Origin of the sequence: Micromonospora sp. NPDC049359, from assembly GCF_044466585.1 — a bacterium.
Taxonomy (GTDB): Bacteria; Actinomycetota; Actinomycetes; order Mycobacteriales; family Micromonosporaceae; genus Micromonospora.
The window spans coordinates 335,936-392,400 of record NZ_JBITMW010000004.1 but is presented as its reverse complement, the minus strand read 5'-3'; the positions used below and the strand labels follow the sequence as shown (position 1 = coordinate 392,400).

Genomic DNA, 56,465 nt, shown 5'->3' with positions numbered 1-56,465 from the left:
CCGAGCCGGAGCGGCCCGGGGACCTACCGGACCGGGGTCGGGTGCAGGCGGCGGTCATCCGCACCGAGGAGATGCTCACCGGGATGCTGCTCGGGCACGCGGTGCTGGCGGTCGGGGCCGCTGTCGTACTCGGGGTGGCTGGTGGGACGGCCGGCCCGGCGCTGGTGGCGGTGGTCTCGGCCGTGCTGCTGCTGCGCTCGCGGCTGTTCGTGGCGCTGCGGCACCGGGTGCCGACGGTGCTCGCCGGGCTCGTCGGCTACGCGGTGCTGGGCGCGGTGCTGGTCGACCGGGCCGACGACACCGGCCGCCTGGCGCTGGTCCTCGGCGGGGCGGCGCTGGGCCTGGTGACCGTGGCCGCCGGCACCGGGTACGCCCGGCGACCGGTCTCGCCGTACCTCGGGCGGGTCGCGGACCTCACCGACACGGCCCTGGTGGTCGCCGTGGTGCCGGTCGCCTGCGCGGTGCTCGACCTGTACGACAAGGCCCGGGGACTGCTCGGGTGAGCAGCTCCCGGGCCCGGCCGGTCGTCGTACGTCAGTGGGTGGACTCGCCGCGCGCCTCGGCGTCGCGCGCCCGCTGGTAGGAGGCGCGGATCTCGGCCTCGGCCTCGGTGCGGCCGACCCAGGTCGCGCCCTCGACCGACTTGCCGGGCTCCAGGTCCTTGTACACCTCGAAGAAGTGCTGGATCTCCAGGCGGTCGAACTCGCCCAGGTGGTGGATGTCGCGCAGGTGCTCCTGACGAGGGTCCTCGTAGGGGACGCAGAGGACCTTGTCGTCGCCGCCCTTCTCGTCGGTCATCCGGAACATGCCGATGGTCCGGCAGCGGATGAGGCAGCCCGGGAAGGTCGGCTCGGGGACCAGCACGAGCGCGTCCAGCGGGTCGCCGTCCTCGCCCAGCGTGTCCTCGATGAAGCCGTAGTCGGCCGGGTACTGGGTGGACGTGAACAGGGTGCGGTCCAGCCGGATCCGGCCGGTCTTGTGGTCCACCTCGTACTTGTTGCGGTGACCTTTCGGGATCTCAACCGTCACGTCGAAATCCATCTGCACGCTCCCTCGTCTGCCCACGCTGGCTAACGGAACCACTGGCGGCCCTCCGGACAGGTGAATGCCCACCCGCCGACTCCGGCCGCCGCATAGTCTTCGGACCGAAGTAGTGTCACCCAAGCCGATTTTCGTTGGGGGAGGAGGGGGTCGTGGGGAGGGAAGATTCACACTACCGTCCGGACGAGGGCGTCAGAGGCGGTACCGGACGATCCGGCTCCGGTGGCGCGACCGGAAGGGTCCCGGTGCCGGACGCGCACTTCCCCCGAGTCCCCGAGGAGTCGGTTCCCGAGCGGCCACCGCCGCTGCCGTGGCGTCCGTCCGGCTCGGCCCCGGCGGGACCGAACAACGGTCGCTTCCCGGTCCTCGGCCCGGACCGCCCCGCGAGCGGCGCGCACCCCCCGGGTCGCGCGTCGGTCCGACCCGCCCCGAGCGGCCCCACCTGGGGCGGCCCGATGCCCGGCGAGCGTTCGGCCGGCGGCGATCCGTACGGCGTACCGCCGCTGGGTCCGCCGATCTCCGCGCTGCCCTCGACGGCCGACGTCGAACCGCCGGTGACGCCGCCGACCACGCCGCGCCGTCGCGGGCGACTGGTGACCGTGCTGGCCGTCGTGGTGCTGCTGGTGCTGGCCGGTGTGGGTGTCGTGGTGACCCGTCCCGGCCCGGTCGCGGGCTGGCTGGGCGACGACGGGGCGTCCGCGCCGACCGCCGCCGGCGCCAGCGCCGAACCGGACCCGTCGGACGTGTTGAACGGACCCGACCCGAACGCGCCGCTGCCCAGCGCCGACGCGGTACGGGCCGTGCTCGACCCGTTGGTCGACGTACCCGCCCTGGGTGACCGGGTGAACGTCTCGGTGGCCGACGTGACCACCGGTCAGACGCTGTACGGCAAGGGCGCGGACGACGGCACGGTGCCCGCCTCCGTCACCAAACTGGCGACGGCGGTGACCGTGCTGGCCGCCCGCGGCCCCGGATTCCGCATCCCGACCCGGGCGGTGGCCGGCACCAAGCCGGGCGAGGTGGTGATCGTCGGCGGCGGTGACCCCACGCTCGCGGTGAACAAGAAGGGCTACTACCCCGGCGCGGCACGCCTGGACGACCTGGCCGCGCAGGTACGTACCGCCCTCGGCGGCACCGCCCCGACCAGCGTCACCGTCGACGGCACGGTCTACTCCGGCCCGCTGTACGGCCCCGGCTGGGACGACGACATCCCGACCGGCGGGTACGGCGGCGCGGTGACCGCGCTGATGACCGACGGGGCACGCAAGGACCCGGGCGCCGAGCCCGGCGGCGCCGAGCGGGTCCCCGAGCCCGACCTGGCCGCCGGCCGGTCGTTCGCCCGGCTGCTCGGTGTACCGACCAGCGCCGTCAAGCGGGGTACGGCCCCGGCTCTGGCGACCGCCGCCGGTGGCACCCCGCCGGCCGGTACGGAGCTGGGTGTGGTGCAGTCCCCACCGCTGATCCGGTTGGTCGACATCATGATCAGCGAGAGTGACAACCTGCTGGCCGAGGCGCTGGCCCGCCAGGTGGCCCTGGCACGAAACCAGAAGGCGTCCTTCGACGGCGGCGCTGCCGCGATGGACGCCGAGGTGGCGGAGCTGGGCCTGCCCGCCGAGGAGATCACCCTCTCCGACGGCAGTGGGCTGTCGCGTCGCAACCGGATCAGCCCGTCGCTGCTCACCGACCTGATCCGACTGGCCGCGAGTCCGGATCATCCGGAACTGGCCGGCGTCTTCGGAGGCCTGCCGGTGGGCGGCTGGTCCGGCACGCTGGGCGAGCGCTACCGGGGTGCCCCGGGGACCGCCGCCGGCGCCGGTGCCGTACGCGCGAAGACCGGCACCCTGACCGGGGTACACGCCATCGCGGGCCTGGTCACCACCGCCGACGGCCGACTGCTCACCTTCGCGGTGCTCACCGACAAGGTGCCCGGCGGGACGGACACCGCCCAACCGGCGCTGGACCGCATCGCCTCCGCACTGGCCGGCTGCGGCTGCCGCTGACCGTCCGCACGGGCGGGCTCCGGCTGCCGCTGACCAGCTCCGGGGCCCGGCCCGGGTCGGCACGCGGGGCCGCGACCGGCGTCGATCGCCGACGCGAGCCCGGCCCGGGGTGTCGCGACGCGGGTACGGTGGGTTCATGGCGCAGTTCGTGGACTGGGATCTGGCCGCCGCCACCGCGGGGGCGTTGAGCAAGTCGGGCCCCCGGGTGTCGTACACCGAGGCCACCGACGTGGTCGGCGACCTGCGTCGGCTGACCGACGAGGCCGCCGGGCACGTGGCCGACTACACCGGCCTGCGGGCGCAGGTGGCGCACCCGCCGGTGCGGGTGGTCGACCGGCGGGACTGGGCGGCCACCAACATCGCCGGGCTACGTGAGGTGATCACCCCACTGGTCAGCCGGCTGTCCGGCGACAAGCAGCCCGGCGCGCTCACCGAGGCGATCGGGTCGCGGCTGACCGGGGTGCAGGCCGGCACCGTCCTGGCCTACCTGTCCGGCCGGATCCTCGGCCAGTACGAGGTCTTCTCCGCCGACCCGGGGCAGTTGCTTCTGGTGGCGCCGAACATTGTCGAGGTGGAGCGCAAGCTCGAAGCCGACTCCCGGGACTTCCGGCTGTGGGTCTGCCTGCACGAGGTCACCCACCGCACCCAGTTCACCGCCGTGCCCTGGATGCGGGCCTACTTCCTCGGCGAGGTCCAGGCGTTCGTGGACGCGTCGTCCAGCGGCGGCGAACATCTCGTCGAGCGGCTGCGGCGCGGTGTCGCGACGCTGTCCGAGGCGGTCCGCGACCCGGAGAGCCGGACGAGCGTGCTGGACATCGTGCAGACCCCGGCGCAGCGGGCCGTCCTCGACCGCCTCACCGCGCTGATGACCCTGTTGGAGGGGCACGCCGAGTTCGTGATGGATGGCGTCGGCCCGCAGGTGATCCCGAGCGTGGAGCGGATCCGGGCCTCGTTCAACCGTCGCCGCGAGGCGGGCAACCCGTTGGAGAAGGCGATCCGTCGGCTGCTCGGGGTGGACGTCAAGATGCGCCAGTACGCCGAGGGTCGCAAGTTCGTGCACGGCGTGGTCGAGCGCGTCGGCATGGACGGCTTCAACCAGATCTTCAACTCACCGCTCACCCTGCCCCGGCTGTCGGAGCTGGGCGACCCGGACGCCTGGGTGGCACGCGTGCACGGCCCGGCCGGCACCGTTCCGTCCGCCGGCTGACCGTCCGCCGGTGGCCGCGCTCGCCCCGCCGGTGGCCGCGATCCGGGTGGCGGTCCGTCGCGCGCTGACCCACCTGCCGTCCGGCGGGCCGGTGCTGGTCGCCTGCTCCGGTGGGGCCGACTCGCTGGCCCTGGCGGCGGCGGCCGTGTTCGTGGCGCCCCGGCTGGGTCTTCCCGCCGGCCTGGTGACCGTGGACCACGGACTGCAGGACGGTTCGGCACGGCGCGCGGAGGCGGTGGCCGCCTGGGCCCGAGAGGCCGGGTTCGCGCCGGTCGTGGCGGTGCGGGTGGACGTGGCCGGCCGTCCGGGCGGGCCGGAGGCGGCGGCCCGCCAGGCCCGCTACGAGGCGTTGGCCGAGGCCGCGCGGCAGCACGAGGCGGTCGCGGTGCTCACCGGCCACACGCGCGACGACCAGGCGGAGACGGTGCTGCTCGCGCTCGCCCGGGGGGCCGGCCCGCGCGGGCTGGCCGGGATGCCCGATCGGCGGGAGCTGGCCGGGGTTCCGCTGCTGCGTCCGCTGCTCGAGATCGGCCGGGAGCAGACCCGCGCCGCCTGTGCCGTCCTCGGGCTCAGCCCCTGGCAGGACCCGCACAACACCGACCCCTCGTACGCCCGCTCCCGGGTGCGGGCCGACGTGCTGCCGGCGTTGGTACGGGCGCTCGGGCCGGGTGTGGTGGCCAACCTGGCGCGCACCGCCCGGCTGGTGGCGGCGGACAACACCGCCCTCGACGAGATCGCGGCGAGGGCGCTGGTGACATCCCGGCATCCCGCCGGTGGGCTTGCGGTGCCGGAGCTGGCCGGCCTCACCGCCGCCGTACGCGGTCGGGTGCTGCACGCCTGGGCCCTCGAGTTGGGCGCGGTCGGGGGCGCCCTGTCGCACCGGCACGTCGGGGCGCTGGACGCCCTGGTCACCGAATGGCACGGTCAGGGTCCGACCGACCTGCCCGGGGGTGTTCGCGTACTTCGTCGGGGCGACCGACTGGCGGTCCTCAGCTCGGGCTGAGGGCCGCCGCGCCGTCGCTCCGGTCCCGGAAGGTCGTCCGGTAGCTGTGCGGGGTGGCGCCGACCCGGCGGCTGAAGTGGTGGCGCAGCGCGGCGGCGTCACCGAAACCGGCCTGGTCGGCGACGGCCTCCACGCTCAGCGGCGTCTCCTCGAGCAGTCGTCGGGCGAGTAGCACCCGCTGGTTGGTGAGCCAGTCGTGCGGGGTGGTGCCGGTCTCGGCCCGGAACCGCCGGGCGAACGTCCGGGGGGCCATGCCGGCGCGGGCGGCCAGCTCCTCCACCGTGATCGTCCGGTCCAGGTGCCCCATCAGCCACTCCAGCACCGGTTCCAGGGTGGGCGCCTCGGGGGCCTTCGGGATGGGCGCCTCGACGTACTGCGACTGGCCGCCGTCGCGGTGCGGCGGGACCACCATCCGCCGGGCCAGCCGGGTCGCGGTGGCCGAGCCGTGCACCTGGCGGACGAGGTGCAGGCAGGCGTCGATACCGGCCGCGGTGCCGGCGCTGGTGAGTAGCCGACCGTCCTGGACGTACAGGGAGTTGCACCGCACCCGGGCGCGGGGATGCCGGCGTTGCAGCTCGTCCACGTACCGCCAGTGGGTGGTGCACTCCCGGTCGTCGAGCAGTCCGGCCTCGCCGAGCAGGAAGGCCCCGGAGCAGACGCTGATGAGGTGGGCCCCGCGCGCGTCGGCGCGGCGCAACGCGTCGAGCACACAGTCGGGTACGACGGTGCCCTGACCGTGCGCCGGAACGGCCACCAGGTCGGCCTCCTCAAGCGGGGCCAGGTCGGCGTTCGGCGTGAGGTGAAAGCCCGCCGAGGTGCGTACGGCAACCCCGTCGGGACTGCACACGTCGAAGCGGTACGCGGGGAAGCCGTCGGCCGTCCGGTCGGTGCCGAAGACCTCCGCGAGCACCCCGAGCTCGAAGGGAGCGACCTGGTCCAGGGCGAGGACGGCGACGGATCGGAGCATGTGACGAGGGTAACCCGAGAGATGGCAGTAAATCGATGCCCAATGGCATCTCTGCCACTGTCCGGGCGGTGCGCGTCGGCGCAGACTGGTCTCAGTCCGGTGCGCACCGGCGGCGAAACCGACAGCAATCATGCGAAAGTGAGCGCCGCCATGGAGTTCCTGTTCTTCCTCCTGTTCCTCGTCCTGCTCGTCGCCGCCTCGGCGGCGAACCTCACCGTGGACAGCCACGACTCGGCCGACTGGAAGCCCAGCGAGGACGGCCGCCGCTGGCGGTCCCGTACCAGCTGATGCCTTTTAGCACCCTTCGCGGTAAAAATCCTGGGCGGGACCGTGCCGAAAGGTGCGGCCCCGCCGACGGAGGCCATCCGACGTACGGCAGGCTAGGAGTCATGGCTGACGGCTCCTGGTACGACGCCGACATCGACCACGTGATCATCTCCGAGGCGCAGATCCGCGAGAAGACAGCGGAACTGGCCAAGCAGGTCTCCGCCGACTACGCCCACGTGGGCGACGGACTGCTGCTGGTCTGCGTGCTCAAGGGCGCGGTGATGTTCATGGCGGACTTCGCCCGGGCGCTGGGCCGAAGCGGCCCCCCGGCCGAACTCGACTTCATGGCCATCTCCTCCTACGGCCAGGGCACGACCTCCTCCGGGGTGGTCCGCATCCTCAAGGACCTCGACCGCGACATCGCCGGCCGGCACGTCGTGGTCGTCGAGGACATCGTCGACTCCGGGCTGACGCTCTCCTGGCTGCTGCGCTACCTGGAGTCGCGCTCGGCGGCGAGCGTCGAGGTGGTCGCGCTCTTCCGTAAGCCGGACGCGGTCAAGGTGCCGGTGCCGGTGAAGTACGTCGGCTTCGACATCCCCACCGAGTTCGTGGTCGGCTACGGCCTCGACTTCGGCGAGCGCTACCGGGAACTGCCCTACGTCGGGGTGCTCAAGCCCGAGGTCTACGCCCGCTCCTGAACCCGGTCGCCGGCCCGCCGCCGACCCGGGTGAAGGCGATTCGTATCGGCGTTCATCAAGCAGACGTTCAGCGGGCTCTCAGCTCTTGCGGTTACGGTGGACCCCGGTGGCGTGGAGGTAACTCCGCGTCCGGCCCCTCGACCGCGTGACCGAACGTTCGGGTGGCCGGGCCGGACTCCCCGCCACGCCGGTTACCACCCGGACCCGATTCGATGGTGCACGACCGCGGGGCTCACCAGCTCGCTCCTCGCGTACACCGCTGTGATTGTGTACGACTGCGGGGCTCGCAAGCTCACTCCTCGCGTACACGGTGTACCGTCGAATGACCGCGGCGCGGCAGTTTCGGTGCCTCGGGGTCGAGCCGGCCCGCACGGCGGCTCCGGCCGCCGCTCACCGCGGCGACACCATCAGACGGTCAGGACGTCGATCAGGAGGATGCGGGCGCTCCGGCGCTCGACAACAGTATGGAACGTACGCGTTTCTTCCGCCGACCGGTGGTCTGGATCATCCTGGTCATCCTCGGCGCCGTTGTGCTCAGTCAGCTGTTCACCGCTGGTCCCAGCTACCACCGCGTGGACACTTCCGTTGCGCTCGACCAGCTCCACACCGCACAGATCAACAAGGTCATCTTTCAGGACAAGGAGCAGACGCTCCAGCTCGACCTGAAGAACAAGACCAAGTTCGGTGAGACCACCACTGACCGGATCGAAGCCCAGTTCCCGTACCAGGTGGGCGACGAGGTCTGGAACGAGGTGCTCGCGGCCAAGGCGGCCAACCGGGTGACCGGCCCGGCCGACGCCAAGGTCTCCTCGGACAGCATCTGGGTGAGCCTGCTGGTCAACCTGCTGCCGATCGCGCTGCTCGTGCTCCTGCTGCTGTTCTTCATGTCGCAGATGCAGGGCGGCGGCTCCCGGGTGCTCAACTTCGGCAAGTCCAAGGCGAAGATGATCACCAAGGACACCCCCAAGACGACCTTCGCGGACGTCGCGGGTGCCGAGGAGGCCGTCGAAGAGCTGTACGAGATCAAGGACTTCCTGCAGAACCCGGCCAAGTACCAGGCCCTGGGCGCCAAGATCCCGAAGGGCGTGCTGCTGTTCGGCCCGCCCGGAACGGGTAAGACGCTGCTGGCCCGCGCGGTCGCCGGCGAGGCCGGGGTGCCCTTCTACTCGATCTCCGGCTCCGACTTCGTGGAGATGTTCGTCGGCGTCGGCGCCAGCCGGGTCCGTGACCTGTTCGAGCAGGCCAAGACGAACGCCCCGGCGATCGTCTTCGTCGACGAGATCGACGCCGTCGGCCGGCACCGTGGCGCCGGCATGGGCGGCGGCCACGACGAGCGGGAGCAGACGCTCAACCAACTGCTCGTCGAGATGGACGGCTTCGACACCAAGGGCGGGGTCATCCTGATCGCGGCCACCAACCGGCCGGACATCCTCGACCCGGCGCTGCTGCGCCCGGGCCGGTTCGACCGGCAGATCCCGGTGGACGCCCCCGACATGGAGGGCCGTAAGGCAATCCTGCGGGTGCACGCCAAGGGCAAGCCGTTCACGCCGGACGTCGACCTCGACGCGGTGGCCCGGCGTACCCCCGGCTTCAGCGGCGCCGACCTGGCCAATGTGATCAACGAGTCGGCCCTGCTCACCGCTCGCAAGGAGCAGCGCGCGATCTCCAACGACTCGCTCGAAGAGTCGATCGACCGGGTCGTCGCCGGTCCGCAGCGGCGGACCCGGGTGATGAGCGACCAGGAAAAGAAGATCACCGCGTACCACGAGGGTGGCCACGCGCTGGTCGCCTGGGCGCTGCCGCACGCCGCGCCGGTGCACAAGGTGACGATCCTGTCCCGTGGCCGCTCGCTGGGCCACACCCTGGTGCTGCCGACCGAGGACAAGTACACCCAGACCCGCGCCGAAATGATCGACACCCTGGCGTACGCGCTGGGCGGCCGGGCCGCCGAGGAACTGGTCTTCCACGAGCCGACCACCGGTGCCGGCAACGACATCGAGAAGGCCACCCAGCTGGCCCGCGCGATGATCACCCAGTACGGCATGAGCTCCAAGCTCGGCGCGATCAAGTACGGCACCAGCGGGGACGAGCCGTTCCTCGGCCGCAACATGGGCCACGAGCGGGACTACTCGGACTCGGTGGCCGCCGAGATCGACGGCGAGATGCGGGCCCTGATCGAGCTGGCGCACGACGAGGCGTGGGAGATCCTGGTCGAGTACCGGGACGTCCTGGACAACATCGTGCTCGAGCTGATGGAGAAGGAGACCCTCTCCACGGCCGACATGGCGCGGATCTGCTCCCGGGTGGTCAAGCGCCCGCCGCTCGCCCCGTACAACGGGTTCGGCAAGCGCCAGCCGTCCACCGAGCCGCCCGTGCTCACCCCCGCGGAGAAGGACAAGCTCAAGGCGCAGGCCGAGGCCGACGGCGCGCAGGCGTCCGTCGGCGGCGGGTCGCCGTCCAGCAACAACTCGGACGGTACGCACTGAGCAACGACCCGACGGCCAGCTCCCCCCACGGGGAGCTGGCCGTTTCCGCGACCGAACCCGACGGGGACGACGAGCTGGACTACGTCGCCGCCCGGTTGATCAGCGGCAAGCTGACCGGTCGTCCCGTCGAGGACGCGGTCGACCTCGGCCGGATCGAGAGAGCCGTCCGCGAGATCCTGATCGCGGTCGGCGAGGACCCGGACCGGGACGGCCTCCAACAGACCCCGGCCCGGGTCGCCCGCGCGTACGCCGAACTCTTCGCTGGCCTGCGCGTCGACCCGGCGCAGGTGCTCAGCACCACCTTCGAGGCCAACCACGAAGAGCTGGTGATCGTCCGCGACATCGACGTGATGAGCCTCTGCGAGCACCACCTGCTGCCGTTCCGGGGTAGCGCGCACATCGGCTACATCCCCGGCCCGGACGGGCGGATCACCGGCCTGTCCAAGCTGGCCCGCCTCGTCGAGGTGTTCGCCCGCCGACCCCAGGTGCAGGAGCGGCTCACCTCGCAGGTGGCCGACCTGCTGATGAGCAGGCTGGCCCCGCGCGGCGTCGTCGTCGTGCTGGAATGCGAGCACATGTGCATGGCGATGCGCGGCATCCAGAAGTCCGGCGCCAAGACCATCACGTCGGCGGTGCGCGGCATCCTGCAGACGGACTCGAAGTCGCGGGCCGAGGCGATGGCCCTGATCCTCCCCCGCTGACCCGCCCGCGCGACCGCCGGCTGGGTAGCCGGTGGGTCAGCCGGCCAGCAGAGCCAGCAGCAGGCCGGTCGTGACCAGGACCGCCGGCACCAGGCAGACCAGCACGCCGAAGCGCACCGTGCGGTCCACCTGGTCGTCGGGGGCGGTACGGAACACCCGGCCGACACACACCCAGCCGACGACGAAGGCGGCCGCCGGCATCGGCAGCCCGCCGACCAGGGCCAGCACGCTGGCCGGGCCCGACCCGGTCGTCGCGTACACGATGATCTGGATCAGCGGCGCCAGCAGCGCCAGCGGCCCGTACACCAGGAGGTTTCGGGCCCGCGCGGGCCAGGAGGTCGGTCGGAGGCCGCGGCGCGCGGCCAACGCCGCGTCCGCCGCCTCGGCCCGACCCCGTGCGGTCCGCAGCGCCGCCAGGACGGCGGCCGGGCCGCCGGCCATCGACCGGGCGGCCTCCGTCAGCTCCGGTGGCGACGGCACCAGCGAGATCGCCGGTACGCCCCGCTCCCGCAACCGCTCCTGCTGGGTCGCCAACCCGGCGCGCACCACCGTCAGCTCCTCCCGGGCGGCTTCCGCCGAGCGGGCCTGCTCACCGGCGGCGGTCGCCGCGCCGCGCCGGACCGCATCGAGCTGACGGGCCGCCGCCAGGTACTCGGCCCAGGCGTCGACAGGCGCCGTGCCAGCGTCCGGACCGGCGGTCCGCTGCGGACCCGGACCGGTCGCCGTCGCCCTCACCTCGGCACCCTCCCTACGCATCGCCGGCTCAACCCGCATCGCCCGCGCGCCCCGTCTCGTCCGGTAGCCCTGCCTCGTCTGGTCGCCCCGTCTCGTCCGGTCTCCTCGTTTCGTCCGGTCTCCTCGTCTCCTCCGCGAACGGCACCAGGATCGTGCCCCGCTCGTCGGGACCATCCCACAGCGCCGCCCGGTCCGGACGCGCCCGCCACTGGACCGGCCTGCCGAACACGGCGGCGAGCTGCGCGGCCGGCACGTCCAGCGCCACGACGGCGGCCAGTTTGTCGACCTCGCCGTCCGGCTCCAGCAGCGCGGCGAACGGCGGCACCGCCCGCCACCAACCCAGCAGGTGCCGGCCCGCCGGTGGCCCGTCCCGCAGCAGCGCCCGCAACCGATCCGCCGGCAGATCCCGGGGACCGGGCCGATCCAACCCGAAGACCACCAGGTACGTCGGCAGCTCGTCGTCGGCGTCCGCCAACAGCGTTGGCAGGTCCACCAGTCGGGCCGGATGACGGGCGGCCAGCTCGGCCGTCAACGCCTCCGCCAGCGGGCGAGCCCCCTGGTCAGGTGCGGCCACCACGAACCGGGCGGTGCCCGCCGCATGGTGGCTCGCGGTGCTCCGGGCCGCCGTCGCCAGCAGGCCACCCGCCGCCGCGCCCGAGCCCAGCACCGCGAGGTTACGTCCAGGAGCAGGCCCCATCGGTACGGCGACCGTCGTGCGGGCCACGTCCACCGCACGGCCCAGCAAGGCCGCCGGGCCACCTGCCTGCCCCGCCAGGGCCGCCCGGTGACGCGGATCGTTGCCCAGCAGCGGACGGGCGTACCCGGCGAACACCACGGGCGGCACCGCCTCCGACGGTCGGGCCGCCCACAGCTCGTGTCGCAGCCGTTCGACCACCGCCGGATCGTCGAGCGGATCGGGGTGGCGGATCAACCGCTCGTGACCACGGATCGCGCCACGTGGGCCGCCCAACCCTCCGGCGGTGTTCACCACCGCGCTGCCCACCGGCAGACCGGCGGCCGAATCGTTTGTCGGCTCCAACACCGGGCCGCCACCCGGCAACGCCACCCGTACCGGAAACTGCCCGAGCGCCGAATCCCGGTGCCCGGCGTCCGAGCGGGCACTCAACCCCAGCTCACCCGCGCCGGCCAGCACCAGGTGCACGCCGTACGCCCGACCGGACCGGGCCAACGCGTCCACCTGCGCGGCCAGCTCGGTGGCCAGCCGATCCCGCTCGGCGAAGAGCAACGGCACATTGTCCACCACACAGACGATGCGAGGCAGCGGGCGGTGCTGGCGCAGCTCCGCGAAGCGCTGCCCGCCGGCCCGCTCCGCCGCCTCCGCGCGGCGCCGCACCTCGGCCGTCAGCTGGTCGAACAGGTCCCGGACGTACTCCCGGTCGGCAGCCATGGCCGCCGCCCGCACGTGCGGAACCCAGGAGCGGTCCCGCTCGGTCTGCAGAAACTCCACGAACGACTCGCCGTCGCCCAGGTCGGCCAGGTAGAGCGTCAGATCGTCCGGACCGTACCGGGCGACCAGCCCCAGCAGGGCGGTGGTCAGGAACGCGGCACGACCCGCGTCGGACCGGCCACTCACCAACCAGTGCGGCGTCAGCTCCGTGAAGCCCAGCTGCACCGGCCGACCGCCCGCGTCACCCACCATCGTGGTGAGGCTGTCCGAGGCATCCGCCGTCCACCGGCCGTCACCCGTCTCCGGCAACAGATCCGCCAACGCCAACCGGGAGCCCGCCTCCACCTGGGCGGCCAGCCGCCGACAGACCGCGTCGACGAGATCCGCCGGTGGGTCCGTCTCCACGAAGACCGGTGAGTTCATCCCACCCGGCGCCTCGGCCCCGGGGCTGGCGAACGATGCGCCCGGCGGGTCGCCGAGCAGCGCGTACGCGTTGCGCAACACCAGCGAGGTGGCCCGGGGCAACGGATCCCGGGACGCGTACGGGCCGGACGGCGGCCACCCCGCCACCACCAGGTGCAGCCCCGCCGCCGGCCCCTGCTCGGCCAGCGTCTCGATCCGCGCCAGATCGGTCGGGCCGGTCAACTCCGGCAGCGCGGCGACCACCAGCAGCAGCGTACGGTCGTGACGACGCCGTCCGCTCGCCCCCGGCGTCACCCACTGCTCCGCCTCCGTCAACACCGCGCGCAGACCCGCCACGTCCACCGCCGGCGGGGGTAGCAGCCCGGCGTCGGCCAGCGCGCCGAACGGCGTCAGCACGGCACCCGTGGCGTCCACCGCGCGTACCAGCAGCGCGCCCGCGGGCGCGGCACCCAGCAGCCGCAGCACCACGGCCCGCAGCAGGCCCGCCACCCGAGGCTCCCGCCCGTCGGCATCCACGCTCAGATGCCCCGTACCGACCAGCGGCACCAGAGCGGGAAACCGGGCGTCGTCCAGGGGCGCCGCCGTGCCGACCCGTACGAACGGTGGTGGGCCGTCACCCGCCGGAGAGCCCACGTCGAGTGAGTCCAGAGCGGCTCCCGACCAGCCCGGGGCCAGCCGCGCGGCAACCAGCTGAAGCCGCTCGGCCAACTCGTACTGGCGGCGCTGATCAGCAGGGGCCGGGCGCACCTCGTCGAGGATCCCGGCGGCGGCGGTGACGACAGCGGCAGCCCGGCGGTGCAGCGCCGCGGCGCGGTTCGTGCGTGCCTTCGGACCGGCCACCGTGTCCACCCCCTCACCCGAGGTCGGCAACCCCTCCCCGAGCAGTGACGGTATCCCAGCCAGAGCCCCACCTCCGGGAGGTACCGCGGCGGTGCGCCGGTGTTGTCGCGGATGTCACCGGTGGGGAGTGGTCCGTCACGATCCGCTGGATCTGAGGCATTGGCTCCGCGCCGTCCAGCCGTTAACGTCAGGAGGTGGAATCAGTGCAGCCCCCCGCCGGTTCCCAGGTCTCCCGCGTACCGGCCCAGCGGACTCCGTCCGAACAGCTGCCGCCGGCCCCGCCAACGCCGGCACCACAGCCGCGACGTCGCCGGCTGCGCACCGTGCTCATCGTTGTCGGTGGTGTGCTCGCGCTGCTCCTGCTCGGCGGGGTGGCGACAGGTTTCGTGCTCTACAACCGCGCCGCCGCCCCGGACCGCAGCGCCCCCGACGTGGTCGTCGACAACTACCTGCGGGCCTTCCTCGTAGACCGCAACGATGCTCGAGCCAATTTGTATACGTGCGAAGGTCCAACGCAGCTGGATTCAGTTCGCTCGCTAAGAACCGACCTCGTTGCTCGTGAGCAGCAACTGGACGTCACCATCATGGTCAGTTGGGGGAGCCTTGCTGTAGAGAAGCACGGTAAGGATGCCTCCGTCGTAACAACAATCCGCCGCAGCGCTACTGTCGATGGCGCCCAGCAGAGCCTGACTGACATGTGGCAGTTCGAGGTCAGCGAGCAGGATGGTTGGCGGGTTTGCAGCGCAGCTGAGGTTAGTTAACGGCTACTCGATCCACAGCAGATGGACGGGTACCTCGAGCGTGGTGGGTGACTGGCCACGCCAGGCCCAGCGGTACCACTCCACCTCGGGCGTGATCCGCACGCAGATGTCGCCCTCGGCGCCCGAGTAGGTTTCGGTCACCGCCCGCATGTCCCGGTGTTCGCGTCCGTCCTCAACGTGCACCACCCGGCGTCCGGTGACCGCGTCCGCTTCGAACACGGGGGTGGGAGCGCGGTGGGAGGGGCCGTCGAGCGAGACCAAGCGGATGCCGGTGTCCCGTACGCCCTCCGTTGCGGGCCGTTCACCGACCGTCTCCACCCACACCCGCTCCACCGGCACCAGCGGCGCGAACACCTCGACCTGGTCGGCCTCGGCCCGGTACCACTCGTGTTCGGGGATGACCGGCACGTAGGTTCGGGCACCCTGCACGACCCGGTCGTCCGCGCGCAGGTCTCCACGCCAGCCCAGCCCGGGCAGACCCACGAGCACCCGCTGCCCGCGCAGCTCCACGCGCCCGGTGGCGGGCACGATGGTCAGGGGGCGGGGTGGCCGGGGCGCCCAGTCGGGTTGGTCGGCGAACGGGTCCGGCAGCGGTCCGGTCATGCCAGTGACCGCCTCACTCCGCGGCGCGCAGCGGAGCGCCCCGCTGGCGCATGAAGGGGATCGGGTCGGTCGCGCCCCGGCTGGACCGGTCGCTGCGCAGGTGCACCTCGAAGTGCAGGTGCGGTCCGGACGAATTCCCGCTGCTGCCGACCTGTCCGATCACCTCGCCGGCGGGGACGATCTGGTCCGGCGAAACGCGCGGCTGGACCACCATGTGGCAGTAACGGGTGATGTAACCACCGGCGTGCAGGATGTCGACGAACCAACCACAGCCACCCTTGCCCGGATAACCGTCCACGTCGCAACTCCGGCGCCCCTTGTTGTCCGGGTCGCAGCGGGCAACGAGCACTCGGCCGGTGGCCGCGGCACGGATCTCGGTGCCCTTCGCCGCTCCGATGTCGACACCGTTGTGGCTGGGTCGATCGGCGGTCCGGAAACCGGAGCCGACGTCGCCGGAGATCGGCGCCGTCCAGCCGGAGGCGGCGATCTCACCGCGCTCGGCCGCGTCGCACACCGCCTTGCCGTTGATCTGAACGGTGCGAGCCGCACCACCGGCGAGTGCGTCCACGATCTTGCCGGCCAGCTCCTCGTGCTTGGCATACGCGTCCGGATAGGCGCTGACCTGGACCTGCTGTGCCACGACGGTCAGCGGTCGACGTTGCCAGCTGCGCACCTTGACGAGTTTCTCGTAGAACTTCCGGGCGGTGTACGCGGGTGTCATCCGCTCGGCGATCGAGCCCCAACCCGGACGCTGCTGAAAGAGGCCCAACGAGTCGTGGTCGGCACCGACGCCCTCGTGTGGCAGGGACAGCGACTCGGGCACGCCACTGTTGGCCAGGTTGCGCAGGGCGGACTCCTGCATCGCCGTGGCGAGGGCGATCACCCAACCACGCGAGGGAACCCCCATGTCCTGACCGACCTTGATAATGATCGCCGCGTTGCGGACCTGCGCGTCACCGTACTCGCTGAACCGGGGTAGCTCGCCGGTGATGTCGACGGGACGCACCGGCCCGCAGCCCCAGCCGGCCAGGGCGTCCCCATTCTCCTCGTCGCCGCCGAGACCACTGAGGAAGAATGCCGCCGTCCCCCCGGTGCAGCAGAGCAGGAGCAGTACGCCGGTGAGTACCGAGGCGATCACGCCGGCCCGGACCGGCCGACGAAGAGCGCGGCCTGCTCTGCCGGCGGTCACTGTCGCTCCCAGTCGATGACGTCGACCAGCCAACTCTTGTCCGCCATCACCAGCTCCAAACGGAGACGGCCGGTGTTGAGCGGTAGCAGCACCTCGACGAAGGTCTCGGTGCGTGACCGCACCGTCGGCGGGCCGGTCACCTCCTCGGCCGGCACCCCGCCGGGCTCGGCGCCGGCCAGCTTCTCGGTGAGCGCCGGCGTCGACATCGGCCGTAGCCCGGCCTGCCACTGGTCGGCAGTCATGCCGGGCCGGCCGATCCAGGCCGAGGCGAACCGGTCGGCGATCTGCTCGGGCGAACGAGCACCGGGTGGAGTGACCGGCGATGGAGGTGCCTCGGTGGCGATCAGACCATCGTCACCAGCCGTCGGGTCGACCGTGGTGATCGGCCGGTTCGGCCGGTTGCTCAACCCGTCCGTCGGGTCGGTCGGACCGGACACCAGGCGCGCCGCTCCGATCACCCCGAAGATGAGGACCGCGATCAGCGCGGCCATCCCCAGCCGGGATCGCAGTGCCCGGGTGAAGAGAAACTCCAGCGCCCGTCGCATCGCTGTCACCGAGCCTCGGAACGCACCCGCGGTCCGGTGCGATCCGGCGCACGTTCGGTGGAGCCCGGCCGATAGACCACGAACGACGGGTTCTCGGCCGGAACGTCGGGTTCGGTCCACGTCGCCGGTTGCCGGCGACGAGGCTGCGGCGGCACGGGACGGTCTCGACCGCCGGTCTCCCCGATCGGTGCCTCGTCGGCGCGTTCGTGACCATCGGGCCGAACGTCGTCGGTGCGTCGGCTGCCGGCCGGGGTGGGCGTCGGCGTCGGGCCCGCGTCTTCCCGGCGGGCCTCCGGGCGCAGCCGGGTCTGCTCGGCGTCTGGTGACCGGCGGCGCCCGCCCACCGGTTCCACCGTGCCGCCGGGCTCCACGACATCGAGTCGCGCCGCGACCCGCATGTCACGGAAGAAGCGGCGGTGCCAGGAGCCGGCCGAACTGACCGCCTCGCTGCTGTCCTTACCGCCAAGCTGGGTGATCCGCCGGTACGGCCGTAGCAGTAGCCAACCGACCACTCCGCACAACCACACCAGGACCACCTGGAGCCATCCGGGAAGGGTGGGCGTACTCATGATCAAATCGACCGCGAACAGGTAGATGGCGGCCCCGGTGCCGAAGATGGCGATGTTGAAGATCGCGGCGACGACGGCGTTCGCCAGCCGTCGCAGACCGGCGCTGGCCGGTCGGAGCAGCCCCACGGTGCCCAGGATGGGCGCCGCGATCACCGCCCACCTGAAGATGAGGAACCCCAGCAGGACCAGAAGCGACGCCGTCAGGTCGAACATGGCGAACAGCACCGAGGCCAGCACCGCGATGAACCCCGCCCCGACCCGGTCCATGTCCCGGACGCCCTGGAGGTATTCGTACGCCTCCGGGTCCTCGGTCTGGATCTGCTGGGCCACCCGCGCCCACTGCTGCTGCTTCGCCTTGATCGTCGCCTCCCGGGTGGCCGGGTTGGCGCGCAACTTCTCAACCTCGTCCCACGACAGCGCCTTGGCGTCGTACAGCGCCGGTCCGTACTTGCGAGCCGTCTCGCTGTCGGCCGACCCGAGGACACCTCGGACCCAGTTTCGGTAGAGCATCGTCTCGGTAGCGGTGTCGCTCGCGCGAACGGCCGGCGTGCGCAGGTCTTTACAGCGGTCTGGATCAATGCATCGCCCTGGGTCGGGCTCTTTTGCTTGCGGGCCTACCGCGTCGTGGACCACACCGAGGCTGGTGATCAGCGTGCCGTCCGCGATGTTCGCCGACTTCACCGGCCAGGCGGCCAGCGCGGTGACGGCGACCATCACGAGGAGAGCCCAACCCGCGGTGGTCATCGCGTTGCTCATGTCCGACTGGCGGGAGCGCCAGAGTAGGTAGAGGCCCACCACGCACAGCGTGACGATCCCGAAGACGCTGAACACCTTCTCGTAGACGGACTTCGTCGCCTTCTCGACCAGCGGGTCCGCCCAGCCCCACATGGAACGGGGATCCCAGGCACGCTCGCGCAACGCGTTCGATGCGCCGATGACCGCCGTGGCGACCATGAACTCCCCGTTGGCCACCGTCGTCGTGAACTTGTAATCCGGATGCAGGACGCTCGATGCGCAGCCACCGTCGATGTCGTAAGTGTTGTAGCTGTAACCCGCGTACCCATAGAGGCTGTAGCGACCGGCTATGCCGTTCGCCGCCTCAGCCGGTGGTGCTGCGGCGAACCAGCCGGCGAGGCCGGAGTCGGGTGTGCCCGGGGTCGGCGCGTTGCGGCACTTGACCTCGTCCTCGCTGACCGCCTGGAGCTTCCCCACGCAGGCCCGGAAGTCGGCCTGCCACTCGGCGGTGGTGCAGAGTTCGGCTCGGGCCTGGGTGACGGGTGGGGCGGCTGCGGCCGCTTCCGCGCCGAGCAGCGGCCAACTGAGGGTGGCCCCTGCCAGGACGCCGAGCGCGAGCAGGAACGACGTGATCCGAACCCGGGCCCCAGCCATGTCACGCCTCCAGATCGGGCAGGGAGATGCTCGGTAGGACTCCGGCCGCCGCGGCGATCGCGGCGGGTGTCGTGTCGAGGTGGTCCAGCAGGCCGTCGACGTACGAGACGTCGACCCGGACCTTCTGCACCCGGCCGTCGACGTCGCGCATCACGAACTCCCGGAAGCCGAGGCGGGAGGCCGAGTTGCTGTCGGCGGCGGAGAGCGAGGCCAGGGTGGCCTCGTACCCGTCGTTGACCGGTACCCGCAGCAGTCGCAGCGCCTCGGAGGCGATCTCGGCGTCTTCGGCGATCCGGCCGACGAAGACGGTGGAGACGAGGTTCTGCACGTCGAGGCCGAGGATGTCGCGGGGGTTCTGCGAGGCGACCAGCGCGGCGAGGTTCCACTTCCGGGAGTCGCGGGCGAGCCGGACCAGGAACGAACGCCCGGACCGCCAGCCCTCCATGAAGTGCGCCTCGTCGAGGCCGACCAGCTTGCGGGACGACATCGACCCGCCGTAGCAGCGGCGGACGGCGAGCCGGTGCGCGGTGTGCAGCATCGGCAGGGCGAGGGCCTCCTCGGCCGACCAGTACTCACGTTCGATCTTGAGGTCGGGCAGCCGGAGCCCGGCCATGGTGATCACGGTGAGCGCCGCGTCCGCGCCCAGCAGCCCTTCGGGCGGCCGGCCGAAGAACAGCATGGCGAGCGGCATCTCGGCGGTGTCCAGGAGGAGGTTCGCCAACTCCTTGCCGGCGTCGTCGTCGAGCCGCCCGAGGCAGCTCACCACGTCGTCCAGGGTGGACGTCTCCTCGGCGGGTACCTGCCGGACGGCGTGCCGGAACAGGGTGGCGGTCGACGCCTCCCGGGCCACCTGCGGCGGCACGAGCATCATGCAGATGTCCTGGACCAGCATGCGGCGTTCGGCCCGCGCGTTGGAGACGGCGATCTCGAACTCACGGTCGCCGGCGGCCCCGCTGGCGAACTCGCTGCGCAGGGGCGTGGGGATGAGCGAGTAGGGCGCCAGGGTGCCGTGCTCGGAGCCGGTCAGGTTCAACACCCGGGAGTACGGGCGCAGCTCGGGCATGGCACAGAGCCGGGCCAGCGGCCCGGACGGGTCGAGGAGGGTCACCTGCACACCCCGTCGGGCGGCGAGGTAGCCCAGCGCGCCGAGCAGGGTCGACTTGCCGCCACCCGGCTCGGCGACGAACACCGCGAGCCCGGAGCGTTCGCGTACCTCCATGGGGAAGTGCAGGTCGAGGAAGACCGGACGACGGCAGGTGCCGGCGGTACGCCCGATCAGGTCGCCCCGGCGGTCGCCGACGGTGGAGGCGGCCTGCGGGAGCGCGGCGGCGAGCAGCGGGACGGGCATCCGGCGGACGTAGCCGGTGTTGGCGATCGGTTCGCCGGGGATGAACTCGCGGGCCAGCCAGTCCTGGTTCTTCGGGTGCTGCAGCGAGATGCGCAGCTCGCGGGAGTAGAGCTGGATGAGCCGGCGGGCCCGCTCCAGGCACTCCTCCCTGGTCCGGCCGCCGACGGCGATGCGGTGCCAGCCGTGTGCGCGCGCCGAGTCGACGGGCAGGCCGGTGGTCATCTCGTCGCCGATCACCAGCGCCCGCTTGGCGAGGCGTTCCAGCTCCGGGGGAGCGTCGATGCCGTGCTCGGCGTAGTCGAGCTGCTGGGAGCGGATCATGCGGAGCCGGTGCTCGAGGTTACGGAACGAGTCACCGGAGCCGAGGATGTCGACCCGGGTGGAGATCTCCATCGGCCAGGGCAGTCGTTCGTGGAAGTGCAGCCACGGCTCGTGCCGTTCCGGGATCTCCAGCGGTTCCATCCGGCCGACGGCGAGCACGGCCACGTGCCGTTCCTCGCCGGTCATCCGGTTGACCAGCTTGACGGTCGAGCCGTACGGGGTGCGGTAGCGCTCGACCTGTTCGGTCAGGGCGAGCAGGTCACCGCGCTCCCACTGCCCGTCGGTCACCGGCGAGAGGCGACCCGGGGGCGCCATGCACAGCGCGACCGAGCGGTAGAGCAGCCATTCCAGCTCCTGCGCGGTGACCCGTCGGCCACGCATGCCGAACGCGCCGAGCACCTCGTCGAACTGCTCGACCGTGCGACCCAGCTTGCGACGCTCGCCCTCCGCCGTGCCCCGGCCGAAGGTGCGGAGCAGCCGTTCGGTCATGGAGTCGCCGAGGGAACGCCGGGCGAAGGTGACGCCCAGGTAGGTCTGCCCCTCGGCGTGGTTGACCGCCATCAGGTGCCGTTGGGCGGCGACCAGGTGGTCCGCCCAGCCGGTCGTTCCAGGCACGTCGGGCAGCGGCGCGGCCGTGTGGGTGTCGATGGTGCGTGCCCACTCGTCGGCCGGGAACGGCCGGGTGGTCCGGCGCAGGTGCAGCCGGAAGCCGGCGAGGCCCGCGTACTGCTCGGAGATCGCCGACAGCAGCGCCTCGCGTTCGGCGTCGGGGCGGAAGGCCCAGCGCACCTCGGGCAGCCAGTACCAGGCGGTCACCGTGTTCGGCGTGAAGGTCAGGTGGCCGGCGATCTCGGTGATGGCCAGCTCGACCGATGGGTCCCGGTCACCGAACTTGATTTTCGGAGCGCGGACCCGGACCGGCTTGATCGGCCGGTCCTGACGGTTCGCGGCCCGCTGGCGGGGCGTGGTGACCTCTCTGCCGGCGCCGGTGGGTCGCTCCGTCCGGGTGGTCCGGTGCGGCCCGCGTTCCAGGGCCGGCCGGTCGACCGGCGCGGTCGGCTGCTCTGCCGGGGCGCTCGGACGCTGCACCGGCGCCGCCGTCTGCCCGGCCGATGTGCTGCTGGACACCCGGCTCGCCGGGCCGCTGGACGGCGGCGCGGGCGCGGCTGGGGCGGTCTGCTCGACCTCGACCGTGGGCTGCGGCATCGGCCGTCGGTCGCCCGCCTGGTGTGGCAACCGGGGCTCGACGGTCGGACGGGTGTCGATCCGGTGGCCACTGCTGGAGGGGTCGTCCGGTGTCCACGGTGGCTCCAGCTCGGGAGCCGGCCGGGTCGGCGTCGGCGGTTGCTGCGGGATCGCCGGCTGGGGCCGGCTGGCGGGAGCCGCCGTCACGGCCCGGGGCCGCGCGCCACCGAACAGGTCCAGGAAGGGCGAGTCGATGTCGGCGTTGTCGCCGGCCGAGACCGTGCTCGGCTCGGTGGGAGGCGTCCGGCGGGTGACCGGCCGGGGTGCCTGGAACACGCCGACCGCGCCGTGACCGGGCGAGGTCACCAGCGCGGGATCGAGTGCGACGTCATCCTCGGTCTCGGGGTAGTCAAACGACTGCGAACGGTGACTGGCCGGCACGGCCGGGCGGCCGGCCGGGGAGCCCGGCGTGGAAGAGCGACTCATGCGACCGCCTCACCCGCGTGAAACAGACCGATCGACGTGCCCCCGGTCATGCCAGCTCCTCCCGGATCCTGATCCGGCTGCCGACCAGGCGCGGGTCGCGCTGCTCGATCGCCGGCTCCCGGGTGCGTCGCCAGTCGGTCAGCGCGGTGCGGATGACCACCCGCGCCGGCCGGTCTGGATCAACGTGCCGGAAGATGAACGACGTGGTCACGATGGCGAGCGCGATCTCCCAGGCAGGGAAGAGGTCGACCGTCAACGTGAACAGCCAGTGGATGAACATGTAGAGGGGGACGAGCAGGATGAAGAGCCCGTACTGGGCGTAGGGCAGGTGGACCGGAAGGGTGTAGCCGGGCGGCCCGAGGTAGACCAGGCGGGCCCGGTAGATGTCGTCGTCGGTGCGCAGCCGCATCTGGTGACCGCGCCTATTCGAAGATCAGGTCGATCAGGTAATCGCCGACGAAGAAGAGTGTTGCCGCGCCGGCGATGAAGGCCAGCCCGACGATGGCGATCGCCGAGCTCGTCAGGACCTTGGAAATCTCGCCCCGACTGGCGCGACCGATGAAGATGACGCCCAGGACCGCGAGCAGGATCGGCGCGATCTTGCTGGCGAAGAAGGTGACCACACCGTTGGTGTCGATCCCCTTCGGTGCCGGCTCCGCGAGCGGAGCCGAGGCCAGGGTGGAGAGCGCGTGGGCGACGCCGGACGACGCCGTCTCCATGAGCTCGAAGGCGATCACTGGAACCTCCCCATATCGCGGCCGGCGGAGCCGCGGCGGTGCAGTAGGCAAGCCTGGCGGGAAATCTGCTCACAGGGCGGAGCGATTTCGACCCTGTGTTCGTTACTCACCACGGAGGGTGGCGAGCTTTGGGCGGTTTTTACCCGCTTCGGCCCTCCCTCCAGACTTCGCCATCTCCATGCTGGCCAATTCCAAAGCGTACGGGCCGCCCCGGATTGCGACAAGCCGCGAAGGGACTGCCTGTTGCTGCCCGGACGACCGATCGTACACCTGTTCCAATGCGCACGTCAGGGATGGTCGACCCGGGTGGCCGAGCTCCGTCGTCATGACCGGTACGGTCTAGTCGTGACCGATCTGGTACGGGCTCCGGGCCCGGTGGTGATGGGCGTCCTCAACGTCACGCCGGACTCCTTCTCCGACGGCGGACGGTACGCCGACCTCGACGCGGCCGTCGGACACGGCGTCCGTCTGCGCGAGGCCGGGGCGGACCTGGTCGACATCGGCGGCGAGTCGACCCGCCCGGGCGCCGACCGGGTCGACGCGGCGACCGAGGCCGAACGCGTACTGCCGGTCATCCGCGAGCTGAGCGCCGCCGGGGTGCCGGTCAGCATCGACACCAGCCGCGCGCGGGTGGCCGAGGCGGCGCTGGACGCCGGCGCCGTGGTGGTCAACGACGTCTCCGGCGGACTGGCCGACCCCGACATGGCCCGCGTCGTGCGGGACGCCGGCTGCCCCTGGGTCCTCATGCACTGGCGTGGCCACTCCCGGCAGATGCGTGACCTGGCCAGCTACACCGATGTGGTGACCGACGTACGCGTGGAGCTCGGGCAGCGCGTCGACGCGGCGCTGGCCGCCGGGGTGGCCGCCGACCGCATCGTCGTCGACCCCGGCCTCGGTTTCGCCAAGACGGCCGCCCACAACTGGGAACTCAGCGCGCGCCTACCGGAGCTGCTGGACCTCGGATACCCGCTGCTCTTCGGCGCCAGCCGCAAGTCCTACCTCGGTCGCCTGCTCGCCGCCGCCGACGGCACACCGCGGCCAACCGCCCAACGCGAGGCCGCCACCGTGGCCACCAGCGTGCTGGCCGTCGCGGCCGGTGCGTGGGGCGTACGCGTGCACGACGTGCGGGCCACCGCGGACGCGCTTGCCGTCTGGACCGCCACCGGCCGGCCGCGCCTCACGCCCGTCCGTCCCGACGGCCGGCCGGTCGGCCGTGCGGAGGCCATCCGATGAATGACCGGATCCAGCTGACCGGCCTGCGGGCCCACGGCCGGCACGGGGTGTACGACTTCGAGCGGGAGCAGGGGCAGGATTTCGTGGTCGACGCCGTCCTCGAACTGGACCTCGGCCCGGCCGCCGCCAGCGACGACGTCACCGCCACGGTCCACTACGGCGAACTGGCCGAGCGGCTGGTGGCGGTGGTGACCGGAGAACCGGTCAACCTGATCGAGACCCTGGCCGACCGGCTGCTCACGGTCTGTCTGGCCGACGAGCGGGTCGTCACCGCGACGGTCACCGTGCACAAGCCGGAGGCGCCGGTGCCGCACACGTTCACCGACGTGGCCGTCACGATGACCCGGACGCGTACCCGATGACCCGGGCCGTGCTGTCGCTCGGCAGCAACCTCGGCGATCGCCTGGACCACCTCCGGACGGCCGTCGCGACGCTGGGTGACGCCGTGCTGGTGGTCTCCGGGGTGTACGAGACTCCACCGTGGGGAGACGCCAACCAGCCCGCGTACCTCAATGCGGTGGTGCTCGCCCAGGACGGGAGCGCGACCCCGCGCGACTGGCTGGCGCGGGCCCACGACGCGGAGCGCGCGGCCGGTCGGGTCCGTGACCCGGGGCGGCGGTTCGGGCCGCGCACCCTCGACGTGGACGTGATCGCGGTGTGGGGCGACGACGACGAGCCGGTGCTCAGCGACGAGGAGGAGCTGACCCTGCCGCATCCCCGCGCACACCTGCGCGCGTTCGTGCTGCGGCCGTGGATCGACATCCAACCGTACGGGCGGTTGCCCGGCCATGGCTGGCTGACCGACCTGCTCACCTCCGGCCCGGCCGCCGACGACGCGCTGGAACTGCGTCCCCGGCCGGAACTGACGTTAGAGTCGACGACATGACCCAGTGGAGCCGGCCGGCATGAGTCAGGCGAAGTCCCCACCGCCGGGCCCCGACGGGTCGCGGATGGGCCCCACCCGGATCTCGACGCTGGTCGTGGCGGCCCTGGCCGCGGCGGCGGTGGCCTGGCTGCTGATCAGCGCGCTCTACTACAGCGGCATCCCCCGCCTGCCGTGGCTGCCGGTGGTGACGCTGGCCGCGCTCGCGGTCCTGGAGGCGTACGCGGCCGTCAACACGCGCGGCCGCATCGACCGGAAGCCCGGTCGGGATCCGGTCAATCCGCTGCTGGTCGCCCGGTTCGTGGTGCTGGCCAAGGCGTCGGCGCTGGCGGGCTCCATCTTCGCCGGTTTCTACGCCGGGCTCAGCGGGTGGCTCTTCGTGGAGACAACCCGGGCGGCCACCGAGGACCGGCCGGCCGCCGGAGGCGGGTTGCTGGCGTCGCTGGCGCTGGTGGGCGCCGCGTTGTGGTTGGAACGTTCCTGCCGCGTCCCGGAGCGCCCGGACGACGAGCACGAGCAGGACCAGCGCGAGAGCCGCCCCGGCCAGCGCTGAGCAGGGGGTTACGTCCGGCTCCCACCGCGGGTACGGTGCCTCCGATCGGAGAGCAACGGCCGCCCCGGTCCATCCGGGTGCCGGGACGGAAGCGGCCGGCCACTGGGGAGGCGGTGCCATGGGGTACGAAGACACGGGCCGGGAGCGGTCGGTCGACCCCACGCCCGCGGTTCCCGCCGCCGTCCTGGAGAACGTCTTCGACGATCCCACCCACGGCGAGCCGGGCCGCGACCGCGTCGGCGTGCACGTGTTCTGGGAGTTCCTGCTGCTGGCCGGTCTGGCTGCCCTGGGCTGGCTGCTCTGGCGGGCCGACCCGGACGCGCTGCGCGGTGCCGACCTGCGCACGTTGCTGGTCGACGCGGTCGGCCTGGGGCTGCTCGCTCTCGCCGCCGGGCTGAGTCTGCGCACCGCCGCCCCCAACCTGGCCATCGGGCCGGTGGCGGTCGCCGCCGCGCTGCACTACGCGGAGCAGGGTGACCGGGGCCTGGCCGCGTCCGTGGGGTCGGCGGTCGTGGTCGCCGCGGTGGGTGGTCTCGTGCTGGCGCTCGCCGTGGTGGCACTGCAGGTGCCCGCGTGGGCGGCGAGCCTGGCCGGTGCCGCCGGCGTGGTGGTGTACATCGAACGCCGGTCTGCGCCGGTGCTGGTGCAGGGGGACTACGACCCGAGGCGGACGGCCGGCTACCTCTTCGCCGGGTTCGCCGCCGTCGCGGTCCTCGGCGGTCTGTTCGGCGCGATCCGCGCGATCCGCCGGTTGGTGGGCCGGTACCGGCCGGTTGCCGATCCGGCCCGGCGCCGGGGCGCGCTGGCCGCCGTGGTCACCGCGCTGGCGCTCGTCGGCTCCACCGTGCTGGCCGCGCTCGCCGGGGTCCTGCTCGCCGCCAACCCTCCCGGCGTCGTCACGCCCACTTCCGGGCTGGACTGGACCGTGCTGGCCATCGGTGTGTCCCTGCTCGGCGGCACCAGCGCGTACGGCCGGCGCGGCGGCGTGTTCGGCACGGTGCTGGCGGTCGGCCTGGTCACCGTCTTCGAGGCGTACGCGCCGGAGCGCGACTGGTCGGTGAGCCGCTGGGCGGTGGGCGGGGTGGCGCTCGGTGTCGGGCTGTTGGCGACCCGACTGGTCGAGACGTTCGGGCGGCCCCGGCCGGGTGTGGTGGAGAAGCCGGAGCCCGTCGGCGACGGCACGATCAGCTCGGGTTGGAGCGTGCCCCGGCCCCAGTCGGCCGACAACTGGCCGCCGACCCTGCCGACGCCGCCCGCGCCGGAACCGGCCGACCCGTGGCGGGATCCCCGCTGGGAGGACGGCCCGCGGCGCTGGGATGTCGGCGACCGGTGAGCCGTGTGGCGTCCGCCGAGCCGGCGGTGATCTCGACCGTTAGGCTCGCCGCATGACCGACACACCACCCGCCGCGCCCGGCGGAACCTCGTTCGAGGAACTCGACGCGCTGTCCACGGAGGAGTTGCGGGAGCGGGCGTTCGCCCTGGCCCGGGAGCGCCGCGACGTGGGCTTCTACTGGTCGGTGCTGCGCCATCTGCCGAACGCGGACGAGGCCACGGTGCTGGACGGCGCGCCGAACTCGATCGGCCCGACCATCGACGAGGCGAACGCGTTGTGGCGGGAGTTGACCGGGCACGGCTACGAGGAGTCGGCACCGCTGCTGCGGGCCGCCTTCATCGACTATCTGTTGAAGCACTGAGCCGCCCGACGCAGCCCAGGTCCGCCCGGTCGGCCGGCAGGGGCCCTGGGCGGATCATGGGATTGGTCCGTACGGGCCCGGTCAGCGGCTACGGGACGGCCGCCGGCACCGGCGCGCTCGCCGTACTGCTGCTGGTCGGCATCTGTGGCAGCCCGGCGTACACCGGTTGGGCCGCCGCGACGCTTACCGACCCGACCTCGGCGGGCGGCTTTTACCTGCGCCTGCTCGCCTGGCCGGCCTGGCGACTGGACGCGGACGGGCAGGCCGGCGGCCTGTTCGCCGCCGACCTGCGGGCCGTCGCGCTGGTGCTCCTGGCGGTGGCGCTGCTCTACCTGCTGCCCGCCGCGCAGGTGGCCCGGGTACCCGGGCCGGTCAGCCAGTTCTTCTCCGGCTGGGCCGCGTACGTGTTGGCCGGCGGGCTCGCCGCCGTGCTGGCGGCGCTCCTCGGCCCGGACCCGTCGCTGCTGAAGGCGCTGCGGGATGCGAGCAGCGGCGCCGGCTACGGCTTCCTCACCGGCTGGATCATCGGCACCGCGAGCCTCGGCGGCCGGGCCTAGCCGCCAGCCCAGCAGACCGGACCGCCAGCCGGCCAGCCCAGCGGACCGGACCGCCAGCCGGCCAGCCCAGCGGACCGGGCCCAGCCGCCACGGCGAGCGGACTCAGCCAGGGGCCGCGTGGGCCGGCCGCTAGCGACCCGGGTCGAGCAGGCTCTGGCGGCTGAGCGCGCCCACCGGGCGGCCGTCGTCGGTCACCAGGAGGCGGTCCTGTCCCGACGTCAGCAGTGCCGCCAGGGCGTCGTACGCCGTGCCGTCGAGCCCCACGGTGGGCAGGTCGGCGGGGGCGTCGCCGGGCACGGGCGCCAGGGAATCCCGGTCGAGCGGGGTGACCGCCAACCGGCGGATGCCCCGGTCGGCGCCGACGAACTCCCGGACGAACGCGGTGGCGGGGGCGCCGAGCAGCGCGGCCGGCGTGTCGTACTGCTCGAGATGCCCGCCCTCGGACAGCACCGCGATCCGGTCGCCGAGCCGGACGGCCTCGTCGAGGTCGTGGGTGACCAGGACGATCGTCTTGCGGACCTCGGCCTGCAGGCGAAGGAACTCCTCCTGCAGGCGGGCCCGGACGATCGGGTCCACGGCCGAGAACGGCTCGTCCATCAGCAGCACCACCGGGTCGGCGGCGAGCGCGCGGGCCACGCCGACCCGCTGCCGCTGACCGCCCGACAGCTCGTGCGGATAGCGGCGGCCGAACTGGTTCGGGTCCAGTCCCACCAGGTCGAGCAGCTCGTCCACCCGGGCGCGGGTCCGCTGGCGGGACCAGCCGAGCAGGCCCGGGACGGTGGCCACGTTGGCCCGGACCGTCTGGTGGGGGAAGAGGCCGACGTTCTGGATCACGTAGCCGATCCGGCGGCGTAGCCGCACCGGGTCGGCGTCCGTGACGTCCTCGTCACCGAGCATGATCCGACCGGCCGTCGGCTCGATCAAGCGGTTGATCATGCGGAGTACGGTCGACTTGCCGCAGCCCGACGGGCCGATCAGCACCACCAACTCACCGGCCCGGACGTCCAGGCTCAGCTCCTTAACGGCCTCGGTGCCGTTCGGGTAGCGCTTCTGGATGCCCTGCAGGGAGATCGACGCCGCGCGAGGGGATTCGGCTGCGCCGGGGGCCTCCGGGGTAACGTCCACGTATGTCCTTCCGCCTGAGCTACCGGGCCGACCCGGGTAACCCCTGGTTCTCCTGGCAGTACGTGCGGGACAACTCTGACACGATCCTCGCCGCCGTGCGCGAACACGCCTCCCTCACCGGGCGCGCGGTGCTGATCGCGGTGCTCATCGCCCTGCCGTTGTCCGTGCTCGCGTACTGGTTCCGCCCGTTGGCCGGCCCGATCCTCGGCGTCACCGGAGTGATCTACACCATTCCGTCGCTGGCGTTGTTCGCCTTCATCGCGCCGTACCTGGGTACCGGCGCCACCACCGTACTGGTCGGGCTGGTCCTGTACGCGCTGCTGCTGATCGTCCGCAACGTGGTGGCGGGGCTCAACCAGGTGCCGCCGGAGGTCGGCGAGGCCGCCGAGGGCATGGGCTACGGCCGGTGGCGGCGGCTGTTCCGGATCGACCTTCCGCTGGCCATCCCCGGCATCCTGACCGGGCTGCGGCTGGCCACCGTGTCGACCGTCGCGCTGGTCACGGTCGGGGTGCTGGTCGGGCACGGCGGCCTCGGGCAACTGATCTTCGCGGGCTTCCAGAACAACCTCTACAAGGCCGAGATCATGACCGGGACGGTGCTCTGCGTGGCGCTGGCGGTGCTGCTGGACCTGCTGCTGGTGCTCGTCGGCCGGCTGGTCACCCCCTGGGCCGCCCGGGGCGTCCGGTGAGCGCCGCCGCGAACCCCCTGCAGCAGGGGGTGCTCTGGCTCAACGACCCGCTGAACTGGACCAACCCCGGCGGCATCCTGGAGCGCCTCGGCGAGCACCTGACGATCTCCGCCCTGGCGGTGGCGCTCGGCTGCCTGGTGGCCTGGCCGGTCGGGCTCTGGCTCGGGCACGCCGGTCGGGGCGGCGGCCTGGTGGTGCTCGTGTCCAACGCCACGCTGGCCATCCCCACCCTGGCGCTGCTGACCATCCTGCCGCTGACGTTCCTCGGTTTCGGGCGTACGCCGGTGGTGGTGGCGCTCGCCGTCTTCGCCGTACCGCCGCTGTTGGCCAACGCCTACACCGGCGTACGCCAGGTGGACCCGGAGGCGCGCGACGCGGCCCGGGGGATGGGCCTGTCCGGCGGGCAGTTGCTGCGGCGGGTGGAGCTGCCGTTGGCGGTGCCGTACCTGGCCGCCGGCTTCCGGACGGCGGCCGTGCAGGTCATCGCCACGGCGGCGCTGGCCTCGTTCGTCAACGGCGGCGGGCTCGGCGAGATCATCCGTACCGGGTTCGGTCTGAGCATCGCCGTCGGCGGTGGGCAGATCGTGGCCGGCGGTGTGCTGGTGGCCGGGCTGGCGTTGCTGGCCGAGCTGCTGCTCGGGATCGTCGAACGCATGGTCACCCCGCGTCCGCTGCGCCGGGGCCGGCGGCGCGCGGGCCGTCCGCGACCCGCCGACGCCACCGGCCGCGCCTGACAGGTCACCGGGCGTGCTCCGTCCGGGTGAGTGGACGCCGAAGCGGCGACCAGCGGCGGGCCGGTCGGTGACGATGCGGTGACGAAGCCCATCCCGAGTTGTCGGTCGGCCGTGGACCATGTTGGGTGGGAATTGCGGGCGACCAACATCCAGGATCGCCCGTCGGACACGCGGCCGGCCCGGGACGGGTCGCGCCGGGACACGGAAGGCGGGCGGCACATATGCGCGCACGTACACGTCTCGCGATCGGCGCCGTCGGCGTCGTGGCCGGGGCAGCACTTCTCACCGGGTGTGGCGACGCCGGCTCGTCCGGCACCGACGCTCCCCAGACCAGCGCCTCGGGCGCCGGGTGCGCACCGGTCGCCGGCAAGCAGCTCATCGCGCTGACCGACGACAAGAAGCTCCAGAACTCCGACAACGTCCTCCCGGCGATCAACAGCAAGGTGGCCAACCCACAGCTGATCGCCGCGCTCGACAAGGTCTCCGCGACGCTCGACACGCCGAAGCTGGTCCAGCTCAACAAGGCGGTCGACGTCGACCGCAAGACCCCCAAGGTCGCGGCCGAGGAGTTCGCCAGCGCCAACAACCTCACCGCGGGCATCGCCAAGGGCCCGGGTGGCGAGATCGTGGTCGGCGCCGCGAACTTCAGCGAGAGCCAGATCCTGGGCGAGCTGTACCGCATCGCGCTCACCGGCGCCGGCTACCAGGTCAAGGTGCAGCAGATCGGCAACCGGGAGCTGTACGAGCCGGCGTTGGAGAAGGGCGAGGTCCAGGTCGTCCCGGAGTACGCGTCGACGATGGCCGAGTTCCTCAACACCAAGGCCAACGGCCAGAACCCCCCGCCCGTCTCCTCGCCCGACATCAACACCACGGTGACGGCGCTCAAGGCCGAGGGCGACAAGGTGGGCATCACCTTCGGTGCCCCGGCCGCCGCGCAGGACCAGAACGCCTTCGCGGTGACCCAGGAGTTCGCCGACAAGTACGGCGTACGGACCCTCTCCGAGCTGGCCGCGAAGTGCTCCGGCAGCGCCACCGTGCTGGGCGGCCCGCCGGAGTGCCAGCAGCGGCCGTTCTGCAAGCCGGGCCTGGAGAAGACCTACGGCCTCTCGGTGGGTTCGTTCTCCTCCCTGGACCAGGGTGGACCGCTGACCAAGAACGGTCTGCGTGAGGGCAAGATCAGTGTGGGCCTGGTCTTCTCCTCGGACAGTGCGTTCGCCACGAGCTGACGCTCTGCTACGGCGTGTGACGGACGCCCCCGCCCCGCAGGGGCGGGGGCGTCCGTCCGTCCGGGAACCGTTCCCTCCGGTGCGGATCGTCGGTAGGCTGCACTCCCATGCCAGCCCCGGTCACCTCCGACGCCCGGCGTCAACCGCTTCTGCTGACCGTGCTCTTCTGGGGCGGCGTGGCGCTGGCGCCCGTCGCGGCGTTGATTCTCCTGGTGGCTGACGGTAACGGTCCGCTGCGTCTCGCGGCGGTGCTCGCCATCGTGGCGGTGGTCCTGATCGGCCTCTCCATCGCGCTGCGCCCCGACGGGGACGGCACATCGGCGCGGGCCGACGAGCTGCTGGAGGAGATCGAGGAGTTGCGCCGGGAGTTGCGCGCCGAGATCGTGGCCGCCGCGCAGCGCGGTAACCAGGCGCTCGACCAGGCGCAGCGCGCCCAGGAGGGGATCGCCGCGGTCCGTCGCCGCCTCGACGCCACCGGTGCGGCCCTCGCTGGCGCCGCCCCGGCCGCCGAGCCGGCGGCGGCCAGCCGGGCCCGCGTGCCGTCCGTCGAGCCGGTGGACGACACCCCACCCGCCCGCAGCCGGGTACCGGTCCCCGGCGACACCCCGGCCGCCCGGGTGCGGGTACCGGCTCCGGGCGAGGCCGCCGGTCGGATTCCGGCCCCGGCCACGGACGAGGACGCCCCTCGGGTGCGGGTGCCGGCACCGGACGAGGCGGCCGGTCGGTGGGGACGCGACGACCGTGCCGACGACGAACCGGCGTACCGCCACCGCGCCGCGGATGCTCCCGAGCCCACCGCCGGCAGCGTGTACGGCGCCACTGCGCGCCCGCCGGAGCACGACCGGGCGCGGGAGTACAACCCGCCGCGCGAGTACGACCGCCCGCGTGAGCGCGACCGCCCGGAGTCGACGCACCGGCCGGTCGGCGTGGTCCGGCACACCGAGACCGTGCACGTCACGACCCGGCACACCGTCGTCGACGGCGGTCCCGCCGAGTCGGGTGGGCGCTACGGCGCCGGGTACGGCGGCCAGTGGACCCCGCCGGCCCAGGAATGGACCCGGGGCGGCGGCGCCCAGGGGCGTGCCCGTTCCTGGGACGACGCGCAGGAGCCCCGGTCCGAGTACGCCGACGACGACCGCGAGCGCCGCGCCGACGACCGGTCCTGGGGTACGCAGCACGCCTCTCGGGGGGAGTCGGCCCCGGTGGGCCCCCGCGACGGTTTGGGATGGGGCGGGCCCGATCGTGGCGACGAGGTGCCCCGCAGGACGGCTCGCGCCGACGAGCCGGAGTGGACCGACCAGCGCGACGCCTACGCGCCGGCCGACGAGTCCGCGTGGGACGGTCGTTCGCAGCGCCGTGGCTGGTCGGAGCAGGCCGAGCCGGAGCGCGCCGGCGCCCCGCAGCCCGGTCCCGCCCTGCGCGCGGACGACACCGGCGAGTACTGGTCCCAGCTTCGGGCCGGCGACCGGTGGGCGGCTGTCCGCGACGACGACAACGGCCGTGAGCTGCACGTCGGGGAACGCCGGGCCGAGGTGCACGCCGACGCCACGGGCACCGAGTACCGGATGGCGGACCGTTGGGCGTCCGTCCGCCACGAGGACGCCCGCCGCCACGAGGATCCGCGCCGCCACGAGGATCCGCGCCGGCACGAGGATCCGCGCCGGCAGGAGGACGCCCGCCGCCACGAGGATCCGCGCCGGCAGGACGAACCTCGGCCGGCGTTGCCGGTCGGTGGCGTGGCCGTACCGGACGAGTGGCGTCCGCCGCGTCAGCGCGGCCACGAGCCGGAACCCGCCCCCGAGCGGGGTGGCCGCCGCCGGGTCGAGGAACGGTACGGCTACCCGCCGCAGGACGACGCGCCCCGTGCCGGCGGCGCCCCGATCACCGACCGCTGGCGCTGATCCCGGTCACTTGTCGATGTCGCCGACCACGAAGAACATCGAGCCGAGGATGGCGATCAGGTCCGGTACGAGGCAGCCGGGCAGCAGGGTGGCCAACGCCTGCACGTTCGCGTAAGACGCGGTGCGCAACTTCAACCGCCACGGCGTCTTCTCACCCCGCGACACCAGGTAGTAGCCGTTGATGCCGAGCGGGTTCTCCGTCCAGGCGTACGTGTGGCCCTCCGGCGCCTTGAGCACCTTCGGCAGGCGGGTGTTGATCGGCCCGGTGAGCCGGTCCACCCGGTCCAGGCACTGCTCGGCGAGGTCCAGCGACGCGTACACCTGGTCGAGCAGCACCTCGAAGCGGGCGTGGCAGTCCCCGGCGGTCTTGGTGACCACCGGGACGTCCAGCTCGTCGTACGCCAGGTAGGGGTCGTCGCGGCGCAGGTCCAGGTCGAGGCCGGAGGCGCGGGCCACGGGCCCGGACGCGCCGAACGCGGCGGCGTCGGCGGCGGACAGCACGCCCACTCCGACGGTACGGGCCAGGAAGATCTCGTTGCGCCGGATCAGGTGGTCCAGGTCGGGCAGCCGTCCGCGTACCTCGCCGATGGCCGCACGGGCTCGTCCCGTCCAGCCGTACGGAACCTCTTCCTTGAGGCCGCCCACCCGGTTGAACATGTAGTGGATCCGGCCCCCGGAGACCTCCTCCATCACCGCCTGGATGGTCTCCCGTTCCCGGAACGCGTAGAAGACCGGTGTGATCGCGCCGATCTCCAGCGGGTACGAGCCGAGGAACATCAGGTGGTTGAGCACCCGGTTCAGCTCGGCGAGGGCCATCCGCAGCCAGGTGGCCCGCTCGGGCACCTCCATGCCCATCAGGCGTTCCACGGCGAGCACCACGCCCAGCTCGTTGGAGAACGCCGACAGCCAGTCGTGCCGGTTGGCCAACACGATGATCTGCCGGTAGTCGCGTACCTCGAAGAGCTTCTCCGCACCCCGGTGCATGTAGCCGACGATCGGTTCGCAGGCGACCACCCGTTCGCCGTCGAGCACGAGCTTCAGTCGCAGCACGCCGTGCGTCGACGGGTGCTGCGGGCCGATGTTGAGCACCATGTCGGTGCCGAGCTGCTGACCGCCGGTGCCGGCGACCAGCCCGGCCCCGGTGCCGACGGTCAGTTCACGGAGGTCCCCGGCGTCGGTGCTCATGCCCGTCATCGTGCCACGGCCGTCGGTAGCCCGATGCCGACCGGTTGGCGCAGCCACCAGTGCCCGCCGAGCCCGGCCGGGTCGGTCAGCTCGGCCACCGCCGACGCCGCGGCCAGCGCCCGCACGTAGCCGGCCGGGTCGGTGCCGGCCAGGCTGAGCGGCGGTCGACCGCCGTCGGCCCCGAGCGCCCGCAGCGCCTCGGTCTGCAAGCTCAGGGAGTACGCGCACCGGGCGACCGCTGCGCCGGCGGAGGCGACCGAGTCCATGGCCACGTGCGCGGTGACATCGCTCGACGCGTCCGGCACCGGAGGCACCTGCCGCCCACCCCGGTAACCCGTCAACGTCCCATCCACCGGCCGCCCCTCCCGCAGGTGCCCATAGTCGACCGCCACCGCCAACCCGCGCCTGATCCTGCCCACCGCGTACCCCCAGGCTTCGTCGCGTGGTCTGCCGATTTCTGCGCGGTGGTCGGTGTGTGGGGTTTCCGGGCAGCCCGGCCAGCTCCGGGCGGTCAGGCTTGATCCCTGCGCCGGCCGGGCTGCCCCGAAGCCCGACCGGCTTCCGCTCGTCGCGTCCGTCGAGGCCGGACCACCGGTCACGTCACGGTCCGCACCGCGAGGGCTCGCCGGACTGGGCCACCAGGTGGTCAGCCAATCAAGATCAGCAGTGCTGACCGGCCCACCAACCGTCTCCACCCCGGTTGACGGTTCGACCAGCACATACCGCCAGCCACCGTCGGCGTGCACCGCGAGGTCGAGCGGCACGTTGTCCAGCCACTCGGTCGCCAGCAACAGTCCGGTGATGCCGTCGGGGATCTCGGTGGTCCAGTGGATCTCCTTGGGCAGGTTCTCCGGGCGGCTGGCGTACTCGACTGCGGTGAAGCGGATCCGTTCCGCGAGCGACCGACGACCGGCGACCCACGACGGCCCATCGGGTGACCGACGGACGGCGGCCGCAGGAGTCAGGGTTTCCGGGGAGCCCGCCCACGCAGGGATCAAGCCTGACCGCCCGGAGTGGGCGGGCTCCCCGGAAACCCCGACCGCGCCCCCGGCGGAGTGGGCGGGCTCCCCGGAAGCCCCGGTGGCGTCTTCGGACGCGAGAAGGCGGCGCAGGGCTAGTAGCAGCTCCCCGCGCCCAGCCCCGACGTCGACCACGTCCAGCCGTGGTGGATGGCCGAGGGCGGAGTCGACCTGCGCGAGGAGGCGCAGCAGCGCGGTGGCGAAGGCGGGGGAGGCGTGCACGCTGGTCCGGAAGTGGTCGGCCGGTCCGGTGCCGGCCACGAAGAAGCCGTCCGGCCCGTAGAGGGCCTGGCTCATCGCGTCCCGCCACGGGATCGGCATCAGCGAGTGCGGAGTGCGGAGGGCGTCACCGTGCCGACCCTACGGCCACCGGTCCGGTGCCGGCTTGCGATCCCCGTCGCGCGGCCGTGCGGGTTCACGCCCGGAAGTAGTGCCCCTCGTCGAGGTCGGCGATCAGCCCGGGGTGGGTCGGGGTCCAGCCCAGCAGGTCGCGGGTGACGGTGGACGAGGTCGGGTTGTCCATCTGCGCGAATCGCTCCAGGAAGCCGAAGTACTCGCCCGCCTCGTCGGCGTCGATGCTCCGGACCGGGATGTCGAGGTTGCGGCCGATCGTCTCGGCGAGCTGCCGGAAGGAGACTCCTTCATCGGCGGTGCCGTGCAGGCGTGCGCCGGCCGGCGCCTTCTCCAGGGCGAGTCGGTACAACACGGCCGCGTCCAGCGTGTGCACGGCCGGCCACCGGTTGGCCCCGTCGCCGACGTACGCGGCGTACCCGTGCTGCCGGGCGCTCGCGATGATGGCGGCGATGAAGCCGTACCGGTCGAGTGAGCTGTGCACCGTGGGCGCGAGGCGGACGACGCAGGAGCGCACTCCACGGGAGGCGAGGCCGACCACGAAGTTCTCCGCGTCGATCCGGTAGCCGCCGCCCGGGAAGGTGTCCCGCTCGGTGCCGGGGCGACCGACGATGCCGCCCATCACCAGCATGGCGGTGCCACTCGTGCCGACCAGGGGCTTGCCGGAGTCGGCCAGGCTGTCGGCGAGTGCGGTGAGGGCGTCCAGGTCGACCGAGGCCGCGCCGGCGAGGTCGCCGTTGAGCATGAGGTCGTGGCGGAACGCCAGGTGGATCACTCCGTCGGAGGCGGCCGCCTCGTCGCGGAGCACGTCGAGGTCGGACAGGTCGCCCCGGCGGGCCTCGCCGCCGAGCTTCTCGATGGCGGCGGCGGAGGTGTCCGAGCGGGCCAGGCCGACGACGTGGTGCCCGGCGGAGAGCAGTTCCGGTACGACCGCCGAGCCGAGGTGGCCGGAGGCGCCGGTGACGAATACGCGCATGGTGGGTCCTTCGTGAGTGCCGATGTCACATTGCGACATCACCGTACCGCGCCTGATGTCATCGTGCGACATCGCCAAGCGCAGCAATGTCGCAATGTGACATCGGATACCATCGGGGCATGGCTCGCTGGCAACCCGACGCCCGTGGCCGCCTGGAGGCGGCCGCCTTCGAGCTGTTCCGGGAGCGCGGCTTCGACCAGACCACCGTCGCCGACATCGCCGAGCGGGCCGGTCTCGACAAGCGCACCTTCTACCGACTCTTCGGCGACAAACGCGAAGCCCTGTTCAGCGGCAGCCGGCACCTGGAAGAGGTGCTGGTCAAGGCGGTGGCAGAGCTGGACGCCGGACCCTTCGACGCGGTGGTGGCGGCCTTCGGTCGGGTGGCCGAGGAGGTCTTCGCCGACCGCCTGGAACTCGTCCGGGCCCGACAGGCCATCATCGAGAGCAGTCCGGAGCTCCGGGAGCGCGAACTGCGCAAGACGGATTCGCTGGTTGCCGCGGTCACCGCCGCCCTCCGCGCCAAGGGCTTCGCCGAGACCACGGCCACCCTGGCCACCGTGTCGGGTGCCACGGTCTTCCGGGTCGCGTACGCCCGCTGGATCGCGCCCGGCAGCGACGCCTCGCTCAGCGACCTGATCGCCGAGGTGGCCGCCGAACTGCGTGCGATCACGTCACCCTCGGGCTCGGTTCAACAGATCGTGGACGGTTTCCGTTAGCCGCTAACGGAACTGCCCACGATCTGCCCGCCGTGCCGGAGTGGTGAAGGTTTTCACACATGCTTGTCCCGGTTCGGCGAGCCGGGCGCATACTTGCGATCGACCGGTACCCCTTCTCGAGGACTGGATCGTCGTCATGAGCGCACCGTTGCGCCCGCGTCCGGCCGCCCCCCACGGGCCTGCCGGGTCGTGGGATCGCGCCGACACCGGCGTCCGCGCCACCTCCCGCCCACTCACCGTCGGTGTCGTCGGCGCGGGCCGCGTCGGGGCCGTGCTGGGCGCGGCGCTCGCCGCCGCCGGGCATCACGTGGCCGCCGTCGCCGGTGAATCCGGGGCCAGTCGCGCCCGCCTCGCGCTGCTGCTGCCCGACGTGCCCCGCCGCCCGGTCACCTCCGTCGCCCGCGTCGCCGCCGACCTGCTGCTGATCGCCGTGCCGGACGACGCGCTGGCCGAGGTGGTCGCCGATCTCGCCCAGCGTGGCGCCCTGCGCCCGGGTCAGGTGGTCGCGCACACCTCCGGCGCGCACGGTCTGGCCGTGCTGGCGCCGGCCGCCGCGCTCGGCGTCCGGCCGCTGGCCCTGCACCCCGCCATGACCTTTACCGGTACGCCGGACGACCTGGCCCGCCTCGACGGAATCTCGTACGGGGTCACGGCCCCGGCCGACCTGCGCCCGCTGGCCGCCCGGCTCGTCACCGACCTGGGCGGCGTCCCCGAGTGGGTGGCCGAGGCGGACCGCCCGCTGTACCACGCCGCGCTCGCGCACGGTGCGAACCACCTGGTGACCCTGGTGAACGAGGCGACCGACCGGCTGCGTGACGCCGGGGTGGCCCGTCCGGAGAAGGTGCTCGCTCCGCTGCTGCGGGCCGCTCTGGAGAACGCGCTACGCCTCGGCGACGACGCGCTGACCGGTCCGGTCTCCCGGGGCGACGCGGGCACGGTCGAGCGGCACCTGGCCCGGCTGACCGCCACCGCGCCGGAGTCGGTCCCCGCCTACCTGGCGCTGGCCCGGCGTACGGCCGACCGGGCGATCGCCGCCGGCCGGCTACGACCGGTGGACGCGCAGTCGCTGCTCGGGGTGCTCGCCGGGACGGATCGGGAGGTGGCGGCATGACGCAGGTGGTGCACACCCGTGCCGAGCTGGACGAGGCCCGGGGCGCGCTGAAGGGCACCGTCGGCGTGGTGATGACCATGGGTGCCCTGCACGAGGGGCACGAGACGCTGCTGCGCGCGGCCCGGGAACAGGCCGACCACGTCCTGGTGACGATCTTCGTGAACCCGTTGCAGTTCGGGCCGAACGAGGACTTCGACCGCTATCCGCGCACCCTCGACGCCGACCTGGAGGTGTGCCGGCGGGCCGGCGCCGACCTGGTCTTCGCTCCGTCGGTGGCCGACATGTATCCGGACGGCCAGCCCCGGGTACGGCTGGACCCGGGGCAGCTCGGCGCCGAGTTGGAGGGCGCGAGCCGTCCCGGCTTCTTCCACGGTGTCCTCACGGTGGTCCTGAAGCTGCTCCAGCTCACGCGCCCCCACCTGGCGTTCTTCGGCGAGAAGGACTACCAGCAGCTCACCCTGGTCCGGCGGATGACCCGGGACCTGGACGTCCCGGTCGAGGTGATCGGCGTACCGACGGTCCGGGAGCCGGACGGGTTGGCGCTGTCCAGTCGCAACCGCTACCTGAGCGAGCCCGAGCGCGCGGCGGCGCTGAGCCTGTCCGCCGCGCTGCGGGCGGGGGCCCGGGCCGCCGACGACGGCCTGGACGCGGGCGAGGTGCTGACCGCCGCGCACGCCGCGTTCGGCGCCGGTACGCCCGGGGCCCAGCTCGACTACCTGGTGCTCACCGATCCCGAGCTGGAGCCCGGGCCGGTGTCCGGGCCGGCCCGCCTGGTGATCGCCGCCTGGGTGGGCACCACCCGGTTGATCGACAACGCGGCGATCCGGCTCGCTCCTCGTCCCTGACCTCGTCCGTACCCCCACCACCACCTTTGCGAAAGGCCAGTCCGATGCTGCGGACCATGCTCAAGTCGAAGATCCACCGCGCCACGGTGACCCAGGCCGACCTGCACTACGTCGGTTCGGTGACGGTGGACGAGGACCTGCTCGACGCCGCCGACCTGCTTCCCGGCGAGCAGGTCGCGATCGTGGACATCACTAACGGCGCCCGACTGGAGACGTACGTCATCCCGGGTGCGCGGGGCAGCGGCGTGATCGGCATCAACGGTGCTGCCGCGCACCTCGTACACCCCGGTGACCTGGTCATCCTGATCTCGTACGCGCAGATGGACGACGCCGAGGCCCGGTCGTACCGGCCGCGGGTGGTGCACGTGGACGCCGACAACCGGGTGGTCGAGCTGGGCACCGATCCGGCGACGGCAGCGCCGGGCACGGCCGGTGACCCGGTACCCAACCCGCTCGCGCTGTCCGGAGTCTGATCTCGCGCGCGGAGATTCCGGTCTGTCACCGGAAGGTCATTTCCGGTTACCCTGGGCACGCTGGCGGAAGCCGGTAGGTGGCTGGGGGAGGCCGCGATGCGCCGTGCCATGACGACCCTGTTCGCCACTGCCGTCACGGCAGTGTTGCTGGTGGGCTGTGCCACCTCCGGTGGGCTCGACGGCGACCTGACCGACGACTGGGCCGCGTTGCCGCCCGCCACGGCCTTCACGCCGGCCGCCGGGGTGTGCCAGGCCGCCGACTTCGTCGAGGTGGTCACGCTGGCCGCGTACCAGCCGATCGACTGCGCCGGCCCGCACCGGGTGGAGACCGTGCACGTGGGGGCGTTCCCCACTGAACGGCCCGCCGCGCCGGCCACCGGCTCGGTGGAGTTGCGCGGCGCGTTCGCCGAGTGCGACACCCGGGCCTCTGCGTACGTGGGCGACGACTGGCGGGCCGGGCGACTGCGGCTGTCGGTGGCGCTGCCCTCCGGGCCGGGTTGGACGGCCGGCGCCCGCTGGTACCGGTGCGACCTCACCGAGTTGACCACGGTCGAGACGGCGGCCACGGTGGTGGTTCGCTCGGGCAGCCTGCGGAACGCGTTGAAGGGGGCCAGCGGGCTGCGGTTGGGCTGTCAGCAGACCCGCGCCGGGGCGGGACGCGGTGTGCAGACGCTGGTCCCGGTGGAGTGCGCCGGCCGGCACGACGCCGAGTTCGTCGGGGTGTGGCGCGCGCCGGACAAGCCGTACCCGGCCAAGAACGCCGACTGGGCGCCCCTCTACGACGGCTGTCGCAGCGTGCTCGGCCGCTACGTGGGTGTGCCGGACGACTCCGACCTGCGGTTCCGCAGCGGGGTCGTGGTGCGCCCGCCCGGCGCGGGGCGCTGGCGTGTCGGTGACCGGGGGGTCCGCTGTTACCTGTGGTTGAGCGACCGTACGGTCACCGCGTCGTTGAAGGGCGCCGGCCCGGCCGGCCTGCCGGTGCGGACGAAGTGAGCGGCTCGGCGCGGTCCCGATCGGACGGGGTTGCCCAAACCACTCGTTGAGCCCCCGCCGCCCCGGGCGAGGATCGTTCGGGTTGACTGGTGGGATGGACCTTCCGACCGTCGACCTGCCGGCCCTGCCCAGACTGCTGGCCGCGCCCGAGCCCGGCTGGGTGGAGACCACCGACGTGATCGTGGTCGGGTCCGGGGTGGCGGGGCTGACCGCCGCGCTGCACCTGCGGGAGGCGGGCCTGCACGTCACCGTCGTCACCAAGGTCAACATCGATGACGGCTCGACCCGGTGGGCGCAGGGCGGCATCGCGGCGGTGCTCGACCCGGCGGACACGCCGGCGGCGCACGCGCGGGACACCGAGATCGCCGGTGTGGGGCTCTGCGACCCGGCGGCCGTACGGGTCCTCGTCGAGGAGGGGCCGACCCGGCTGCGGGAGCTGATGCGGATCGGCGCCGAGTTCGACCGCCATCCGGACGGCTCGTTGATGTTGACCCGCGAGGGTGGGCACCGGGCGGACCGGATCGTGCACGCGGGCGGCGACGCGACGGGCGCGGAGGTGCAGCGGGCCCTGCACGCCGCGGTGCAACGCGACCCGTGGATCCGGCTGGTCGAGCACGCCCTCGTGCTGGATCTGCTGCGCGCGCCCGGTGACGGCCCGGACGGCCTCGGCCCGGCCTGCGGGATCACCCTGCACGTGCTCGGTGAGGGCAGCGAGGACGGCGTGGGCGCGTTGCTGGCCCGGGCGGTGGTGCTGGCCACCGGCGGGATGGGGCAGGTCTTCGCGGCCACCACCAACCCGGCGGTCTCCACGGGCGACGGGGTGGCGCTGGCGCTGCGGGCCGGCGCGGCGGTGACCGACGTCGAGTTCGTGCAGTTCCATCCGACCGCGCTGATCACCCCCTCCGGCGGCGGGGTGCCCGGCGCGGGGCACGCGCAGCAGCCGCTCGTCAGCGAGGCGCTGCGCGGCGAGGGCGCGTACCTGGTGGACGGCGACGGCAAGCGGTTCATGGTGGGCCAGCACGAGCTGGCCGAGCTGGCCCCCCGGGACGTGGTGGCCAAGGGCATCCACCGGGTGCTGCTGGCCAGCCGCGCGGACCATGTCTTCCTCGACGCCCGGCACCTGGGCGGCGACTTCCTGGCCGCGCGCTTCCCGACGATCGTGGCGTCCTGCCTGGCGATCGGCGTGGACCCGGCCGCCGACCTCATCCCGGTCGCTCCGGCCGCCCACTACGCCTCCGGCGGGGTCCGCACCGACCTGCGGGGCCGCACGTCGATCCCCGGTCTGTACGCCTGCGGCGAGGTCGCCTGCACGGGCGTGCACGGCGCGAACCGGTTGGCCAGCAACTCGCTGCTGGAGGGGCTGGTGTTCTCCCGGCGGATCGCTGACGACATCGCGGCCGGCCTGCCCGAGCAGGCCCAGCCGGCGGACGTCGGCGCGTGGCGCGGGGGTGCGGGCTGGGTGGTGCCGGCCGAGGCGACGCCGACCCTGCAGCGGGCGATGACGCGTGGCGCCGGGGTGCTGCGCTCGGCCGCGACACTGGCCGGGACGGCTGCGACGCTCACGGAGCTGGGCGCGGCGCGGGGTCGACCCCGGACCGCCGACTGGGAGGCGACGAACCTGCTCACGGTGGCGTCGACGCTGGTCACGGCGGCGTACGCGCGCGCCGAGACGCGAGGGTGCCACTGGCGGGAGGACTTCCCGACGGCCGACGAGCGGTGGCGGGGCCACCTCGTCGGGTCGGTCGGGGCGCAGGGCGCGGTGACGCAGCAGTGGGAGGAAAATTCATGATCGAGTCGACTCGGGTGGCGTTGCGGACGGCCGGACTGGACCCGGACCAGGTACGTCGGGTGGTCGAGACCGCACTGGTCGAGGATCTGGGGCCGGATTTCCTGGACGTGACCAGCGTGGCGACCATCCCGGCCGAGCAGACCGACACCGCCGACCTGGTGGCCCGCGCCGACGGTGTGGTGGCCGGGCTGGCGGTGGCCGCCGCCGTGTTCGAGCTGGTGGGCGAGGTGACGGGCTTCGGTCGTACCGTCGAGGTGTCGATGTCGGCCCGCGACGGCGAGCGGGTGGCCCGCGGCGACGTGCTGGCGACGGTGGCCGGCCCGACCCGGTTGCTGCTGACGGCCGAGCGGACGGCGCTGAACCTGCTCTGCCGGATGTCCGGGGTGGCCACCCACACCCGGGCCTGGGCGGACGCGCTGGCCGGCACGAAGGCGATGGTGCTGGACACCCGCAAGACGACGCCGGGCCTACGGGCGCTGGAGAAGTACGCGGTGCGGGCCGGCGGCGGCACCAACAAGCGGATGGGCCTCTACGACGTGGCCATGATCAAGGACAACCACAAGCTGGCGGCCGGGGGCATCACGGCGGCGTACCGGCGGGTCCGGGAGTCGTTCCCGGAGGTGCCGGTGCAGGTCGAGGTGACCACCGTCGCCGAGGCCGTGGAGGCGGTGGAGGCGGGGGCCGACTTCCTGCTCTGCGACAACATGACTCCGGAGTTGCTGGCCGAGGCGGTGGCCGCGGTGGGCGACCGGGCGGAGCTGGAGGCCACCGGCGGGCTGACCCTGGAGGTGGCGGCCCGCTACGCGGCCACCGGCGTCGACTTCCTCTCGGTGGGCGCGTTGACCCACTCGTCGCCGATCCTGGACATCGCGATGGACCTGCGCACCGAGTAGTTGTCTAGGCTGCGACAGTGCTGCTCTGCATCGACATCGGAAACACCAACACCGTGCTGGCGACCTTCGACGGCGACAAGCTGGTGCACTCCTGGCGGATCAAGACCGACGCCCGCTCGACGGCGGACGAGCTGGGCCTGATGTTCCGGGGCCTGCTCGCCGGGGACAACGTCGAGATCACCGGCGTGGCCGCCTGCTCCACGGTGCCGGCGGCGCTGCGCTCGCTGCGGACCATGCTCGGCCGCTACTACGCCGACCTGCCGAGCGTGATCGTCGAGCCGGGCGTGCGGACCGGGGTGCAGTTGGCGATCGACAACCCGAAGGAGGTGGGCGCCGACCGGGTGGTGAACACGCTTGCGGCGTTCACCCTCTACGGCGGGCCGTCGATCGTTGTGGACTTCGGCACCACCACCAACTTCGACGTGATCAGCGGCCGGGGCGAGTTCCTGGGCGGGGCGTTCGCCCCGGGCATCGAGATCTCCTTCGACGCGCTGGCCGCCCGTGCTGCCCAGCTCCGCAAGGTCGAGGCCACCAAGCCCCGCTCGGTGATCGGCAAGAACACCGTGGAGTGCCTCCAGTCCGGCCTGTACTTCGGCTTCGCCGGTCAGGTGGACCGGATCGTCGAGCGGATGACCGAGGAGTTGGGCGAGGTGCGGGCGGTGATCGCCACCGGCGGCCTCGCCTCCCTGGTGATGAACGAATGTCGCAGCCTCACCCACCACGAGCCGATGATCACGCTGATCGGCCTGCGGATGGTCTACGAGCGCAACCTCTGACCGGTCAGCGGCGTCGGGCGCGCAGCACCAACGTCCGGTACGGCAGCTCGACGGTTTCCCGGCCGGCCAGGGCGGGGTGGCTGTCCAGCAGGTCGGCCAGCTCGCGCGCGACCCGCCGCTGATCGTCGGCCGAGGCGGTGAGCCAGTACGAACGGGTGCGGATCATGCCCAGCACCTCGTCGGGGGTGAGGACCGTGCGGTGCCCGAACTCGCGCGCCTCGACGGCCGTGAACCCGTTTCCGAAGTCGGTGTTGTGCTGGACCAGCTCGGCCGACTTGTCGTCGAGGTGGGCGATCCTGCCCAGCTCCGCCACCCATTCGACGCTGTCGTCCCGGATGTTCCAGATGGGGGCGAAGAGGCCGCCGGGGCGCAGCACCCGGGCGATCTCGGCGTGCGCGGGCTCCCGGTCGAACCAGTGGTACGCCGTCCCCACCAGCACCGCGTCCGCCACGCCGTCGGGCAGCGGCACGGCCTCCGCGCTGCCCGCCAGCGCCGTCGTGCCCGGCGTGGAGACCGCGAGTTGCGTCCGCATCCCCGGATCAGGCTCCACGGGTACGACGTGGAAGCCCAGAGCCTGCACGGCGCGCGTCAGGATGCCGGTGCCGGCCCCCAGGTCGACAACCTGCCCGCCCTCGCCCAGGCCGTCGAGGGCCCACCGGAGCGCCGCGGCGGGATAGGTGGGTCGGAACCGGTCGTAATCGCTCGCCGCGGCACCGAAGGAGAGGGCGTGAGTGGGATCGACCATGACGGGCAGTATCCGGTAACGGCCCCCGGAGCGCTTGAGTACGCTCGGGCCTGACCCCCCGTATCTCCCGTGACGAGGAAGCGTGCCGTGAGCGAGCAGAACGCCGTGCCAGTGGACCCCGCCGACGACCTTCCCGAGCAGATGAAGGTCCGCCGGGAGAAGCGGGACCGGATGCTCGCCGAGGGCGTCGAGCCCTACCCGGTCGGTTTCCCGCGGACCACCACGCTGGCCGAGATCCGTACCCGCTACGCCGAGCTGCCCACCGACACCGCCACCGGCGACGAGGTCTCGGTCACCGGCCGGGTGATCTTCGTACGCAACACGGGGAAGCTCTGCTTCGCGACCCTGCGGGACGGCGACGGCACGGAGTTGCAGGCGATGCTCTCCCTCGACCGGGTCGGCGCGGAGCGGCTGGAGGCCTGGAAGCGCCTCGTCGACCTGGGTGACCACGTCGGCGTGACCGGCGAGGTGATCACCAGCCGCCGGGGCGAGCTGTCGGTGCTGGCGCAGCGCTGGGAGATGACCGCCAAGGCGCTGCGGCCGTTGCCGGTGGCGCACAAGCCGCTCTCCGAGGAGGCGCGGGTCCGGCAGCGCTACGTGGACCTGATCGTCCGCCCGCAGGCCCGGCAGATGGTCCGTACCCGCGCGGCGGCGGTACGCAGCCTGCGCGATTCACTGCACGGTCAGGGTTTCATCGAGGTGGAAACTCCGATGCTGCAACTCCTGCATGGTGGTGCGGCGGCCCGACCGTTCGTGACCCACAGCAATGCGTTGAGCACCGATCTGTATCTGCGAATCGCGCCGGAACTGTTTTTGAAGCGCGCCGTCGTCGGTGGCGTGGATCGCGTCTTCGAGATCAACCGCAACTTCCGTAATGAGGGTGTCGACTCTTCGCACTCGCCGGAGTTCGCGATGCTGGAGACCTACCAGGCGTACGGGGACTACGACACGATCGGCGAGTTGACCCGCAATCTCGTGCAACAGGCGGCGATCGCGGTGAGCGGCTCGACGGTGGTGACCCACGCCGACGGGCGGGAGTTCGACCTGGGCGGCGAGTGGCGATCGGTGTCGCTGTTCGGGGTCCTTTCCGAGGCGCTCGGCGAGGAGGTCACGGTCCGTACCGAACACGCTCGGCTGGTCGAGTACGCGGACAAGGTGGGATTGGCCGTGGACCCGAAGTGGGGCCCAGGCAAGCTGGCCGAGGAGTTGTTCGAGGAACTGGTCGTCCCCGGCCTGCAGGCGCCCACCTTCGTACGCGACTACCCGGAGGAGACCAGCCCGCTCACCCGGGCGCACCGCAGCGAGCCGGGGTTGGCCGAGAAGTGGGACCTCTACGTCCTCGGTTTCGAGCTGGGCACCGGGTACTCCGAGCTGGTCGACCCCGTGGTGCAGCGGGAACGGCTGGTCGCCCAAGCGCAGCTCGCGGCCCGGGGCGACGACGAGGCGATGCGTCTCGACGAGGACTTTCTCCGGGCCATGGAGTACGGAATGCCTCCCGCCGGGGGTATGGGAATGGGAATCGACCGCCTGTTGATGGCCCTGACCGGCCTCGGAATTCGGGAAACGATCCTCTTCCCGTTGGTCCGCCCGGAGTAGTCGTCCGCCGACTCCCAGCGAGTCGTAACGGCATCCTATTGACGGGGCGAGCAGCACGGGGGTTATTGTGCTCTCATTAGCAGGAGCGCCCTGCTCGAAAGGAATGTGGGACGTGGCCAAGCAGATCATTCACAAGCTGGTCGATGACCTGGACGGCGGGGACGCGGACGAGACCGTCAAGTTCGCGCTCGACGGCGTTCAGTACGAGATCGACCTGTCCGGCGCCAACGCCGCGAAATTGCGCGACGTATTCGCGCCGTACGTGGGTGCCGGCACCAAGGTTGGTCGGGGTGGCGTGGTGATCGGTGGGCGGGCCGCCCGCGGTCGCGGTGGCGCCACCGCCGACCGGGAGCAGAACAAGGCGATCCGGGACTGGGCCAAGAAGGCCGGCAAGGACATCTCGGACCGCGGTCGTATTCCGCAGGAGATCGTCGACGAGTTCCACGCCAAGCGCTGATCTCGTTCAGCGCAGCGGTGGCGGCGGCCACCGCGGGGCGACACCGACGCCGGGCCGGAGCTTCCTCCGGGCCGGCGTCGCCGTCTTTCCACCCCGTCGGGGCCGCGTGCGGTGGTCGGGTCGCGGGCGGGAATGTCGGGCGGACCGGGCGACGTTGTCCACAGGCGGTGGAGAAGTTTTCCACAACCTGTGGATGGCCGCCGAGACGCCCCGCTGGGCCTCTCCGGGCCCCTCTGGGCCGCTCCGGAGGCGGCGGAGGGCTTCTCCGTGGTCCACCGGATTTCGCTCTACGCGTAGCGACAGGGGTACCGGAACACCTCCTGAGCGCGGACGGTTGTGCAAAACGACGTGGAACTGACCCGGACCGGAGAGACACGACCTCAGCCGAGTCGGTCAGCGACGATAGAGTAAGGAGGCACGGACGCCCGTCCCGGACGTTCGTGCACCGGCCCCGCCAAGATCTTGACCATCAAGGCGCACGGCATGTGAGGAGCACGAGGGCATGTTCGAGCGGTTCACCGACCGAGCGCGACGGGTTGTCGTCCTGGCCCAAGAAGAGGCCCGGATGCTCAACCACAACTACATCGGTACGGAACACATCCTGCTGGGCCTGATCCACGAAGGTGAAGGCGTCGCGGCAAAGGCCCTGGAGAGCCTCGGCATCTCCCTGGAGGGCGTCCGTCAGCAGGTCGAGGAGATCATCGGCCAGGGCCAGCAGGCGCCGAGCGGGCACATCCCGTTCACGCCGCGGGCCAAGAAGGTGCTGGAGCTGTCGCTGCGCGAGGCGCTGCAGCTCGGCCACAACTACATCGGCACCGAGCACATCCTGCTCGGGCTGATCCGTGAGGGCGAGGGCGTCGCCGCCCAGGTGCTGGTCAAGCTCGGCGCCGACCTCAACCGGGTCCGCCAGCAGGTGATCCAGCTCCTCTCCGGCTACCAGGGCAAGGAGCCCGCCGCGGCGGGTGCCGCGCCGGGTGAGGCCGCGCCGTCGACCAGCCTGGTGCTGGACCAGTTCGGCCGCAACCTGACCCAGGCCGCCCGCGAGGGCAAGCTCGACCCGGTCATCGGGCGCGAGAAGGAAATCGAGCGGGTCATGCAGGTGCTCTCCCGCCGTACCAAGAACAACCCGGTCCTGATCGGTGAGCCCGGCGTCGGTAAGACCGCCGTGGTGGAGGGGCTTTCCCAGAAGATCATCAAGGGCGAGGTGCCCGAGACTCTGAAGGACAAGCAGCTCTACACGCTCGACCTGGGTGCGCTGGTCGCGGGCTCCCGCTACCGCGGTGACTTCGAGGAGCGCCTCAAGAAGGTGCTCAAGGAGATCCGCACGCGGGGCGACATCATCCTGTTCATCGACGAGATCCACACCCTCGTGGGCGCGGGTGCCGCCGAGGGCGCGATCGACGCCGCCAGCATCCTCAAGCCGATGCTGGCCCGTGGTGAGCTGCAGACCATCGGCGCCACCACGCTCGACGAATACCGCAAGCACCTGGAGAAGGACGCCGCTCTCGAGCGCCGGTTCCAGCCGATCCAGGTGGGTGAGCCGTCGCTGGCGCACACCATCGAGATCCTCAAGGGCCTGCGGGACCGTTACGAGGCGCACCACCGGGTCTCGATCACGGACGCCGCTCTCGTGGCCGCCGCGACCCTGGCCGACAGGTACATCTCGGACCGCTTCCTGCCGGACAAGGCGATCGACCTGATCGACGAGGCCGGCGCCCGGATGCGGATCCGTCGGATGACCGCGCCGCCAGACCTGCGTGACTTCGACGAGCGCATCGCCCAGGTGCGTCGCGACAAGGAGTCCGCGATCGACGCGCAGGACTTCGAGCGCGCCGCCCAGCTGCGCGACAAGGAGAAGCAGCTCCTCGGTCAGAAGGCGCAGCGGGAGAAGGAGTGGAAGGCCGGTGACCTGGACGTCGTCAGCGAGGTCGACGACGAGCAGATCGCCGAGGTACTCGGCAACTGGACCGGTATCCCGGTCTACAAGCTGACCGAGGAGGAGACCTCGCGCCTGCTGCGCATGGAGGACGAGCTGCACAAGCGCGTCATCGGCCAGGAGGACGCGGTCAAGGCGGTCTCGAAGGCGATCCGGCGTACCCGGGCCGGCCTGAAGGACCCGAAGCGCCCGTCCGGCTCGTTCATCTTCGCCGGCCCGTCCGGTGTCGGTAAGACCGAGCTGTCCAAGGCGCTCGCCGAGTTCCTCTTCGGCAGCGAGGACGCCCTCATCCAGCTGGACATGTCCGAGTTCCACGACCGGTACACGGTGTCCCGCCTCGTGGGTGCCCCTCCCGGCTACGTCGGTTACGACGAGGGCGGGCAGCTGACCGAGAAGGTGCGTCGTCGTCCGTTCTCGGTGGTCCTGTTCGACGAGATCGAGAAGGCCCACCCGGACGTGTTCAACACGCTCCTGCAGATCCTCGAAGACGGTCGGCTCACCGACGGTCAGGGCCGGATCGTGGACTTCAAGAACACGGTCATCATCCTGACCACCAACCTGGGCACCCGCGACGTCGCCAAGGCGGTGTCGCTGGGCTTCCAGGCCTCGGAGGACTCCGAGTCGAACTACGACCGGATGAAGCAGAAGGTCAACGACGAGCTCAAGCAGCACTTCCGGCCTGAGTTCCTCAACCGGATCGACGACACCATCGTCTTCCACCAGCTGCGCCAGAGCGAGATCCTCTCGATCGTGGACATCATGATCCAGCGGATCGAGGGCCAGCTGCGCAACAAGGACATGGGTCTGGAGCTGACCGACAACGCCAAGAAGTACCTGGCGGCGAAGGGCTTCGACCCGGTGCTCGGTGCCCGTCCGCTTCGTCGCACGATCCAGCGCGACATCGAGGACAACCTCTCCGAGCGGATTCTGTTCAACGAGCTGACCCCCGGTCAGATCGTGGTGGTGGACTGCGAGGGCGACCCGAACGACATCGACAAGTCCAAGCTCGTCTTCCGGGGTGCGGAGAAGCCGGTCGAGGTTCCGGACGCCGTTCCGGCCGACCTCGGTGGCACCGCCGCCGGCACCGCGGCAGCGGCGACGGACGAGGTGGCATAACCAGCAGCACAGGGGGCGGGGCTCCGGCGGCGTAAGCCACCGGGGCCCCGCCCTTTTCTGCGCGCTGCCCCACTCCGTCGGCGGCGTTCCCACACCCGCGTCGGGCCGGCCGGGAGCGCTGGATCGAGGGTGATCTGGCGTCCGAGCGTAGGGCCCGGCGGGTCAGGTGATCAGGTTGGCGGCGGGGGTCGACGGGCCGTCGCCGGCGAGCCGGAACGAGTCGGCCCCGACGGGCTCCACGAGTCCGTCCTGCACCAGGCCGGCCAGTGCGCGGGCGCGCTGCACGTCGTCGGTCCACACCTGGTCGAGGCGCTGGTGCGGGACCGGCCCGGTGGTCTCCCGGAGCACCCCGAGCAGCAGTCCACGTACCTGTCGGTCGGTGCCCGCGTACCGCTGGGGACGGCGGGTGGGGCCGGTCGGTGGCGCCTGCCCGGAGGCCCGCCAGGCGCAGACCGACTCGACCGGGCAGGCCGTGCAGCGCGGCGCGCGGGCGGTGCAGAGCACCGCGCCCAGCTCCATGAAGGCGGCGCTGGCCAGCGCGGCGGCGGCGGGCTCCGGGGGCAGCAGCTCCTCGGTGGCGACCAGGTCGGCCGGGCGGGTGACCGGGCCGGCGTCCGGCTCACCGGCCACGGCTCGACAGACCACCCGTCGGACGTTGGTGTCGACGACCGGGTGTCGCTGCCCGAACGCGAACGCGGCCACCGCGCGTGCCGTGTACGTGCCCACGCCGGGCAGCGCCAGTAGCTGTTCCAGTCGGTCGGGCACCTGGCCGCCGTGTCGGTCCACGATGGCCACCGCACATTCCCGCAGTCGGACGGCGCGGCGCGGATAGCCGAGCCGCCCCCACATGCGGATCGCCTCGGCCGGGGTGTCCGCCGCCAGCGCCGCCGGGTCGGGCCAGCGGGCCAGCCAGGCGTGCCAGGCCGGCACCACCCGGACCACCGGCGTCTGCTGGAGCATGACCTCGCTGACCAGGATGGCCCACGGGGTCACGTCGGGTTCCCGCCACGGCAGGTCACGGGCGTGCTGCTGGAACCATCGGCTGACCAGCGCGGCGAAATCGGGTTGAGTCATGGCGTCGTCGATGATGTCACGCGGTCCGGTCCCGCTGGTTGGGCGGCTCGGGCAGGGTGTCGCCGTGCTGGTGGACGGATCGGGCAGAATGCGCGGATGAACGAGCTCGCGATCACCGTCATCGGCCGGGACCGGCCGGGCATCGTGGCCGACGTCGCCGAGGTGCTGGCCCGGCTGGGGGCGAACCTCACCGACAGCACGATGACCCGCCTGCGGGGGCATTTCGCGATGACCCTCATCTGCACCGGCCCGGCCGCCGCCGAGGTGGAGGCGGCGTTGGCGCCGCTGGCGACCGAGGGGCAACTTCTGGCGACCGTACGCGCGGTGACGCCGGACGGTGAGGTGGCGCCGGCCGGCGAGCCGTACGTGCTGGCGGTGCACGGGTCGGACCGGATGGGCATCGTGGCGGCGATGACCCGGGTGCTGGTGGACGCCGGTGGCAACGTCACCGACCTGAGCACCCGGCTGGCCGGTTCGCTCTACGTGGTGTTGGCCGAGGTCGAGCTGCCGGCGGGGGTCGTCGAGGCGCTTACCGAACGGCTGCACCGGACGGCCGCCGAGGTGGGGGTCGAGGTCACCCTCCGGCCGGCAGACCCGGATCTGCTGTGAGCGACGGGCGGGGCGAGGCGTACGCCGGTCTGGGGGATTGGACGCCGGAGTCGCTGGCGATGGCGGGTGAGGTGCGGGCCGTCGTGTCGGCCCCGCATCCGGTGCTGAGCCGGGCCGGAGGCGACGTCGATCCCACCGCCGAGGAGATCATCCGGTTGGCCGCCGACCTGGTGGCCACGATGCGGGTCTCGCCGGGCTGCGTGGGTCTGGCGGCGCCGCAGGTCGGCGTGGGCGCCCGGGTCTTCGCCGTCGACGTGACGGGCCACCCGAAGGCGGTCACCGTGCACGGCACCTTCGTGCTGTGTAATGCCCGGGTGGTCGAGGCGACCCGATGGAAGCCGGGTCGGGAGGGCTGCATGTCCGTGCCGGACCTGACCGGGGACGTGAAGCGGGCGAGTCGGCTCGTCGTGGAGGGTGACCTGCCGGGCACGGGGGCGGCGGTCCGACTGGTGACGGACGGCTTCGAGGCGCGGGCGTTGCAGCACGAGATCGACCACTGTGAAGGGCTGCTCTTTCTGGACCGGGTGGCCGGCGCGCACGCCGTCTACCAGCGCAAGGTCTATCTCTGACCGGGCGGCCGGACGCCGGCCCGTCCGTCCTCAGTGGATGTTCTTCGCGCTGCCCCGCTGACGCTCCGGCGCGTCGTGACCCGCCGGTGGGTGCGGCGCGACTACGGTGGGGGGCATCATGCGTCTGACGGTCGGCCCCCTGCCACCCGCCGTGTACTGGCGGCGTCGCGCCGTCGTATTCGGAGCGGTGCTGCTTTTCCTGATTGTCGTGCTCTACTCCTGCACCGGCTCGGGTCGCTCCGGCGGTCACCCACGGGCCGGCTCGACGCCGACTCCGACGTCAAGCCCGGGGGCGGTGGGGCCGGTGCTGACCCCGCAGTCGGGGGCTCCGTCGGCGTCCGGGTCGGCGGCGCCGAGTGCCACGGAGCAATCCGCCGGTCCGGATGCCACGAACGCCACGGACCCCGGCCGCGGAGCCACCACCAATGACCCACCGCCGGACTCGGCCGCCGGGTCGGTCGACGACGGCACCTGCACCGACGCGGAGATCAGCGTGACGTCGGCGGCGCGGCCCAGTTCGGCACAGCGCGGCGCGGTGGTCGACCTCCAACTGAAGATCAAGAACACCTCGCAGCGTACGTGCAGCCGTAACGTCGGCGCCGACCTCCAGGAGATCTTCATCAAGGCGGGCGCCGAGAAGGTGTGGTCGTCCGACACCTGCGGCAAGGTCCAGGGCTCGGATGTGCAGTCGTTCACGCCCGGGTTCGAGCGCTCCTACCAGGTGGGCTGGAACGGACGGGACACCAGCCGGTGCGACGGCGCGGGTCTGGCCGCGGGGCCGTTCGCGCCGGCGGGGACGTACCAGGTGTTCGCCCGGGTCGGCACCAAGTACAGCGAGCCCGCGAAGATCACGATCACCGGCTGAGTCGGCACTCCGGCCAGCCGGATCGGCGGCGGATCAGACGTACCGCTCAAGGATGGATGCCTCGGCGAGCCGGGACAGGCCCTCGCGGACGCCCCGGGCGCGGGCGTCGCCCACACCCTCGACGGCCTGCAGGTCCTCCACGGTCGCGCCCAGCAACCGCTGCAGGCTGCCGAAGTGCAGCACCAGACGGTCGACCACGGCCACCGGCAGGCGCGGAACCTTGGCCAGCAGCCGGAAGCCCCGCGGGCTGACGGCGGCATCCAGCGCGTCCGATGCGGCCGGGTAGCCGATCGCCTTGGCGACCGACACCAGGTCGATCAGCTCGGTGGCGCCCAGCAGATCCAGCTCCACCAGCGCCTCGTCCAGGGTGCGGGACTTACGGCCGACGGGCAGGTAGTCCCGGATGACAAGCGTGCGGTCGGCGTCGACGCCGGCCATCAGCTCGTCGAGCTGGAGAGCGAGCAGTCGACCGTCGGTGCCCAGCTCGACGACGTAACCGGCGATCTCGTCGGCGATCCGGCGGACCATCTCCAGCCGCTGCACCACCGCCACCGCGTCCCGCACCGTGACCAGGTCTTCGATCTCGAGCGCGGAGAGCGTGCCGGAGACCTCGTCCAGCCGCAGCTTGTAGCGCTCAAGGGTGGCCAGCGCCTGGTTGGCCCGGGAGAGGATCGCGGCCGAGTCGTCGAGGACGTGCCGCTGACCGTTGACGTAGAGGCTGATGATCCGCATCGACTGGCTGACCGAGATCACCGGGTAGCCGGTCTGCCGGGCGACCCGTTCGGCGGTGCGGTGCCGGGTGCCCGATTCCTCCGTCGGGATGGACGGGTCGGGCATCAGGTGCACGGCCGCCCGGACGATGCGGGTGCCGTCACTGGACAGCACCACGGCGCCGTCCATCTTGCACAGCTCGCGGACCCGGGTCGCGGAGAACTCGACGTCCAGCGGGAAGCCGCCGGTGCAGAGGCCCTCGACGACCTTGTCGTAGCCGAGCACGATGAGCGCGCCGGTGCGACCCCGCAGGATGCGCTCCAACCCGTCGCGCAGCGCGGTGCCGGGTGCCATCAGGGCGAGATTCGCCCGCAGCGGATCGCCGGCACCCCCGGCAGCGGCGGTCACGCTCACGCTGATCGGGCGGGCCGGCGAGCCCACGGTGCCGGTGCGGGCCTGGGGCGGCGCTCCGGCAGGCTTGGTGGTATCGCGGTCGATCGGCACGGGCACAGTCTACGGACTGCCGTGCGGTGGGTGCTGTCGTGGTTACTGTGATGTGTCACGATGCCGCCCTTCGAACCGTTTCCACTTGCGGCGATGCTGTCCGTTATCGCCGTTGGCGTCGGCACGCTGAGTCACTCGGCGGACGCGCGGGCCGCATGGTGCAGGGCTGAGCGCACGTCAGTGACCTCGGTCACCCGCATCTGATCCGGCCCCGCACCGGTGCTCGCCGGGCCACAACCCGGCGGAACCAGCGCCACCTTGAACCCCAGGCGGGCGGCCTCCGCCAGCCGGCGCGGCACCGCACCGACCCGGCGCACCTCGCCGGTCAACCCCACCTCGCCGATCGCGACGAGATGCGGCGCGATCGCCAGGTTGAGCCCGCCGGAGGCGACCGCCAACGCGACGGCCAGGTCGGCTGCCGGCTCCACCACCCGGATGCCGCCGACGGTGGCCGCGAACACCTCCCGGTCGTGCAGGGTCAACCGCTCCGTACGCCGTTGCAGGACCGCGAGCACCATGGCCAGGCGGGCCGAGTCGAGGCCCGAGACGGTACGGCGGGGAGAGCCGGCCACCGTCGCGCCGATCAGGGCCTGTACCTCCGTGACCAGTGCCCGCCGCCCCTCCATCGCCACGGTCACGCAGGTGCCGGGCACCGGTTCGGAGTAGCGGGTGAGGAACAAGCCGGACGGGTCGGCCAGGCTGCTGATGCCGCCCTCGTGCATCTCGAAGCAGCCCACCTCGTCGGCCGCCCCGAACCGGTTCTTGACGCCGCGCACGAGCCGTAGCGAGGAGTGTTTGTCGCCCTCGAAGTGCAGCACCACGTCGACCAGGTGCTCCAGCACACGCGGCCCGGCCACCTGACCGTCCTTGGTGACGTGCCCGACCAGCACGGTCGCGATGCCCCGCTCCTTGGCGACCGAGACCAGTGCGGCGGTGACCGCCCGGACCTGGGTCACGCCGCCCGGCACACCCTCGGTGCCGGTGGTCGAGATGGTCTGCACCGAGTCGAGCACCAGCAGGCCCGGCTTGACCGCGTCGAGGTGCCCGAGCACCGACGCCAGGTCGCTCTCGGCCGCCAGGTAGAGCTGCTCGTGCAGGGTGCCCATCCGCTCGGCGCGCAGCCGGACCTGACTGACCGATTCTTCCCCGCTGACCACCAGGGACGGGCTGCCGGCGCCCACCGCCCACTGCTGCGCCACGTCGAGCAGGAGGGTCGACTTGCCCACGCCGGGCTCGCCGGCGAGCAGCACGACCGCCCCGGGGACCAGGCCGCCACCGAGCACCCGGTCCAGCTCGCTCACCCCGGTCGGCCGGGCGCGGGCCGGAGCCGCGCTGATGGTGGCGATCGGCCGGGCCGGCTCGGCCGGCATCCGCGAACTGACTACCCGACCGGAGACGGTCGGCCCGGTCACCGTCGACTCGACCACCGAGCCCCACTCGCCGCACTCCGGGCAGCGACCCACCCACTTGGGCGGCTGGTGCCCGCAGGCGTCGCACTCGTACGCCGGGCGCGGTTCGCGGGTGGCGGACCGGGCGCGGGGCGCACCTGCCGCGCCGCCACGGCCGGAGGTCGATCGGGAGGTGGTCACATCAGGACGCTAGCCGCCTCGTACGACGAAAACACCCCGGCGTGGTGGTTCCCACGCCGGGGT

The 56,465-nt window shown here is 72.4% G+C and carries 53 protein-coding genes (1 of these 53 cut by a window edge); 34 read left to right on the top strand and 19 right to left on the bottom strand.

Going from position 1 to position 56,465, the window contains the following annotated elements; translation table 11 throughout:
• Positions 1–503 carry the end of a type VII secretion integral membrane protein EccD gene (gene eccD, locus ACIBTX_RS13005; RefSeq protein WP_357392931.1) on the top strand. It extends 901 nt beyond the left edge of the window, so only the last 503 of its 1,404 coding nucleotides appear in the window; its start codon lies beyond the left edge, outside the window; it ends in the stop codon at positions 501–503.
• A 31-nt stretch (positions 504–534) separates the two neighbouring features.
• Here eccD and ACIBTX_RS13000 read toward each other — a convergent pair whose 3' ends face one another.
• Entirely contained in the window at positions 535–1,041 is a 507-nt protein-coding gene (locus ACIBTX_RS13000) for an inorganic diphosphatase (protein ID WP_355052506.1), read from the bottom strand.
• 152 nt (positions 1,042–1,193) lie between these two features.
• On the opposite strand from ACIBTX_RS13000, the gene dacB reads away from it, so the two are divergent.
• From dacB to tilS, 3 genes are all read left to right on the top strand, one after another.
• Positions 1,194–3,041, top strand: a complete 1,848-nt coding sequence (gene dacB, locus ACIBTX_RS12995; protein WP_396832481.1) for a D-alanyl-D-alanine carboxypeptidase/D-alanyl-D-alanine-endopeptidase — start codon at positions 1,194–1,196, stop codon at positions 3,039–3,041.
• Positions 3,042–3,177: 136 nt separating this feature from the next.
• A complete protein-coding gene (locus ACIBTX_RS12990) occupies positions 3,178–4,248 on the top strand; it encodes a zinc-dependent metalloprotease (RefSeq protein WP_357392933.1) in 1,071 nt (356 codons plus the stop codon).
• A 10-nt stretch (positions 4,249–4,258) separates the two neighbouring features.
• The gene (gene tilS, locus ACIBTX_RS12985; RefSeq protein ID WP_357392935.1) at positions 4,259–5,251 is read left to right on the top strand and encodes a tRNA lysidine(34) synthetase TilS; all 993 of its coding nucleotides are present in this window, start codon (positions 4,259–4,261) and stop codon (positions 5,249–5,251) included.
• Here tilS and ACIBTX_RS12980 read toward each other — a convergent pair.
• On the bottom strand, positions 5,238–6,218 hold the full coding sequence (locus ACIBTX_RS12980; RefSeq protein WP_357132797.1) for a helix-turn-helix domain-containing protein: 981 nt from the start codon (positions 6,216–6,218) through the stop codon (positions 5,238–5,240). The two genes, tilS and ACIBTX_RS12980, sit on opposite strands and share 14 nt — an antisense overlap.
• Before the next feature lie 138 nt (positions 6,219–6,356).
• On the opposite strand from ACIBTX_RS12980, the gene ACIBTX_RS12975 reads away from it, so the two are divergent.
• The 4 genes from ACIBTX_RS12975 (at position 6,357) to folE (ending at position 10,370) form a co-directional block, all read left to right on the top strand.
• Positions 6,357–6,506 carry a hypothetical protein gene (locus ACIBTX_RS12975; RefSeq protein ID WP_355052605.1) on the top strand — a complete coding sequence of 50 codons (150 nt, stop codon included), beginning with the start codon at positions 6,357–6,359 and terminating at the stop codon, positions 6,504–6,506.
• 101 nt (positions 6,507–6,607) lie between these two features.
• Entirely contained in the window at positions 6,608–7,183 is a 576-nt protein-coding gene (gene hpt / locus ACIBTX_RS12970; RefSeq protein WP_357132795.1) for a hypoxanthine phosphoribosyltransferase, read from the top strand.
• A gap of 464 nt (positions 7,184–7,647) precedes the next feature.
• A complete protein-coding gene (gene ftsH, locus ACIBTX_RS12965; RefSeq protein WP_357132793.1) occupies positions 7,648–9,669 on the top strand; it encodes an ATP-dependent zinc metalloprotease FtsH in 2,022 nt (673 codons plus the stop codon).
• A gap of 35 nt (positions 9,670–9,704) precedes the next feature.
• Entirely contained in the window at positions 9,705–10,370 is a 666-nt protein-coding gene (gene folE / locus ACIBTX_RS12960; RefSeq protein ID WP_357132965.1) for a GTP cyclohydrolase I FolE, read from the top strand.
• A gap of 36 nt (positions 10,371–10,406) precedes the next feature.
• Here the strand turns inward: folE and ACIBTX_RS12955 are convergent, their stop codons facing one another.
• Together ACIBTX_RS12955 and ACIBTX_RS12950 are read right to left on the bottom strand one after the other, a co-directional pair.
• The gene (locus ACIBTX_RS12955) at positions 10,407–11,126 is read right to left on the bottom strand and encodes a hypothetical protein (protein WP_396832480.1); all 720 of its coding nucleotides are present in this window, start codon (positions 11,124–11,126) and stop codon (positions 10,407–10,409) included.
• Between the two features lie 7 nt (positions 11,127–11,133).
• Complete coding sequence (locus ACIBTX_RS12950) at positions 11,134–13,785, bottom strand: FtsK/SpoIIIE domain-containing protein (RefSeq protein WP_357392937.1); 2,652 nt, start codon at positions 13,783–13,785, stop codon at positions 11,134–11,136.
• A 194-nt stretch (positions 13,786–13,979) separates the two neighbouring features.
• On the opposite strand from ACIBTX_RS12950, the gene ACIBTX_RS12945 reads away from it, so the two are divergent.
• Positions 13,980–14,537 (top strand): hypothetical protein, encoded by a 558-nt coding sequence (locus tag ACIBTX_RS12945; protein ID WP_396832505.1) that lies wholly within the window; start codon positions 13,980–13,982, stop codon positions 14,535–14,537.
• Between the two features lie 3 nt (positions 14,538–14,540).
• Here the strand turns inward: ACIBTX_RS12945 and ACIBTX_RS12940 are convergent, their stop codons facing one another.
• The 7 genes from ACIBTX_RS12940 to ACIBTX_RS12910 are packed head-to-tail and all read right to left on the bottom strand — an operon-like array spanning position 14,541 to position 22,909.
• Complete coding sequence (locus tag ACIBTX_RS12940) at positions 14,541–15,140, bottom strand: hypothetical protein (protein ID WP_357132785.1); 600 nt, start codon at positions 15,138–15,140, stop codon at positions 14,541–14,543.
• Between the two features lie 13 nt (positions 15,141–15,153).
• Positions 15,154–16,329, bottom strand: coding sequence for a M23 family metallopeptidase (locus tag ACIBTX_RS12935; protein WP_396832479.1), 1,176 nt, complete (start codon positions 16,327–16,329; stop codon positions 15,154–15,156).
• Positions 16,326–16,883 (bottom strand): hypothetical protein, encoded by a 558-nt coding sequence (locus ACIBTX_RS12930; protein WP_357132781.1) that lies wholly within the window; start codon positions 16,881–16,883, stop codon positions 16,326–16,328. Before ACIBTX_RS12930 ends, ACIBTX_RS12935 begins: the two co-directional genes overlap by 4 nt.
• Complete coding sequence (locus tag ACIBTX_RS12925; protein ID WP_396832478.1) at positions 16,880–18,832, bottom strand: MFS transporter; 1,953 nt, start codon at positions 18,830–18,832, stop codon at positions 16,880–16,882. Before ACIBTX_RS12925 ends, ACIBTX_RS12930 begins: the two co-directional genes overlap by 4 nt.
• A gap of 1 nt (position 18,833) precedes the next feature.
• A complete protein-coding gene (locus ACIBTX_RS12920; RefSeq protein ID WP_396832477.1) occupies positions 18,834–22,172 on the bottom strand; it encodes an ATP-binding protein in 3,339 nt (1,112 codons plus the stop codon).
• Between the two features lie 46 nt (positions 22,173–22,218).
• The gene (locus tag ACIBTX_RS12915; RefSeq protein WP_204942430.1) at positions 22,219–22,581 is read right to left on the bottom strand and encodes a hypothetical protein; all 363 of its coding nucleotides are present in this window, start codon (positions 22,579–22,581) and stop codon (positions 22,219–22,221) included.
• A 13-nt stretch (positions 22,582–22,594) separates the two neighbouring features.
• On the bottom strand, positions 22,595–22,909 hold the full coding sequence (locus ACIBTX_RS12910; protein WP_053654780.1) for a hypothetical protein: 315 nt from the start codon (positions 22,907–22,909) through the stop codon (positions 22,595–22,597).
• Between the two features lie 345 nt (positions 22,910–23,254).
• Here ACIBTX_RS12910 and folP point away from each other — a divergent pair, with 345 nt between their 5' ends.
• The 7 genes from folP to ACIBTX_RS12875 all read left to right on the top strand — a co-directional run bounded on the left by folP (position 23,255) and on the right by ACIBTX_RS12875 (position 27,829).
• A complete protein-coding gene (folP, locus tag ACIBTX_RS12905) occupies positions 23,255–24,142 on the top strand; it encodes a dihydropteroate synthase (RefSeq protein ID WP_357132774.1) in 888 nt (295 codons plus the stop codon).
• Positions 24,139–24,504 (top strand): dihydroneopterin aldolase, encoded by a 366-nt coding sequence (folB, locus tag ACIBTX_RS12900; RefSeq protein WP_357132772.1) that lies wholly within the window; start codon positions 24,139–24,141, stop codon positions 24,502–24,504. The genes folP and folB overlap by 4 nt, the downstream gene beginning before the upstream one ends.
• Positions 24,501–25,028, top strand: a complete 528-nt coding sequence (gene folK, locus ACIBTX_RS12895) for a 2-amino-4-hydroxy-6-hydroxymethyldihydropteridine diphosphokinase (RefSeq protein ID WP_357132770.1) — start codon at positions 24,501–24,503, stop codon at positions 25,026–25,028. Before folB ends, folK begins: the two co-directional genes overlap by 4 nt.
• 19 nt (positions 25,029–25,047) lie before the next feature.
• Positions 25,048–25,578, top strand: a complete 531-nt coding sequence (locus ACIBTX_RS12890; protein WP_357172610.1) for a DUF3180 domain-containing protein — start codon at positions 25,048–25,050, stop codon at positions 25,576–25,578.
• A 118-nt stretch (positions 25,579–25,696) separates the two neighbouring features.
• Positions 25,697–26,911, top strand: coding sequence for an ABC transporter permease (locus ACIBTX_RS12885; RefSeq protein ID WP_357172607.1), 1,215 nt, complete (start codon positions 25,697–25,699; stop codon positions 26,909–26,911).
• Between the two features lie 52 nt (positions 26,912–26,963).
• Complete coding sequence (locus tag ACIBTX_RS12880; RefSeq protein WP_357132764.1) at positions 26,964–27,272, top strand: hypothetical protein; 309 nt, start codon at positions 26,964–26,966, stop codon at positions 27,270–27,272.
• A gap of 56 nt (positions 27,273–27,328) precedes the next feature.
• Positions 27,329–27,829, top strand: coding sequence for a hypothetical protein (locus ACIBTX_RS12875; protein WP_396832476.1), 501 nt, complete (start codon positions 27,329–27,331; stop codon positions 27,827–27,829).
• A gap of 129 nt (positions 27,830–27,958) precedes the next feature.
• Here the strand turns inward: ACIBTX_RS12875 and ACIBTX_RS12870 are convergent, their stop codons facing one another.
• Positions 27,959–28,954, bottom strand: coding sequence for an ABC transporter ATP-binding protein (locus ACIBTX_RS12870; RefSeq protein WP_396832475.1), 996 nt, complete (start codon positions 28,952–28,954; stop codon positions 27,959–27,961).
• Positions 28,955–28,956: 2 nt separating this feature from the next.
• Here ACIBTX_RS12870 and ACIBTX_RS12865 point away from each other — a divergent pair, with 2 nt between their 5' ends.
• The 4 genes from ACIBTX_RS12865 to ACIBTX_RS12850 all read left to right on the top strand — a co-directional run bounded on the left by ACIBTX_RS12865 (position 28,957) and on the right by ACIBTX_RS12850 (position 33,504).
• On the top strand, positions 28,957–29,643 hold the full coding sequence (locus ACIBTX_RS12865; protein ID WP_357132758.1) for an ABC transporter permease: 687 nt from the start codon (positions 28,957–28,959) through the stop codon (positions 29,641–29,643).
• Positions 29,640–30,377, top strand: coding sequence for an ABC transporter permease (locus ACIBTX_RS12860; protein WP_357132756.1), 738 nt, complete (start codon positions 29,640–29,642; stop codon positions 30,375–30,377). The genes ACIBTX_RS12865 and ACIBTX_RS12860 overlap by 4 nt, the downstream gene beginning before the upstream one ends.
• A gap of 221 nt (positions 30,378–30,598) precedes the next feature.
• Entirely contained in the window at positions 30,599–31,603 is a 1,005-nt protein-coding gene (locus ACIBTX_RS12855; RefSeq protein WP_357132754.1) for a glycine betaine ABC transporter substrate-binding protein, read from the top strand.
• A gap of 107 nt (positions 31,604–31,710) precedes the next feature.
• The gene (locus tag ACIBTX_RS12850) at positions 31,711–33,504 is read left to right on the top strand and encodes a hypothetical protein (RefSeq protein WP_396832474.1); all 1,794 of its coding nucleotides are present in this window, start codon (positions 31,711–31,713) and stop codon (positions 33,502–33,504) included.
• Positions 33,505–33,510: 6 nt separating this feature from the next.
• On the opposite strand, the gene ACIBTX_RS12845 is transcribed toward ACIBTX_RS12850, so the two are convergent.
• From ACIBTX_RS12845 to ACIBTX_RS12835, 3 genes are all read right to left on the bottom strand, one after another.
• Positions 33,511–34,698, bottom strand: coding sequence for an NADH-quinone oxidoreductase subunit D (locus ACIBTX_RS12845; protein ID WP_357172599.1), 1,188 nt, complete (start codon positions 34,696–34,698; stop codon positions 33,511–33,513).
• Positions 34,695–36,029, bottom strand: coding sequence for an SAM-dependent methyltransferase (locus tag ACIBTX_RS12840; RefSeq protein WP_396832473.1), 1,335 nt, complete (start codon positions 36,027–36,029; stop codon positions 34,695–34,697). The genes ACIBTX_RS12845 and ACIBTX_RS12840 overlap by 4 nt, the downstream gene beginning before the upstream one ends.
• A gap of 94 nt (positions 36,030–36,123) precedes the next feature.
• Positions 36,124–37,035 (bottom strand): SDR family oxidoreductase, encoded by a 912-nt coding sequence (locus ACIBTX_RS12835; protein ID WP_396832472.1) that lies wholly within the window; start codon positions 37,033–37,035, stop codon positions 36,124–36,126.
• 119 nt (positions 37,036–37,154) lie between these two features.
• On the opposite strand from ACIBTX_RS12835, the gene ACIBTX_RS12830 reads away from it, so the two are divergent.
• From ACIBTX_RS12830 to ACIBTX_RS12795, 8 genes are all read left to right on the top strand, one after another.
• Positions 37,155–37,751, top strand: coding sequence for a TetR family transcriptional regulator (locus tag ACIBTX_RS12830; protein WP_357128622.1), 597 nt, complete (start codon positions 37,155–37,157; stop codon positions 37,749–37,751).
• Between the two features lie 136 nt (positions 37,752–37,887).
• Positions 37,888–38,862: a Rossmann-like and DUF2520 domain-containing protein gene (locus ACIBTX_RS12825; protein ID WP_396832471.1), complete on the top strand. Its 975-nt coding sequence runs from the start codon at positions 37,888–37,890 to the stop codon at positions 38,860–38,862.
• Complete coding sequence (gene panC / locus ACIBTX_RS12820) at positions 38,859–39,707, top strand: pantoate--beta-alanine ligase (protein WP_396832470.1); 849 nt, start codon at positions 38,859–38,861, stop codon at positions 39,705–39,707. The genes ACIBTX_RS12825 and panC overlap by 4 nt, the downstream gene beginning before the upstream one ends.
• A 44-nt stretch (positions 39,708–39,751) precedes the next feature.
• Positions 39,752–40,180, top strand: a complete 429-nt coding sequence (gene panD / locus ACIBTX_RS12815) for an aspartate 1-decarboxylase (protein WP_357172582.1) — start codon at positions 39,752–39,754, stop codon at positions 40,178–40,180.
• Positions 40,181–40,276: 96 nt separating this feature from the next.
• Positions 40,277–41,173: a septum formation family protein gene (locus ACIBTX_RS12810; protein ID WP_357128633.1), complete on the top strand. Its 897-nt coding sequence runs from the start codon at positions 40,277–40,279 to the stop codon at positions 41,171–41,173.
• Positions 41,174–41,267: 94 nt separating this feature from the next.
• On the top strand, positions 41,268–42,962 hold the full coding sequence (locus tag ACIBTX_RS12805; protein ID WP_396832469.1) for an L-aspartate oxidase: 1,695 nt from the start codon (positions 41,268–41,270) through the stop codon (positions 42,960–42,962).
• Positions 42,959–43,855 (top strand): carboxylating nicotinate-nucleotide diphosphorylase, encoded by an 897-nt coding sequence (gene nadC, locus ACIBTX_RS12800; RefSeq protein WP_357128639.1) that lies wholly within the window; start codon positions 42,959–42,961, stop codon positions 43,853–43,855. Before ACIBTX_RS12805 ends, nadC begins: the two co-directional genes overlap by 4 nt.
• A 17-nt stretch (positions 43,856–43,872) precedes the next feature.
• Complete coding sequence (locus ACIBTX_RS12795) at positions 43,873–44,631, top strand: type III pantothenate kinase (protein WP_357128642.1); 759 nt, start codon at positions 43,873–43,875, stop codon at positions 44,629–44,631.
• A gap of 4 nt (positions 44,632–44,635) precedes the next feature.
• Here ACIBTX_RS12795 and ACIBTX_RS12790 read toward each other — a convergent pair whose 3' ends face one another.
• Complete coding sequence (locus ACIBTX_RS12790) at positions 44,636–45,376, bottom strand: class I SAM-dependent methyltransferase (protein WP_357128645.1); 741 nt, start codon at positions 45,374–45,376, stop codon at positions 44,636–44,638.
• Between the two features lie 87 nt (positions 45,377–45,463).
• Here ACIBTX_RS12790 and lysS point away from each other — a divergent pair, with 87 nt between their 5' ends.
• The 3 genes from lysS to ACIBTX_RS12775 all read left to right on the top strand — a co-directional run bounded on the left by lysS (position 45,464) and on the right by ACIBTX_RS12775 (position 50,481).
• On the top strand, positions 45,464–46,972 hold the full coding sequence (gene lysS / locus ACIBTX_RS12785) for a lysine--tRNA ligase (protein WP_357128648.1): 1,509 nt from the start codon (positions 45,464–45,466) through the stop codon (positions 46,970–46,972).
• Between the two features lie 112 nt (positions 46,973–47,084).
• A complete protein-coding gene (locus tag ACIBTX_RS12780; RefSeq protein ID WP_355051005.1) occupies positions 47,085–47,429 on the top strand; it encodes an Lsr2 family protein in 345 nt (114 codons plus the stop codon).
• 502 nt (positions 47,430–47,931) lie between these two features.
• Positions 47,932–50,481: an ATP-dependent Clp protease ATP-binding subunit gene (locus ACIBTX_RS12775; protein ID WP_357128651.1), complete on the top strand. Its 2,550-nt coding sequence runs from the start codon at positions 47,932–47,934 to the stop codon at positions 50,479–50,481.
• A 162-nt stretch (positions 50,482–50,643) separates the two neighbouring features.
• On the opposite strand, the gene ACIBTX_RS12770 is transcribed toward ACIBTX_RS12775, so the two are convergent.
• Positions 50,644–51,555 (bottom strand): A/G-specific adenine glycosylase, encoded by a 912-nt coding sequence (locus ACIBTX_RS12770; RefSeq protein ID WP_357172573.1) that lies wholly within the window; start codon positions 51,553–51,555, stop codon positions 50,644–50,646.
• Between the two features lie 96 nt (positions 51,556–51,651).
• On the opposite strand from ACIBTX_RS12770, the gene ACIBTX_RS12765 reads away from it, so the two are divergent.
• The 3 genes from ACIBTX_RS12765 (at position 51,652) to ACIBTX_RS12755 (ending at position 53,598) form a co-directional block, all read left to right on the top strand.
• Positions 51,652–52,164 (top strand): ACT domain-containing protein, encoded by a 513-nt coding sequence (locus tag ACIBTX_RS12765; protein ID WP_357128657.1) that lies wholly within the window; start codon positions 51,652–51,654, stop codon positions 52,162–52,164.
• 59 nt (positions 52,165–52,223) lie between these two features.
• Entirely contained in the window at positions 52,224–52,733 is a 510-nt protein-coding gene (locus ACIBTX_RS12760) for a peptide deformylase (RefSeq protein ID WP_357392368.1), read from the top strand.
• Between the two features lie 118 nt (positions 52,734–52,851).
• Positions 52,852–53,598, top strand: coding sequence for a hypothetical protein (locus ACIBTX_RS12755; RefSeq protein WP_357172568.1), 747 nt, complete (start codon positions 52,852–52,854; stop codon positions 53,596–53,598).
• Positions 53,599–53,631: 33 nt separating this feature from the next.
• On the opposite strand, the gene disA is transcribed toward ACIBTX_RS12755, so the two are convergent.
• Both disA and radA read right to left on the bottom strand, forming a co-directional pair.
• Positions 53,632–54,813: a DNA integrity scanning diadenylate cyclase DisA gene (gene disA / locus ACIBTX_RS12750; protein WP_355051000.1), complete on the bottom strand. Its 1,182-nt coding sequence runs from the start codon at positions 54,811–54,813 to the stop codon at positions 53,632–53,634.
• A gap of 131 nt (positions 54,814–54,944) precedes the next feature.
• The gene (gene radA, locus ACIBTX_RS12745) at positions 54,945–56,402 is read right to left on the bottom strand and encodes a DNA repair protein RadA (RefSeq protein WP_357128667.1); all 1,458 of its coding nucleotides are present in this window, start codon (positions 56,400–56,402) and stop codon (positions 54,945–54,947) included.
• Positions 56,403–56,465: the final 63 nt, after the last annotated feature.

Excerpts from the sequence above, each read along its gene's own strand:
- folK (WP_357132770.1), top strand. The coding sequence starts at position 24,501 with ATGACCCGGGCCGTGCTGTCGCTCGGCAGCAACCTCGGCGATCGCCTG.
- panD (WP_357172582.1), top strand. The coding sequence starts at position 39,752 with ATGCTGCGGACCATGCTCAAGTCGAAGATCCACCGCGCCACGGTGACC.
- ACIBTX_RS12885 (WP_357172607.1), top strand. The coding sequence starts at position 25,697 with ATGGGGTACGAAGACACGGGCCGGGAGCGGTCGGTCGACCCCACGCCC.
- ACIBTX_RS12925 (WP_396832478.1), bottom strand. The coding sequence starts at position 18,832 with ATGGCTGGGGCCCGGGTTCGGATCACGTCGTTCCTGCTCGCGCTCGGC.
- ACIBTX_RS12830 (WP_357128622.1), top strand. The coding sequence starts at position 37,155 with ATGGCTCGCTGGCAACCCGACGCCCGTGGCCGCCTGGAGGCGGCCGCC.
- ACIBTX_RS12990 (WP_357392933.1), top strand. The coding sequence starts at position 3,178 with ATGGCGCAGTTCGTGGACTGGGATCTGGCCGCCGCCACCGCGGGGGCG.
- ftsH (WP_357132793.1), top strand. The coding sequence starts at position 7,648 with ATGGAACGTACGCGTTTCTTCCGCCGACCGGTGGTCTGGATCATCCTG.
- ACIBTX_RS12880 (WP_357132764.1), top strand. The coding sequence starts at position 26,964 with ATGACCGACACACCACCCGCCGCGCCCGGCGGAACCTCGTTCGAGGAA.
- ACIBTX_RS12955 (WP_396832480.1), bottom strand. The coding sequence starts at position 11,126 with ATGCGTAGGGAGGGTGCCGAGGTGAGGGCGACGGCGACCGGTCCGGGT.
- ACIBTX_RS12825 (WP_396832471.1), top strand. The coding sequence starts at position 37,888 with ATGAGCGCACCGTTGCGCCCGCGTCCGGCCGCCCCCCACGGGCCTGCC.
- ACIBTX_RS12775 (WP_357128651.1), top strand. The coding sequence starts at position 47,932 with ATGTTCGAGCGGTTCACCGACCGAGCGCGACGGGTTGTCGTCCTGGCC.
- ACIBTX_RS12855 (WP_357132754.1), top strand. The coding sequence starts at position 30,599 with ATGCGCGCACGTACACGTCTCGCGATCGGCGCCGTCGGCGTCGTGGCC.
- ACIBTX_RS12915 (WP_204942430.1), bottom strand. The coding sequence starts at position 22,581 with ATGCGGCTGCGCACCGACGACGACATCTACCGGGCCCGCCTGGTCTAC.
- ACIBTX_RS12770 (WP_357172573.1), bottom strand. The coding sequence starts at position 51,555 with ATGACTCAACCCGATTTCGCCGCGCTGGTCAGCCGATGGTTCCAGCAG.
- ACIBTX_RS12835 (WP_396832472.1), bottom strand. The coding sequence starts at position 37,035 with ATGCGCGTATTCGTCACCGGCGCCTCCGGCCACCTCGGCTCGGCGGTC.
- ACIBTX_RS12755 (WP_357172568.1), top strand. The coding sequence starts at position 52,852 with ATGCGTCTGACGGTCGGCCCCCTGCCACCCGCCGTGTACTGGCGGCGT.
- ACIBTX_RS12845 (WP_357172599.1), bottom strand. The coding sequence starts at position 34,698 with ATGACGGGCATGAGCACCGACGCCGGGGACCTCCGTGAACTGACCGTC.
- ACIBTX_RS12940 (WP_357132785.1), bottom strand. The coding sequence starts at position 15,140 with ATGACCGGACCGCTGCCGGACCCGTTCGCCGACCAACCCGACTGGGCG.
- ACIBTX_RS12920 (WP_396832477.1), bottom strand. The coding sequence starts at position 22,172 with ATGAGTCGCTCTTCCACGCCGGGCTCCCCGGCCGGCCGCCCGGCCGTG.
- hpt (WP_357132795.1), top strand. The coding sequence starts at position 6,608 with ATGGCTGACGGCTCCTGGTACGACGCCGACATCGACCACGTGATCATC.
- ACIBTX_RS12875 (WP_396832476.1), top strand. The coding sequence starts at position 27,329 with ATGGGATTGGTCCGTACGGGCCCGGTCAGCGGCTACGGGACGGCCGCC.
- ACIBTX_RS12790 (WP_357128645.1), bottom strand. The coding sequence starts at position 45,376 with ATGGTCGATCCCACTCACGCCCTCTCCTTCGGTGCCGCGGCGAGCGAT.
- folB (WP_357132772.1), top strand. The coding sequence starts at position 24,139 with ATGAATGACCGGATCCAGCTGACCGGCCTGCGGGCCCACGGCCGGCAC.
- ACIBTX_RS12805 (WP_396832469.1), top strand. The coding sequence starts at position 41,268 with ATGGACCTTCCGACCGTCGACCTGCCGGCCCTGCCCAGACTGCTGGCC.
- ACIBTX_RS12865 (WP_357132758.1), top strand. The coding sequence starts at position 28,957 with ATGTCCTTCCGCCTGAGCTACCGGGCCGACCCGGGTAACCCCTGGTTC.
- ACIBTX_RS12810 (WP_357128633.1), top strand. The coding sequence starts at position 40,277 with ATGCGCCGTGCCATGACGACCCTGTTCGCCACTGCCGTCACGGCAGTG.
- ACIBTX_RS13000 (WP_355052506.1), bottom strand. The coding sequence starts at position 1,041 with ATGGATTTCGACGTGACGGTTGAGATCCCGAAAGGTCACCGCAACAAG.
- ACIBTX_RS12890 (WP_357172610.1), top strand. The coding sequence starts at position 25,048 with ATGAGTCAGGCGAAGTCCCCACCGCCGGGCCCCGACGGGTCGCGGATG.
- ACIBTX_RS12760 (WP_357392368.1), top strand. The coding sequence starts at position 52,224 with ATGGCGGGTGAGGTGCGGGCCGTCGTGTCGGCCCCGCATCCGGTGCTG.
- ACIBTX_RS12840 (WP_396832473.1), bottom strand. The coding sequence starts at position 36,029 with ATGCCGATCCCGTGGCGGGACGCGATGAGCCAGGCCCTCTACGGGCCG.
- ACIBTX_RS12765 (WP_357128657.1), top strand. The coding sequence starts at position 51,652 with ATGAACGAGCTCGCGATCACCGTCATCGGCCGGGACCGGCCGGGCATC.
- nadC (WP_357128639.1), top strand. The coding sequence starts at position 42,959 with ATGATCGAGTCGACTCGGGTGGCGTTGCGGACGGCCGGACTGGACCCG.
- ACIBTX_RS12980 (WP_357132797.1), bottom strand. The coding sequence starts at position 6,218 with ATGCTCCGATCCGTCGCCGTCCTCGCCCTGGACCAGGTCGCTCCCTTC.
- ACIBTX_RS12850 (WP_396832474.1), top strand. The coding sequence starts at position 31,711 with ATGCCAGCCCCGGTCACCTCCGACGCCCGGCGTCAACCGCTTCTGCTG.
- panC (WP_396832470.1), top strand. The coding sequence starts at position 38,859 with ATGACGCAGGTGGTGCACACCCGTGCCGAGCTGGACGAGGCCCGGGGC.